Below are 57671 nucleotides of genomic sequence, written 5' to 3'. Positions count from 1 at the left end.
GATGTCTGCAAAATTTAAAGAACTTTTAATTTCGTAAGGGATCGTGATGGAAGCATCCGCTGATTTATCCATTATCACTTTAGTCACACAAGCCAGTGCCGTAGTGCAGATTGTTTTGTGCATTCTTCTCATTTTTTCGCTGGTGAGCTGGACGATTATTTTCCAGAAATGGTTTCAGATGAGCCGCGCCAGACGAGAAGCCGCAAGCTTCGACAAGCGTTTCTGGGGCGGAGCCGATCTGAACAAGCTCTATGAATCGGCAGCCGAACGCCGCGATTCCATCGGACCTCAGGAAGGCATTTTCTATTCCGGCATGACTGAGTTTCTGCGCGGCAGAGCGAGCCATCTAGAGCAGAAAGCCGGCACATTCGGGCTCATTGACAGCGTCTCGCGCGCCATGCGCGCCCGCTTCCAGAGAGAGCTGGACATTCTGGAATCCGGTCTTTCGGTGCTTGCCACGATTGGTTCGGTTTCTCCCTACATCGGTTTGTTCGGTACGGTTTGGGGCATCATGGACGCCTTCACCGGACTGGGCAACCTGGAAAGCGCCTCGCTCGCTGTTGTAGCCCCCGGTATTGCCGAAGCTCTGGTCGCAACCGCGATCGGTCTGTTCGCCGCGATTCCTGCCGTGATCGGATACAACCGCTTTGCTTACAGCCTGGATCGTCTTGCGAACCAGTATGAAAGCTACATGCAGGAATTCCAAAATATTTTGAGTCGTCAGGCCTAAGGAAAGAACATGCCCCGCAACGGAAGCAGAAGACGTCTTCTCGCAGAGATGAACGTCGTTCCCTATATTGACGTGATGCTGGTGCTGGTCGTCATCCTGATGGTGGCGGCTCCTTACGTCAATCCCTCAATGGTTGATTTGCCAACCGTCAACAAGGCCGCCAAGCAGCCTGATAAAGTCGTTGAAGTCATTGTCGCACCCGACGGCCAGCTTTCTATTCGTGACAGCGCTAAGAAAGTCGTACCGGTGGACTTCCCGCAGCTCGTGTCAACCGTTGAATCTCTGCGCGCTGACGGCGCCAATGTGCCTGTCGTCATCGCGGCGGACAAAACGGTCGCCTATGAAAAAGTGATCGATGTCATGCGCAATCTGCAGAAAGCCAACATCACACGCATCGGTTTATCCCTCAAACTGGAAGGGTCCGGAGCTAAGTAATGGATGACTATTCTCCCAATCAGCCGAATAAAGTAACAGACGGCCAAGGCTTCTGGGGTGTCGCCTTTGTGCTTGCCCTAATCGCCCACGGCGTGCTGTTTGTGCTTTTGTTTGTGTCAATGCAGTGGAGAGCGGAGCCGACCGGTCCGGTATACGCCGAACTCTGGACGGGAGACGAGGCGGCTCAAACGGCCGATACTCAGCCGGAACCGGCCCCGGAACCTGAGCCTAAGCCCGAACCAGAACCCGAGCCGCAGCCTGAACCTGAACCGCCGGCTCCCGAACCGCAGAGCGCGCCGGAGCCGCAGCTTCCGCCGCCACCGCCGCCGATTGCACAGACCGACTTGGATCGTCAGGCCAATATGCTTGAAGACCCGGACATCGTTCAGGAGCGGCTGGATCGCGAAGCGAAAAAGCAGGAAGAAGAAAAGCAGCGCATTCTGGAGCGCGAGCGTCAGTTAGAAGAAGCCCGCAGAGCTGAAGAGCAGCGTAAAGCCGAAGAAGCCCGACAGGCGGAAGAACGACGCAAAGCGGAAGAAGCTAAACGACAGGAAGAGCTCAGACAGCAGGAGCTGAAGCGCCAGGAAGAGCTCAAGCAGCAGGAATTAAAACGTCAGGAAGAGCAGCGTCAGCTTGCGGAACAAAAACGCCTTGAGCAGCAGAAAGCCGAAGCGGAACGCAAGGCTCGTCAGGAAGAGCTCAAACGTCAGGCTCAGGAGCGTGAAAAGCAGATCGCCGAGCAGAAAGCCAAACGCGAAAAAGAACTTGCTGAGAAAAAGAAAGCTCAGGAAGAGCTGAATCGTCAAAGAGCTGAAGCTCAGGCCAACGCCGCACGCAGAAAAGAAATGCTCAGCCGTCTTTCCGGACAGAGCGGATCCAGCATGGGCAGCAGCGGCTCCTCGAGCATGACGAGCTTCCAGCAGGCTCAGTACAACAATCGTATCGTGGCCTGCATCCGACCGCATATTACGTTTAATACCCCGGCGGGCGCCAAACGCGGCGACTATGTCGCGCGCTTCGAAGTACAGCTTCTGAAGACCGGCAAGAAAGCCGGAACTCCGAAACTTTTGAAGACGAGCGGTCTTAAAGCTTTTGACAACGCGGTGGAAAAAGCGATCCTGTTGTGTGATCCGTTCCCGAAACCGCCTGTCGGAAACGTTCCCTCCTCTATTCTTCTCACTTTCGATCCGGTGGAAGACGTCGGTCGTTAACGTCGTTTTATAAGGAAAATTTATGGCCGTCAGCGAAGTCGCAAAGGTTGCTCAAACCGCGGTTACAACCGAGGAGCTCCTCAGCGCTGATAACAATATCCTTGATGAGCTTCTGCTCATGTTTGAAAAGGGGCTGAATCAGCCGGTCGTATATTGGCAGATCGCCTGTCTTGCGACCTCACTGATCCTCGGCTGGCTGCTCTCTCGCTACCTTTACAAGCGGGCGGTCAGTCTTTTTGCCGAAGAGGAACAAACACAGGCCGAAGAAGAGAAGAACCCTAAACAAAGAGAGCAGGCGTTTTGGAGTCTCGTGCGCAGACGAATTCAGACGCTGCTTCTGCGGCTCAGTTTCCCGCTCATCTCTATGGTGTTCATCGCGGTGACAACGTTTACGATCCGGCTGTTCAACGTGTTGCCCAAGCACGCGCTGCCGCTGGAATCCATTATTTGGCTCATCCTTGGCGCCTACGTTGTTATCCGCACCGTCATCTTTATCATTCACCAAACGGTCAGCCGGGGCAAACTCTCGAACAGTCTGGATAATTTCCTGACATGGGCCATCTGGGGCGGCGTTGCGCTGCAGGTCGTCGGCGTTCTGCCGAAGGCCGTCAGCTTCATGCAGTCCACCAAGATACCGCTTGGCAAGGACAACTTCACGCTTTGGTCTTTGCTTCTCGCGATCTTCTCCATCGCGCTCGCGCTGATTGTCGCCAAATGGGTCGGACAGTTCATTGAGCGCTGGCTCAACAGCATTCCGACGATGCAGTCGAGTCTTAGAGTTGTTCTGATTCGCGTCGTGAAAGTTCTGCTTACCTTCATTGCGATTCTGGTCGGTCTTTCCTCGGTCGGCATTGACATTACCGTGCTCGGCGTATTCGGCGGCGCGGTCGGTGTGGGTCTCGGCTTTGGCCTGCAGAAAATTACCTCCAACTATGTGAGCGGCTTTATCATTCTGCTCGACAGAAGCATCAAAATCGGCGATCTGGTTTCAGTTGCGGGCGTGGAAGGCATCGTCAATGACATTAAAACGCGCTACACCGTTATCCGTGCCTTTGACGGCAGCGTCACGATTATCCCGAATGAGGCGTTTGTCACCGGCAACGTGAAAAATACCTCGTATCTGCAGGGACCGGGCCGCACCACCGTGACCATGAGTGTCGACTACAGCACTGACGTCGAAGAGGTGATTGAACTTATGACGGACATTGTCCGCAGACAGCCTCGTGTGCTGATCAGCCCTCCTCCTTACACGATTTTGTCCAACTTCGGCGCGGACGGTATCGATTTAACTTCCTACTTCTGGATTTCCGATCCGGAAAAGGGCACTACCGTGCTGCGCTCAAATATCAGCAGAGAAATGCTGCGTGAATTCAACGAGCGCAAGATCAACATACCCTTCCCGCAAAGAGATCTTCATCTTATCGGGACACCGGAAATTATCTGCCGCGTGGAATCCGATCCGGCTCCGAAAGCTGCGGATACGGCACAGGGGCCTGCGCCGCTTGATACTTCCGCAGAACGCGTGTAATCCTTTAAAAGGCGCTTCTTTTGCAGTGCTTCGCTTAATGAAAAAACGGTCGGGAACTTTAGCTCCCGGCCGGTTTTTTGAATCAATGATCAGAGATTATCTATTATTGATCAAGCCGATCAGTTTATCTGCGATATCCGCGACAGGCACCGTCTCATTCTTCAGATCTCTGCGGTGCGTGTATTCAACTTCACCGTTTTTGAGGCCGCGGTCGCCGATCGTGACGCGGTGCGGTACACCGATCAGTTCCCACTCAGCGAACATTACGCCGGGGCGCAGTCCTCTATCGTCAAGAATGACATCAATACCGGCCTCTTTCAGGCGGCCGTACAGTTCATTGGAAACCTTCTGAACTTCTTCGCTCTTGTCGTAGCCGACCGCGCAGATAACGACGGTAAAGGGCGCGATGCTGTCGGGCCAAATAATGCCCTTGTCATCATGACCCTGTTCAATCGCAGCGCCGAGCAGACGGGAAACGCCAATACCGTAGCAGCCCATCTGAAGGACCTGCGGTTTGCCGTTTTCATCCAGATAAGTCGCCTTCATCGCGGAAGAATACTTGTCGCCTAAGAAGAAGACATGGCCGACCTCGATGCCGCGCTGCATTTTCAGTGTGCCTTTGCCGTCAGGAGAAGCGTCTCCCACAACTACGTTGCGAATATCTGCGACAACGTCCGGTTCTCTCAGGTCGCGGCCCCAGTTCACGCCGCGAATGTGGTAGCCCTCTTCGTTGGCGCCGACAATGAAGTCGCTCATGTTGGCGACAGTGGTGTCCGCAACAATCGTGACATCCTTAGGAATACCGACAGGTCCGAGGTAGCCGGGTTTGCTGCCGAAAGTATTCATGATTTCAGAATCCGTCGCGAAGCGGAATCCGGGCTTGAGCGCGTCAAGTTTGCCCGCTTTCACTTCATTCAGGCTGTGGTCTCCGCGAAGCAGCAGCAGAACAATCTTCGCAGGCAGCGGATTGCCTTTTTCGTCGTACTGTTCAACCGCAAGCACGATGGATTTGACGCTGTCGGTGAGCGGCTTGCCCAGCAGTTCAACGACGAGTTCGCATTTATCTTTTCCGGGTGTCGGAACTTTTTCCATCGCTTCTTTGGGCTCTTCGCGTTTTTCGATCAGGCAGGGCGCCTCAGCGAGTTCGATATTTGCCGCGTAATCGCTGTCCGGGCAGAACACGATGAGGTCTTCGCCAGTGTCGGCGATCACTTGGAATTCCTGAGAGCGGGAGCCGCCGATCGAGCCGGAGTCGGCGCGCACCGCGCGGTACATCAGGCCGAGTCGATCAAAGATTCGGCAGTAAGCTTCAAACATCTTGTCGTAGCTCTTGCCGGCATCTTCAGCGTTTCTGTCGAATGAGTAGGCGTCCTTCATGATGAAGTCGCGGCCTCGCATCACGCCGAAGCGAGGGCGGCGTTCATCTCTGAACTTCGTCTGGATCTGGTAGAAATTCACAGGAAGCTGACGCCAGGACTTAATTTCCTGACGAGCGATATCCGTGACAACTTCCTCACTGGTCGGCTGCAGAACAAAATCACGGTCATGACGGTCCTTAATACGGAGGAGTTCATCTCCGTACTTCTGCCAGCGGCCGGTTTCCTGCCAAAGTTCAGCCGGCTGCACGATCGGCATCAGCAGTTCAATGGCGCCCGCTCTATCCATTTCTTCGCGGATAATGCTTTCAATTTTACGGAGGGAGCGAAGACCCATCGGCATGATGTCGTAGATGCCAGCGGCCAGTTTTTTAATCATGCCGGCGCGAAGCATCAGTTTCTGGCTAACGATTTCAGCGTCTGCGGGCGCTTCCTTCATGGTGGAAATAAAAAATTGTTTTGCTCTCATTTATTCAACTCTTGTAATGCCGGCAGAATGCGCTGCTTCCCCTTTCGAACAATCCGAAAAAGTTCCGCAAGGCGTACCGATATAATGTAAGGACACAAAAGAGTTATTTTAAAGTTTTTATGCTTGATCAACATGGATATCGACCGAATGTCGGCATTATTTTGACGAATCCTCTCCGACAGGTGTTCTGGGGAAAGCGGCTCGGTCAGCACTCGTGGCAGTTTCCACAGGGCGGTATCAACCGCGGGGAATCTCCGAGGGAGGCCATGTTCAGAGAGCTGTGGGAAGAACTCGGCCTTTTTGAAAATCAGGTCAGAATCATCGGTAGGACCGAAGACTGGCTTCGCTATGACGTTCCGGACCGCTGGGTGCGCAGAGATCTCAGAGGCATTTACAAAGGGCAGAAGCAGATTTGGTTTTTACTTGAGCTTCTGGGCAAGAACAAAGACATCAATCTGAAAGCGACCAATCATCCCGAATTTGAGGCTTGGCGCTGGAATGACTATTGGGTTCCGCTGAGTCAGGTCATTGAGTTCAAGCGCAATGTGTATAAAGAAGCGCTTACAGAGCTTGCACCGCTTATCTTTACCGATAAGAAATCACTGACACCGCCGCCCCGTTGGGAAAGAGCGGAAGGGCCGAATCACTTCAGACTGTACCGCAATTAAGAAAAGCCGCTCTCAATGCAAAACGCAGGAGCGGCTTTTTTGATATCAGAAGATCAGAGTGAAGCGACGACCATATTGTCCTGATGGATCAGTTCACGCTGTTCGATATAACCGAGTTCATCCAAGATTTCGTCGGTGTGATGTCCCATGATGCGCTTTGCTTCGGCAGAACCATAGTTAATAAGGCCGCGGCAAATTTCTTTTCCGTCCTTATCCACACAGGCGACGACTTCTCCTCTCAGGAAGTCTCCTTCCACAGCCTTAACACCGACCGGCAGAAGGCTCTTACCTGCTCTGACGGCGTGAATCGCACCTTCATCGATCACGCATTTGCCTTTGAGCTGCAGGTGATCGGCGATCCATTGGCTTCGCGCGGACATCGGCCGACTTTCGGCATAAAGCAGTGTGCCGATTGACTCACCGTGCGCAAGTTTTACCAGCACGTCTTCGATTCTTCCGCTTGCGATAATCGTGGAAGCACCGCTTCGAGCCGCGCGCTTAGCCGCCAAGATTTTGGTCAGCATACCGCCCTTGCCGATTGAGGAGCCGGCGCCGCCCGCCATCTCTTCGTATTTTTTATCTCCGGCCCGTCCGACCTGAACTAGGCGCGCATCGGCATTGCTGCGGGGATCCGCGGTAAAGAGCCCAAGCTGGTCGGTAAGAATGACGAGAAGGTCCGCCTCCACGAGATTGGTCACCAATGCACCAAGCGTATCGTTGTCGCCCACTTTAATTTCGTTTGTGACAACTGTGTCGTTTTCATTGATGATCGGCACGACTCCGAGATCTAAGAGCGTCACCAGTGTCTGACGAGCATTCAGATATCTTTCCCGGTCCGCCAAGTCGGCGTGTGTGAGCAGGATCTGAGCGGTCTTGATTCCGTAGATCTCAAAGCTTTTTTCATACGCTTCGATAATGCCCATTTGCCCGACCGCGGCCGCCGCCTGCAGTTCATGCATTTTCTTCGGGCGCTTACTCCAGCCGAGGCGTACCACGCCTTCGGCCACGGCACCTGAGCTCACCCAAATCACTTGTTTGCCCAGTTTCTGGAGTTCCGAAATTTGCTTTGTCCAGCGATCGATCGCAGCGCGATCCACTCCGCGGCCTTCGTCTGTCACTAAGGAGGAACCGACTTTTACGACGATGCGTTTGGCGTCCTGCCAAACTTTAAGATTTTCTTCCATATCTTCTGCTAATCCGGGATTCGTTGGTTTGGGAGATACTGCATATATTAAGCCGCCGTGCTGTGCACGGCGGTCTTTATCAGTTTATTTTTCTTCTTCAGGTTCAGGCGGGAAAACTTCTTCCTGATCGTCAAAGCGCACATCCGGCTCAGACTCCGCGAGCAGCTGTCTTCTCTGCTCATGGATATCTGCCGCGATCGCGTTCACGAGTTTATCGGTACCTTCTCGGGTCGCTGCCGAGATCGCAAAGAGCGGCGTATCCGCACCGAATTCCTTACGGTACTTCTCAATAACTTCAGCGCGTTCCTCTTCGGGCACCAAGTCCATCTTGTTCAGAACTACCCAGCGCGGTTTATCTGCCAGAGCAGGATCGAACTTACGAAGTTCTTCAACGATAGCTTTAGCCGCCGCGATCGGATCTTCCTCCGCGTGCATCGGAGCAACATCGATCACATGAAGCAGCAGACTGGTACGAGAGAGGTGTCTGAGGAACTGATGACCGAGTCCGGCGCCTTCAGAGGCACCCTCGATCAGTCCGGGAATATCAGCGATCACAAAGCTCGACTCGGGGCCAGCACGCACAACACCCAGATGCGGATGCAGTGTTGTGAAGGGATAGTCCGCAATTCTCGGTTTAGCGTTGGATACAGCAGAAATCAGAGTGGACTTGCCCGCATTCGGCAGTCCGAGCAAACCGACATCGGCCAATACGCGCAGTTCAAGCTTGAGCGCTCTTTCCTCTCCGGGTTCTCCGGGCGTGCACTGACGAGGCGCACGGTTCGTCGAAGACTTGAAATGGAGGTTGCCGAGGCCGCCTTTTCCGCCGCGGGCTAAAAGCGCCTTCTCACCGTTTTTATCCAAGTCGGCAATGGTTTCGCCGGTATTGATATCGGTAATCACGGTTCCGACGGGCACGCGCAGTTCAATATCGGGGGCGCCTCTGCCGTAGCAGTCGCTTCCGCGGCCGTTTTCGCCGTTTTTAGCTTGGAACTTACGGGTATAGCGGTAGTCAATCAGAGTGTTAAGGTTACGGTCTGCAATCGCGTAAATCGATCCGCCCCGGCCGCCGTCTCCGCCGTCAGGACCGCCTTTAGGAATGAATTTTTCACGGCGGAACGAGGCAACACCGTTGCCGCCCTTTCCGGCCATGACTTCAATTTTTGCTTCATCTACGAATTTCATTTTTTCCTGCCGCTGGCAATAGTTCTAATTATGTGATGATAGTCAGGTAAATAATTAAGCGCCCCGTTCCTTGCTAGGAATGGGGCGCCTCAATTCTTTTAAAGTGTCGTCAGTAAAGATTAGACGGGAACTACGTTGACGTAGTGACGATTCAGACGTCCGTGGACAACGAATTCAACCTTACCTGCAACCTTTGCGAACAGAGTGTGGTCACGACCCATACCGACGTTTTCACCGGCGTGGAAGTTCGTGCCGCGCTGACGAACGATGATGGCGCCCGGCTGGATCATTTCAGAGCCGAAAACTTTAACGCCAAGACGCTGAGCGTTGGAATCGCGGCCGTTACGTGTCGATCCGCCGCCTTTCTTATGTGCCATTTCAAATACCTCTTATCAAAAATTCAAATTAGGCCGAAATCTCGTCAATCTTGAGTTCGGTGTAGTTCTGACGATGACCGCCGCTCTTCATAGAGTGCTTGCGGCGACGGAACTTGAAGATACGTACCTTGTCGTGACGACCTTCAGAGAGGACCGTGGCTGTAACAAAAGCGCCCGGAACTGTCGGGTTGCCAAGAGTAAGACCGGCATCAGTCTTAACAGCGAGAACGGTCTCGAGTTTGATCTGAGAGCCGACTTCGCCCGGCAGAGTTTCGACTTTTACTTTATCGCCAACAGCAACAGTGTACTGTTTGCCGCCGGTTTTAATAATTGCGTACATGCTTTACCTTTAACACTTCAATGCAGTCTGCGTCCTGCTGAAGCCTTTTTGTTTGCTAGAAAGAAGTTTGCGCAGAGCTCGGCATTATGGAGGAAAATTCTCATTAAGTCAAACCGTTATATGTTTTATTTTTTCTCCGCCTCATCCTCAGTACTTTGTTGCTGCGCAGCGTCTGTCCGCAGTTCATCTTCAGAGTGAGGAAAGCGCTCTGATCGAAGGAGTTTCCATGGTGCTTTATTAATATGAAAGCTTCATTTTCCGCCGCCTCTTCCATGTTTTTAACAGCCGAGTCTTATTCGGGTCAGTTTTCTTAGCGGGCAGGAATTATTGCCGTATATAAGCTAGTCACGGACACTTTCCTGTTCTAATTTCCATTAATTCAGAAATCTTGTTTAATATTAAACACAAATATTTCGCATTATTAGGAATAAAAAGAATGGCCAACGTAGCAGAAACGATGCAGCGCGTTATTGCACCGATCGCTGAAGATCTCGTCGAGGTAGACAAGGCGGTAATTTCTGATTTGCAAAGTGACATCCCTCTTATTAAGAAGATCTCTGGCTACATTGTCAGCGCAGGCGGCAAACGGATGCGTCCTGTTGTTCTTCTTCTGATCGCCCGAGCGCTCGGATGTCAAAACAAGGATCCTGTGTTTTTAGCCACAATGATCGAGTATGTCCATACCGCCAGTCTTCTCCATGACGATGTGGTCGACGAATCAGATTTAAGACGCGGCAAGCCCACGGCCAGCTTCAAGTGGGGCAATGCCAGCGCGATTCTGGTTGGTGACTTTATGTATTCGAAAGCATTCCAGTTAATGGTCCGAACACAGAATCTGAGGATCTGTGAAATTGTTGCCGGGGCGGTAAACCGTGTTTCCGAAGGCGAAGTCATTCAGCTTTTAAACATTCACGACACCACCGTGGACGAGAAGCGCTACATTGAAGTGATTGAGCGTAAAACCGGCGTACTGTTTGAAGCGGCTGCCCGCATGGCGGCGGTCTCTGCCGGCGCCGACAAAGCGGTAGAAGACGCTATGGCCGAATATGCGCTGTGTCTTGGCCGAGCATTCCAGATTATTGATGACGTACTGGATTATGTCGGCGTCTCCGGAAATACCGGAAAGAATCTTGGCACCGATTTACGCGAAGGCAAAATGACAATGCCGCTTATTTATGCGCTGAGAAACTGCTCAGAGACGGACGCTGAAACAATTCGTAACGCAATCAGTCACAGCGATCCTGACCTTGACGCAATTATCGGAATTATCAAGAAAACTAATGCGATTGAGTCCTGCATTTCCGCAGCCAGAAATGAAGTTCAGAACGGAATTCGACAGCTTGACTGCCTCCCGAGTAGCGCATTCAAAAATTCTCTGATAGAATTGCTTTCCTTGACAGTTGAGAGGGACAGTTAGTTCACTTGACGGTCAAATCGGAGTGTAGCTCAGCCTGGTAGAGTACTGCGTTCGGGACGCAGGTGTCGGAGGTTCGAATCCTCTCACTCCGACCAGAATTCGTAAAAACCGCGCAAGACCTGCGCGGTTTTTCTTTTTCCGAAGCGCAATCGAGCCGCTGCGAATGCGATCCTGAAGCTTGCAAATGCCTCGCCGATGAAGAACGACAGGCAGTTTTACAAGAGTTGATCAAGCAACGGGTAAACTCATCGATTTACAATCTCACTGACAACAACTGCAAATAATTTTTAATCCATCACGCCGGCAGCGGCAAGATTGAGATTACCGCCTCTATCGCAAAGGAATTGAAATGAGTACTTTATCTCAATGTTTGGACGAAGATTTAATTAATCTCATCGAAGATGAATTGAAAAAGCGAGGTTACACCTGTGGAGATGAAAAGAAAGAACAATTCGCGGGTTCAATCTATATTCTTGTCAATCCTGCCTTTCCGGACATGGTCAAAATTGGTTATGCGGATGACGTAGAGAAAAGATTAAAGAGTCTTAATAGAAACAGTGCCCTTCCCGATCCTTTTCACTGTTATGCAGCCTACAAGGTTAAGAAACGCTTGAGAGATAAGGAACTGCATAGACTGATTGATACGCTTGATCCGACTTTACGCCACGCTAAGAACCGCGAATTTTACGGAATGGATGCCAAGAAGGCCTACGAAATCCAATCTGCAATCGCTCAAATCAACGGCAGTGAAGCTCAGCTGATTCGCTACCCGATTGACGAAAATGGCGAGAGCGCTCCGGAATCTACCCCATCTAAAACAACGCCGCCTAAGAAAGGCAATTTGACGTTTGAACTCCTCGGCATCCCTGTAGGCACTACGCTGACATTTGTTAAGGACGCCAAAATCACCTGTACAACTCTTGATAAAAAGAACAAGGTTTCCTTTGAAGGCAAGACGTACTCACTAAGCGGCCTTGGACAACATTTAATGAAGGTAAAAGCCATACAAGGCGGATTGTACTTTGCCTACAACGGTGAAACTTTAGTGGATATTAGAAAAAGACTGAATGTATAGACTCTTTTCCTGAGGTGGTTAATGAGTCGGTGCGACCGCCCCGGGAGGTGTTTTTTATAAAGACTGAGTCGTTTAAACGATGGGAAAGAGCGCATTCTTCATGCTTTAAAATACTTTCTACGTGTAAGACTATTCAATGGCCTTTTTAACCTGGAAAAAGGCCTCTTTTTATATATTGAGTCCCCAAATGGCAGAAAATAAAGTTCAAGCAGTAAATATGTATAACCCCTCCCATCTCTCGCTAGACCGTTTACTTTATAATCTCGGGAACTCCTCATCCGGCATTAAGCGCGATAAAGGAACTCGGTTTGAAACGCTGATCCGAGACTGGCTCACAAAAGAACCGACGTACCGAGACTTATTTTCTGAGGTCCTAACTTATAAGGACTGGAGTCAGAAGCACCCGGAATTAGTATCGTCCTCTCGCGACATCGGCATAGACCTGGTCGGCGTTAACGCCGATGACAACAGATTTACGGCAATTCAGTGCAAGTTCTATGACAAAGAAGCCACAGTCCTTAAAGGCGGCGTCGACTCATTCCTTGCTTCGTCCAGCAAACCGTTCTTCACCAGACGTTTCTTAGTCGCGACCAATGAAAAATGGAGCGAGAACGTCAGAGAAGAACTTGACAAGCAAGTTCCTCCGATCACTCTGATAACACGAGAAACCTTAGCAAGTTCTACCGTCGACTGGGACGCTTATCAGAGGGGAGAATTAAAAGAAGTTGCAAAGCGTACCCCTCGCGACTATCAAAAAGAAGCTATCAGAAAAGTTATCAACGGCTTTAAAGAAGCCGACCGCGGCAAACTGATCATGGCCTGCGGTACCGGTAAGACCTACACTTCTCTGAAGATTGCAGAGAAGCAAGCCGGGGAAGGCAAGTTGGTTTTGTTCTTAGTGCCGTCGCTTTCTCTTCTTTCGCAGACGCTCACAGACTGGAAGCAGCAATGCATTTATCCCATCAAGGCTTTTGCGGTTTGTTCTGATTCTTCCACCGGTAAAGCCGATCTGGAGGATTTGGAATCTTTGACCGTCGGAAGCGAACTCTCTTATCCGGCCACGACCGACGCCAAGACGTTAGGAAAAGAAGTGACAAAAGCCTTGGAAAACAAGGATGCGATGACGGTCATCTTCTCTACCTACCAGTCCATCGATGTTATTCATCAGGCGCAGAATTTACCGACCGACGCTGTCAAAGAGTTCGATTTAGTGATTTGTGATGAGGCTCACAGAACTGCGGGCGGCCACTTCACTGACGAGAAAGAGGCTGTCTTCACACGCATTCACAACAATGACTACGTCAAAGCGAAAAAGCGTCTCTACATGACGGCTACGCCGAAAATTTACGGCAGTAATGCGAAAAAACAAAATGACGAGGGCGACATTGTCCTCTACTCCATGGACGATAAAGACGTTTATGGAGAAACCTTCCACTCGATTAACTTCACACAAGCGGTCAGACTCGGAAGCCTGGTTGACTACAAAGTTATTGTTCTGACGGTCAACGAATCCATGATTGGAGATAAGAACGATCCGGATGATTTAGCTCTCGGAGCTCAGGGAGGTCTCTCCGTATCGAACGCTGCAAAAGTCATCGGATGCTGGAGGGCTTTGTCTAAGCGCGACTTACAGGGCGAAATCTCACTCGGAGACGATTTGCAGCCCATGAGACGAGCTGTCGGTTTTGCTCAGGTTATCAATCCTTCCGACAAATACGACAAAGTTTCTTCCAAACAATTTACAGCTGAATTCCAAAACACAATTGAGCGGTTTAAAGACAAACTCCGTAAAGAAACCAAGTCCTTGGATGAAGCTTTCTTTAATGAACAGAACGGTCTCATTTGCGATGCACGCCACATCGACGGATCGATGGATGCAACAGAAAAAGCCAACCGTCTCGAATGGCTTAGGGCCGACACGGAAGAAGGACACTGCAAAATCCTATTTAATGTTCGCTGTCTTTCCGAGGGCGTCGATGTTCCTTCGTTAGACGCCGTGCTTTTCTTGTCGCCTCGTAAGTCGATGGTCGACGTTGTCCAGACTGTCGGACGAGTTATGCGTACTTCCAAGAATACGAAGAAGGAGCGCGGCTACGTCATTATTCCGATTGTCACACCCGCTGGAATTCCGGCCGATTCAGTGCTAGATAACAACAAGGACTTCGAGACGGTTTGGCAGGTTTTGAGAGCCTTGAAATCGATTGACGAAGATTTCGGATCCATGGTTGACGGACAGTTGAAAACCGTCAATTCTGAAAAACTCGAAGTTATTTGCCTAACGGATAAAAAGCTCACAAGAAAAAGTCCCACAGGCGGCGGAGATGGCAGAAAAAAAACAAAGAGGGAGAAAGCCAGCTCCGGGAGGAAAAGATGTTCCGAACCCTCAGCTTGCTCTGCCATTCGGAAGAGATTCCATATTGGAGGAAGACATCAGAGCGAGAATCGTAAAGAAAGTCGGAAACCGAAAAGAATGGAGCGATTGGGCCGAAGATGTCGGCAGGATTTGCGAAGAACAGGTCAAGCACATCAAATCCATTTTAGATGATCAGGCAAACGAAGAATCTCGAAAAAAATTCGAGGAGTTCTCTAAGGAACTAAAAAACACTCTGAACGGAGAGCTTTCACGCGAGGAAATTCTCGACATGCTGGGTCAGCACATTGTCACAAAACCTGTGATGGATGCGCTCTTCGCCGAGTTCCCGTTCACTGAACGGAATCCAATTGCCAGAGCAATGACATCAACGTTGGATGCTCTGGATAAGGAGGGCATGAAGTCCGCAACAAAGTTATTAGAGGGCTTCTACAACTCGGTCAAACTCCGTGCTAAGAACATTAAAACATCCGAAGACAGACAAACGGTCATTCTGGAACTCTTCGATAAATTTTTTAAATTTGCCTTCCCAAAAATGAGGGATAAACTGGGCATTGTTTACACCCCTGTTCCTGTGGTTGACTTCATCAATCAGTCGGTAGCAGACATTATGAAAAAGGAATTTGGTACAACCATTGATGCACCGAATGTCCATATTCTCGATCCGTTTACAGGAACCGGGACATTTCTAACGAGATTAATGCAAAGCGGCCTCATTCCGACGGACAAACTCAACGAAAAATTCAAGAACGATATCCATGCGCATGAGATAGTCCCTCTCGCTTATTACGTAGCTTCAATGAACTTGGAAAGTACGCTGCATGAATTAGTACCGAATCTTGAATATGAGCCCAACCCCGTGATGATTTGGACGGATACTTTTGCCGATCACGATGCCAAAAGTTTTTTCAGTACATCATTAGCTGAAAATAATGCTCGATTGGCTAAGGCCAATGAGTTGGACATTCGAGTGATCATTGGCAATCCACCTTATTCAGTTGGACAGGATTCCGCAAATGATAACAATCAGAATGAACACTATGAAAAATTAGACAACAGAATATCGGAAACATACGCTAAACGCACGGCCGCCACATTAAAAAACTCCCTCTATGATTCATATATCCGTGCTTACCGCTGGGCATCCGACCGTATTAAAGACAAAGGTGTTATTGGTTTTGTGACTAATGCCGGATGGATTGAATCCAACAGTGCCGACGGTATGCGTAAATGCATGGCAGAAGAGTTCAATTCAATCTATATTTTCCATTTGAAGGGAAATGCCAGAACTCAAGGCGAGCAACGCCGTAAAGAAAAAGACAACATTTTTGGTGAGGGAAGTCGGGCTCCGGTTGCAATAGTTCTTCTTGTTAAAAATCCGGATGATCCTGAAAAAGGCAAGATTTATTTCCATGCCGTTGATGATTATTTAACTAGGGAAGAAAAACTAACACAGCTGGCAAAGGCTGAGTCAATTTCAAAAATTGACTGGCAGAGAACCTACCCTGATAAGCATGGTGACTGGTTAAATCAGAGAGATGATTCTTACTCTTGTTTCATGAGAGTAGATGGAAAGAAAACTCTAGAGCACGCCATCTTCAAAAATTACTCACGAGGCGTAGCAACAGGCAGAGATGCCTGGACGTATAACTCTTCTCGTGATAATTTAGCCCAAAATGTAGTGAACTTGATAGAACACTATAACGCAGAAGTAGACAGATGTTCTAAGGAGAGAGAAAGTTTTATCCCATCCTCCGATCCTCACTATATTAATTGGGATCGACCCCAAAAAAGAGATGTTTTAAACGGAAAATATAGCCAGCTATTTTCTAAAGAAAAACAATACGCATCTTTTTATCGTCCCTTTAACCGACAGAGGCTTTATTTCGATCATTATTGGAATAACTGCGTTTATCAGATGCCGAAACTTTTCCCGACTGCATCTTCGAAAAATCTTGCCATTTGCGTTGCAGGTATTGGAGCAAAAGAGTTTTCTTGCCTGATGGTAGATCGAATACCTGATCTTCAGCTTGTTTTTAACGGACAATGCTTCCCCCGCTACATTTATACCTCAGCTGCTCGCCCAAAGAAAGAGGAACCGGATTTATTTAATCCACCTGAAGAGAATTCAAAAAACGCCGCTTCCAAAGGCTTTATCAAAGAAGATGCGATTACTGATGAAGCACTGGAACATTTCCGACAAGCTTATCCGGAGAACTCAATTTCAAAGGATGATCTCTTCTATTACATCTACGGTATTTTGCATAGCCCGGATTACCGGACAAAGTATGCAAATAATTTGAGTAAGGAGCTTCCGAGAATTCCGCGTGTTGCCGCATTTGAACAGTTCAAAGCATTCAGTGAAGCGGGCGGAAAGTTAGCCGATCTGCATGTGAATTTTGAAAAGCAGCCTCGTTACTCAGGCGTTAACATTCAAATGAAACCGGGTGCCTCGTTCCACGTAACTCGAATGGAGTGGGGCCGGATTAAAGGGAAAAAAGGCAATGCTGCAAAAGATAAAACCCGGCTGATCTACAACTCAGACATCACGATAGAAAACATTCCTCTGGAGGCTCAGGAGTACGTAGTCAATAAGAAGAGCGCTCTGGACTGGATCGTTGAAAAGTGCTGCGTCAAAGTTGACAAGGACAGCGGCATTGTCAATGACTTTAATAAGTACGGAGAAGAAATAGGCGACACCACATATCCGTACGATTTGTTCCTTAAGGTCATTACAGTGAGCGTGGAGACAGTAAAGATCGTCAAAAATCTTCCGGCGTTGGAAATACACCCGCTGGACAGAGAAGGCGATTGAGTTTCAGAGAGGCGGCATGTCATTCGCTTAGAACCGGCTGACATGCACTAAACATAAGGAGCTTTCGGGGGAAATGAGGGCTCTGCCCGTCCTGAGTGAAAACTTTGGCGTTTCCCCCTATTTTCGGCATTTGGATGGCAAACTATAGCCTCTTCTAATTTGAGACCGAAAAAATGCTTCTAAAGCGCCTCCTCCTAACCCAAGCCTTGCTTTTCTCCGGCCTCTCGTCAAATTTGACTGCCGCAGAATTGAACCTCTACGCCTCTATGCCGGAAAAATATGCGACACAAGTGTTAGCGCAGTTCTCTAAAGATACCGGCATCAAAGTAAATTACCTGCGGCTTTCCGCCGGAGAAGTCCTCACGCGGCTGAAAGCGGAAAGAAAAAATCCTCAGGTCGATGCTGTCCTCGGCGGTCCTGCTGACTTTTTGGAGGCCGCAAAACAAGACAACCTGCTTAGCGTCTATCGCCCAAAAAATGCGGATAAGATTCCGTCGCAGTTTTTAGATCCGGACGGCTATTGGACCGGTGTCGGCTTCATGCCGCTTGCCTTCATTACCAACAACAAGTTTTTGGAAAAGCAGAAGTTAAAAGCGCCCTCTTCTTGGCTCGATCTGCTTAAACCGGAATACAAAAACGGAATTATTCTTGCGGACGCCCGTACCTCCGGAACCGCAACCGAACGCCTCTTTTCGCTTGAAATGGCTTTTGGAGATAAAGGCTCGATTGATTACCAAAAGCAGCTTCATAAAAACGTTCAGATGTATACCAAAAGCGGAGCTTGGCCGGCAATGCGCGTGGGAGAAGGCCTTGCTGCTGCGGCGATCGTCTACCTTCCCGACGCTTTGGATATAAAACAGCTCGGCTACCCGGTCTCCATCAGCTATCCGAAAGAAGGCGTTACGGTTGGCATCGAAACCGTTGCTGTCGTTAAGGGCGCAAAAAATAAAAAAGAAGCAGAAGCTTTTATGGAATGGGCTTCCAGCCCAAAGTTTGCGCATTTCATTCTGAAGAATAAAATCCAATACGCCCCAACCCGTACCGATGTAGCTGCGGACGATCCTGTGCTCAATTTATCCAACATCAAAGTGCTGGATATTCCGCTTGCATGGAAAGGACAGCATCGCGGCGAATTAACGGAAAAATGGATCAATAACGTTCTTCAGAAATAAAAGCTATGAGAATTATCGGATTAACCGGAGGAATCGGCAGCGGTAAAACAACTGTCTCGGACGAATTCTCTGCCCTCGGTGTTACCGTAGTCGACGCTGACTGCGTCTCTCGCGCGGTGACCGCTCCCGGCGGCATCGCGATCGATGCGGTTCGACTAGCTTTCGGAAATGACGCTATCTCGCCCGACGGGTCAATGGATCGCAAATTCATGAGGGATTTAGTTTTCAGGGATCCGCAGCAGAGAAAAAAACTTGAGTCGATCCTCCATCCGATTATTCAAAAAGAATGCCTCAGGCAGCTCAGCGAAGCAAAAGGCCGCTACTGCATCATCAGTGTGCCGCTGTTAACAGAGAATTCTTTTTGGAAGCAGCGTATCAGCCGGCTTCTCGTCGTTGACACTCCCGAAGAAATGCAAATCACCCGCGTTATGAAGAGAAACGGCTTCTCCCGTGAAGAGGTCATGTCAATTCTTAATGCTCAAGCCTCGAGGACTGAGCGGCTTAAATCCGCTGATGACATTATCGAAAATGTTTTTTCCATTAAAGAGCTAAAAGAAGCGGTCCATCGCCTGCATACCAAATACTCGTCTATAGACAGAGAATTATCGATTTCCCCAGCATGCTGATCGATGCAGGAAAAAGTACCGATGCAGAGCAAAGGAAATACATAAGCAGCTTCGTCGCTTTAAATGCGCTCGGACACACGGACAAAATCACTCTGACTGTCTCGAACAGTTCAGCAAAAGACAGAACGCAATTTGGAAAGTTAGAAGAATAATCTTCAAGCTCTAAGCAAAATTACTATCCGTTAGCACATATTTGTGGTAGATTTTAATAACTAAAAAAAGGCCAAATAATGACTGACGGGTTGCTTCGCTATGAATTCCCGGCTAACGAAAAAATTCGCACGTTCCTTCGATTGGCGGATCTCTTTTCTCAGCTGGAATGGTTTGCTCAACAAGAGAATTTAAACGATCACCGTGCGGCTATCCTTAAGTACTTCGAAATACAGGAAGTCACGGTGCGTGGAGATCAGAAAAATGATCTCCTGCATGAACTTGCCCGCTTCAGATCATGCCTTGAACCTTTAGCTTTTAATGAGCATGTCGATCAGAACTCTCTCAAAATGACGCTTGAGCAGCTTCAGAAGAGCAGAGCTGAACTCAGCACTGTCGGCGTGCGTATTTCACATCTTTCCTCACAGAATGAATTTCTTAAAACCGTAGGACAGCGCTCGGCAATTCCGGCCGGAACCTGCGAGTTTGATATCCCTATGTACCATCATTGGCTACATCTTCCGGCAGAGGAAAGAAAAGCGAACCTCAAGGAATGGATCGCTCCGCTTAAACCGTACAGAACCGCAATCGACTTAATTCTCGACTTGCTGCGCGGTACCGCGGAACTCAAAACTGAAAACGCGGTGAACGGCGCTTACCAGAAAGATCTTCAGGGTAAGACTTTCACACTGCTGCAGATCTTTGTTGATCCCAAGCTTGGATTGGTTCCCAAAATTTCGGCAAACCGATATCTGCTTTCCGTCAGATTTAATCCCGTTAATTTTGGTAAAAACGGCCCCGAACACTTGGTTCCTGCAAACGCTCCGTTTACACTTGGCCTCTGCAATATGTAACTCCTAATTGTTGTTATGGCCTTAAAAGTAAAGTGCCCGACATGCGGTCGGGAATGTGAATATTCTGAAAAAAATCCGTTTCGTCCTTTCTGCTGCGAACGCTGCAAGCTGATTGACTTGGGCGCTTGGGCCGAAGGTTCCTACGTAATCAAAAGCAAGAACCAGGAAGCCGACGATGATCTTGATATCTCAGAAGAAGCGCTTGCAACCGGCAAACTGCACAGCAAGATCAAACCGGAAAACGAAATTTAATTTATCAAAATCCTAAAATTCAGCATAAAACAAAAAAGGAGAGGAACCGAAATTCCTCTCCTTCTGAATCTAGGATGCCTCCTAAGAACTTCTCAGTATAGAAACGGAGGCGCGCCTCAATCTTGAAGGCGTGGTCGGCTTTGCCCTTGGTACCGCCTGTGAAGCCGTAACGGGCCCCGATGGTAGTCATGCCTTTATCAGCCTGAACGCCGAGCGCTACGTTTGTACCGAACTTGCCCGAGAACTCACCGTTTACAGTATCCCTTGCGCCATAAGCGTTTGTGAGCGTCGCCTTAGACTTGCAGCCTCCAAGCTGCGTGATCAGCGTCACATCAGCCTGCGGTCGGACATTCCAACCGTTCAAACCAAGCGATAGGAAAGAGTCCGGCTTTGCATGACTAAAAGAAAACCTGACCCGAAAATGCATGAGAGGAGTCGAGATTCCACAGGCGCTTATTAGAGCCTGCAGGCGGTCACATCCTCAAGTTCCGGCACTGTTGCGGGAAGAATCGGTTCAGGAAGCTCTTCCATCGTCACAAACTTAAATTCCTGACCTTCAAGCGCCTTAATCGTCTCAGGTTTAATTCGGCATTGAATAAAGTGTAGATGCACGGTTGCATGCGGATACGTAAAAACAGATGTCTTGACTTCTTTGCAATCGGAAATCTCCGCGCCGAGCTCCTCTCGCATCTCCCGATGCAGCGCTTCTTCCGGAGTCTCGCCGGACTCAATCTTTCCGCCGGGAAACTCCCAGTAACCTGCATAGACTTTCCCTTCGGGCCGCGACGTCATCAGAAAACGCCCCTCTCCGTCAAAAGCGACGGCGACCGAGACCTCGGTTAATTTCATCATGCGTTTTCCTTTTCCAAACGAGTGCGGCCGGCCCAGTCACGGGCAAATTGATAAGCCACACGGCCGGAGCGGGAGCCGCGCTGAAGCGCAAACTGCAGCGCTTCCGTCTGCCAATCTTCGTTAATCGTGCCGCCAAAATGCTCTGTCCAAACCTTGGCGATACTCAAATACTCTTTCTGACTGTACGGATAGAAACTAAGCCACAGACCAAAACGCTCGGACAGCGACATCTTTTCTTCAGTCGTCTCGGCAGGATGCAGCTCTCCGTCTTCATCCATTGAACTCGCGAGATTGTCACTCATTTTCTCCGGCATCAGGTGTCGGCGATTCGATGTCGCATAAACCAAAAGATTGTCACCGGATGAAGCAACAGAACCATCAAGAATCGCTTTTAATTCTTTGTAGCTGCCTTCGCCAAATTCAAAAGACAAGTCATCGCAGAAGACAATAAACTTCTCCGGACGATGCGAAACCATGCGCGCGATATCCGCGAGATCTCTCAGATCGCTCTTATCGACCTCAATGAGACGAAGCCCCTGATCGCAGTACTTGCTGAAACAGGCGCGAATCAAAGAAGATTTACCGGTACCTCGAGCCCCGGACAGCAGAACATTGTTTGCGGGCAGTCCTTTAACAAACTGTTCCGTGTTGCGGAAAATCTGCTCTTTCTGACGGTCAGCATTGATGATGACCGACTCGTCGACATAAGCGATCCTTTCCACCGGCTCAAGCTCTCCGGCGGACATGCCAAGATAGTTTCTTCTTCTCCAGCGGAATGCTTTTGCGCTCCAATCGACTTCCGCTTCAGTTTTGGGAAGCAGATTGTCCAGTCGGTCAAGAACCTTTGCCAGGCGCGTTTCCAAGTCGGGGCTCAGCATCTCATCAGCTCCGATAGTCGGCGTTGATCGACACGTAGTCATGCGACAGATCAGTCGTCCAGACAGTTTCCGAGGCGTCTCCTCTGCCAAGACTGATGCGCACCGTAATTTCATCCTTAGCCATGACGGTCTGGCCCTGAATTTCTTCATATTCCTGAGCTCTTCCGCCGTTTCTTGCGACGAGCACGTCATCAAGCCAAAGCGTTACTTTGGTCGGATCAAGGTCCGCAATCTTCGAATTGCCGACTGCCGCTAAGATTCGACCGAGGTTAGGATCGGAGGCGTAAAACGCTGTCTTAACTAAAGGAGAATGAGCAACTGCGTAGGCGACCTTCAGAGCCTCCTCTTCGTCACGCGCGTCTTCCACCGTGATCGTAATGAACTTGGAAGCGCCTTCCCCGTCTCTCACCATGGCCTGAGAAAGCTTCTGAGCCACTTCGATCAGAGCGTCAAGCAAATCGTCGTAACGCGGATCGTCGGCAGAAACAATCGGATCAGCCTGATTTCTGCCGGTGGAAATTAAAACAAAGGAATCATTCGTTGATGTGTCGCCGTCAACTGTGACACGGTTGTAAGAAGCGTCAGCAACCGTCTTAACGACTTCCTGAAGGATCGATTCATCAATGCCGATATCCGTAGCGATAAATCCCAGCATGGTTGCCATATGCGGCTCAATCATGCCCGATCCTTTACTGATGCCGGTGATCGTAATTTCATGACCGTCCAGATCCACCCGCTTCGAATAGCATTTGGGCACCGTGTCGGTTGTCATAATAGCTTCGGCCGCGTCAATCCAATTATTGCGCGATAAGGAATTAGCAGCTTCCTCCACGCCTTTAAGCAGATTGCGCATTGGCAGCGGCTCCATAATCACACCGGTAGAAAACGGCAGGACTTGAGTCGGCGAGCAATTCAAAATTTCCGAGAGCTTTTGGCAGGTCTCTTCCGCATCGATCACGCCCTGAAGGCCGGTGCCGGCATTAGCGATACCGGTATTCACGACAATTGCGCGAATATTATTGGTTTCGCTTAAATGCTTTCTGCAGACCTGAACCGGCGCGGCTGCAAAACGATTGCTGGTGAAAACTCCGGCAACGCGGGAGCCGAGCGCAAGCTCTACAACCAGAACGTCTTTACGATTGGGTTTGCGGATATTGGCCTCCGCGACGCCGAGAACCACTCCGGGGACGGGATAAATTTCCGAAGGTTCGGGCGGATATAAATTGACAGCCATTTTTGTCCTTTACGATTTTTAAAATATTTCTCTAAATTCTAGAGCACCGCTCAAAAAAACGGTCCGTTGCGGACCGTCTTTTTTCTTTATTTCAGCTTGCCGTGGCAGTCTTTAAACTTCTTGCCGCTGCCGCAGGGACACAAGTCGTGACGTCCCACGCCCGCATACGGATTTGCTTCCAGAGCCGGCTCATCAGACTGAGCGGCCGGAATCGCTGCGGGTTCAGGCTCGGGCTGAGGCTCCGGCTGTCGAATCTGAACATTCATCAGAACACGGGTGACATCGGCGCCAACCGTTTCCAAAAGCGCTGCAAACAGTTCAAAAGCTTCGCGCTTGTATTCCTGCTTCGGCTGCTTCTGAGCGTATCCGCGCAGATAGATGCCCTGACGCAGCATATCGAGCTGGCTCAGATGCTCTCTCCAGCGCTGATCAAGGAACTGCAGAAGAACATTGCGCTCGAACTCGGAGAACGCTTCGCGTCCCACCAGAGCGACTTTGTCGTCATAAACTTTATTCGTCGCCTGAATGAGCATATCCAGAAGCTGATCTTCGTCGGAGCTTTCAGATTTTTCCAGTGTTTCTTTAAGCGGAACTTCAATATTCCATTTCTCTTTCAGCTCTTTCTCAAGACCCTCCAGATCCCACTGCTCTTCAACGGTATCCGGCGGAACAAACTGATGGAACAGGCTGGTGAAGTAGCCGTCACGCAGTTCTTTAACCGGACCGGAAACGTCCTTGTTCTCAAGAATTTCATTACGAAGCGCATAAATTTCTTTACGCTGATCGTTCGCAACGTCGTCATACTCCAGAAGCTGCTTACGAATATCGAAGTTGCGGGACTCAACTTTGCGCTGCGCTGTTTCAATAGAGCGCGTCACAATGCCGGCTTCAATCGCTTCGCCTTCAGGCAGACGCAGCTTGTTCATCAACGCCTGCATCTTCTCACCGGCGAAAATTCTCAGAAGCGGATCTTCCATCGAGAGGTAGAAGCGTGAAGAACCCGGGTCGCCCTGACGGCCGGAACGACCGCGAAGCTGGTTGTCAATACGACGGGATTCATGACGTTCGGATCCGATAATACGCAGACCGCCGAGCTCGACGACCTTGTCGTGATCCTTCTGCCACTCTGCCTTGATAGCGTCCTTCTTCGCAGTCTTTTCTTCATCACTGAGAGACGGATCCTCATCAATGCTTTCAAGCGCCTTGGAAATGCCGCCGCCCAGCACAATATCGGTACCGCGGCCCGCCATATTCGTAGCAATCGTCACCATGCCGGGACGTCCGGCTTCCAGAACGATCTGAGCTTCTTTTTCATGCTGTTTGGCATTCAGCACGTTGTGCGGAATTCCTTCCTTGTCCAGCATCTGGCTGATGAGCTCGGAGTTTTCAATCGACGTTGTACCGACCAGTACCGGCTGGCCTCTGCCGTAGCATTCCTTAACGTCATCAACAATCGCTTTGTACTTTTCTTTGGCCGTGCGATACACCTTATCCTGCTGATCGTCACGGATCATCATGCGGTGCGTCGGAATGACAACGGTTTCAAGACCGTAAATTTCCTGGAACTCATAGGCTTCCGTATCCGCTGTACCGGTCATACCGGAAAGCTTTTCGTACATACGGAAGTAGTTCTGGAAGGTGATGGAGGCAAATGTCTGGTTTTCCTGCTGGATCTTGACGCCTTCCTTAGCTTCCACGGCCTGATGAAGACCGTCGGACCAGCGGCGGCCTTTCATTAAGCGGCCGGTAAATTCGTCAACGATAATCACTTCGCCGTTCTGCACCACATAGTGCTGGTCTCTCACAAAGAGAGTATGCGCGCGAAGCGCTGCATTGAGGTAATGCAGAAGCATGATGTTCTGCGGTGAATAAAGGCTCTGTCCTTCCGGAAGAAGTCCCATCTCCACCATGATCTTCTCGACTTTTTCGTGACCGGATTCGGAAAGCTGTACCGAGTGCTGCTTCTCATCGACCCAGTAGTCTCCTTCTCCCTTCTCTTCTTTCTGGCGAACCAGCTGATCCGGAATCTTGTCAATGGCGACGTAGATGTCTGTGCCGCCTTCGGCCGGACCGGAAATAATCAGAGGTGTACGGGCTTCGTCAATAAGAATGGAGTCGACTTCGTCAACAATCGCAAAGAAAAGACCGCGCTGACGACGTGCTTCTGTGTCGTACTCCATATTGTCGCGAAGATAATCGAAACCAAATTCATTGTTGGTTCCGTAAGTAATATCCGCGGCATACGCTGCTTTTTTCTGATCATTCGGCTGATTTGAAAGAATCGTGCCGACAGTCATTCCGAGGAAGTTGTAAACCTTGCCCATCCATGCCGCGTCACGGCTTGCCAGGTAGTCATTCACTGTAACGACATGGGCGCCTTTGCCGGGCAGAGCATTCAGATAAACCGCAAGTGTCGCGGTCAGCGTCTTACCTTCACCGGTGCGCATTTCCGCAATCTTGTTGTCGTTCAGGACCATACCGCCGATCAGCTGAACATCAAAGTGACGCATTCCCAGAACTCGGAAGCTCGCTTCGCGCACTACCGCAAAAGCTTCGGGCAAAAGAGAGTCAAGAGTGGCTCCGTCTGCAAGACGCTGGCGAAATTCCACAGTCTTCGCCTTCAGCTGCTCATCCGTGAGCGCCTTCATTTCAGGCTCGAGTTTGTTAATCACCGCTACTTTGCGACGGTACTGACGGATCAGTCGATCATTGCGGCTTCCAAAAATCTTTGTCAGGAAATTGACCATCAATTCTTCTCTTATAAAACGAAAGCAACGGGATACCGCTGCTGCGCACATATTTAACCTAGGCGGTTCTGTCCCGATCACGGGAATCAAAATGCGATTTAATACTGCTGTGAACACGCCGGACTGTTGATTTTACAACACTAACTTGTATTTTCCATGCCTTTTTTAGGGCTGAGCCGTAATAACACTAACGACTTGCGACAAGATGTTAGTAAGCTGCATATCGCTGCAGGCACCCGGACCTATAATGGAAAAGTTGAATCATCAGAGGATCGTCATGGCCGTGCGTTGGTCTCCACAGCAGCCTCTTCGAAATGTCATGCAGAAGGGCGCGCTCTATCGGCAGTTTGAAAATATGCGGGCCGCAAAAAAAATCGCCGCTGTGATTGCGCCTATGTGCGACGATCTTCGCCTTGGCGTGCCTATTGAACCGAATATGATCCGAGTGTCCGTGAAAAGGGTTCGCATTGAAGATGCCAATCCATACGCGCTGAATTATGAAACGGACGCACTATCGCAAGTCAGGGAAGAGGTTCGCGCGGAAGTGTCGCTTCCGTCAAACGCCATGATCACTAAATTCAAGCAGATTCTTCCGACGCTGCAGAACTATATGGCAATGCGCGGACTCGGCACTGTCAAACTTGCCGCTGTGCTCGATGTTTCTCCGCCTCCTCCCAAACCGTTTCTGCACACGGAAATGCATCCGAGACTAAGCGGCAAAGAAGCCGCCGAAGGCGCAAAGGAACTTGCTGAGCGACTCCCTGAGAGCTCTCCTCTTAAAGCAGAAATGGAACGTCTGGCAGCGTCACTTAAAAATAAATAAAAAGGCCGGAAAATTCCGACCTCTGTGTTACCGGGCTAAGCAACCGCGGCAGTAAATGACCGCGGAGCAAGTTCCGGATCCGGATACTCAACGTACTCCCAGCTGAGCGGATCAGCGATCAGCGCGCGGAGCAGTTTGTTGTTGATTTCATGACCGGATTTAAAGGCGCTGTAGTGCGCGATTAACGGATGTCCAAGCACGTATAAATCGCCCATCGCGTCCAAAAGCTTGTGTTTGGCAAACTCATCCTCTGCGCGCAGTCCTTCCGGATTGAGCACGTGCTTGTCGTCCAAAACAATCGCGTTGTCCATCGTGCCGCCTTGGGCTAAGCCGAGCGACCACAAAAGCTCCAAGTCCTTCACAAAACCAAACGTGCGGGCGTACGAAACGTCACGCACATAACTCTGCTTATTAAAGTCAACCTCAACAAACTGAGCGGTCTTGTCAATCGCTTCGTGACCAAAATCAATGCTGAACGAAAGTTTGTAGCCTTCGTAAGGAACCAGAGAGGCCCATTTGTCGCCTTCACGTACTTCAACGGGTTTGAGTACGCGTACAAAACGACGCGGAGCATCCTGTTCAACAATCCCGGCCGATTGAATCATGTAAACAAAGGTGGAGCCCGAACCGTCCATAATCGGAATCTCGGGCGCGTCAACATCAATAAAGCAGTTGTCAATCGCAAGCCCCGAGAACGCGCTCATCATGTGTTCAATCGTCGCGATGCGCGCGCCATCCTTATCCAGTGTCGTCGCCATACGCGTGTCGTTAACGCGTGTGGGCTCCGACTGAATGACAACCGGCGGATTCAAATCCGTACGCGTAAACACAAGTCCGGTATTAACCGGCGCGGGTCTAAGCGTCAGACGGATCTTTTTACCCGAATGAACGCCCACACCCACCGCCGAGACGGGCTCTCTCAATGTTCTTTGCTTAATCATGAACGATTCTTATGACTTTTTGCGAAGGAAAGTCGGAATGCCGTATTCAAAACGCGGCTGATCCGGTGTTTCTTCTGTATTAGCCGCAGGACGAGGCTCAGCGGCCGGCGTCTGCGCGTTGGTTGTCCAAAGACCGCTGTTAGTGCCCTGCTGAGGATTCAGCGTTGCAAAAACATCGCTTGCGGGACGAACGCTTTCTTTACCGCCGAAGGAGCCGAAAACGGTGTTGTCGCGAGCACTGTTCTGCGGAAAAGGATTCTGCACGTCGGGCGTGGAAATCGGACGGCTAACAGGCTGAAGAAACGGATTTTCCGTGTGCGCGGCAGCGGGCTTTTCCTCAGGCTTCGCTTCTTTCACTTCCTCTGCGGGACGAACTTCCGGTTTCGGTTCCTGAGCCTGCGGTTCAGCCTTCGGCTCGACCTTCGGTTCCGGATGACGTTCAGCCTTGGCCTTCGGTTTTGTCTCAGTCATCGGAGCGCCGAAGAGATCAACGCCGAGCGCAGCGGGTTCCGTCGTTGAATGCAGTGTTTCAGCGGCACCCGTGCGGAACGGTGTGTTCTGCTTCCAAAGCTGAGAAGAATTGTTTACCGGGCTCGCGCTCTGGCCTGTTCTCATGTCGGTCTCGAAATTATCGGTACCGTCCTGATCAAGACCTGTGGCAATCACGGTCACGCGAAGTTTTTCGCCAAGAGAATCGTCTGTGACGGAACCGGCGATAACCAGCGCGTCAGGATCGGCAAAATTCTTGACGGTTTCCATAGCGGTTCTGAATTCCGACATACGCATGCCGGTGCTTCCGGTAACGTTGACCAACAGACCGCGCGCGCCTTTGAGCTGAACGCCTTCAAGAAGCGGACAGGCAATGGCCTGAGATGCGGCCGCAATCGCTCTGTCCGGACCTTCCGCTTCGCCCATACCCATCATGGCGGTGCCTCTTGCGCCCATAACCGTACGGACGTCTTCAAAGTCAACGTTCATGTAGCCGACGCGCTGAATCAGCTCGGCAATACCGGAACAGGCGTTGTAGAGAACCTCGTCAGCCTTCTCGAAACATTCTTTGAATGTCGCGTCTTCTCCGAGCTCTTCCTCAAGACGATCGTTCAGAATAACAATCAGTGAATGAACTCGGTTTTTGAGCTGCTGAAGGCCCTGCTCTGCCGTCTTCATGCGGCGCATGCCTTCAAAATTAAACGGTTTCGTGACGACCGCGACAGTCAGAATACCCAACTCCTGAGCAACTTCAGCTACAACGGGAGAGGCGCCTGTACCGGTGCCGCCGCCCATGCCGGCGGTGATAAACACCATGTCCGCTCCGCGCAGCTTGTCAGCAATCTCTTCGCGCGCTTCATTAGCCGCCTGGAAACCAACCTCGGGACGCATGCCTGCGCCCAGTCCGCTCTTGCCAAGCGGAATCTTTTGATTGGCCAGGGAGTTGGATAATGCCTGCTGGTCCGTATTGGCCGCAATGAATTCGACATCGCTGTCGCCCATCTTGCGAACCATCGTGTTGAGCGCGTTTCCGCCTGCACCTCCGACACCGATAACTTTAATCACCGTTGCACGGTGTCCGTCTCCCATATCGGAGCTGTTGTATTCTTCAATAACCTTTTCCATGTACTTCTCTATTTTCAGGCCGTTGCGGCTCTGCCACCATCAGACTCGTAATTTTATCGTTAATCAAAAAAATCGTCTCGGATTTCTCATAATATCTCTTGTAAAAAAACGCACCGAAGACCGTTAAACCCCTCAGTCGCCTTCGTCTCAAAGAAACACGGCTTTTTATCTGCCCGGGGGTACTTGCCCGCTAATTTTTCAAGCCGAGAGGATTCGAGCTCCAAAGTCCGCTCTGATTGGCGGACTGCTGCGGTTCAGCCTCAGGCTGCTTTGCGCTGCCGGCACTGAACGGCTGAGAAAGAAACGGCGCCGCTTCAGGCTTCTTCTCCGCCTCTTTCGGGGCCTGGGCCGGCTGATCCGGATCCTCAATGCCGGTCGCGATCAAACTGACTCGAAGCGTATCGCCGAGACTGTCGTCAAAAAAGAGACCGCCTTTTACAATCGCGTCAGGATCGGCAAAATTCTGAGCCGTTTCCATCGCGGCTCGGTATTCCGATGCGCGAACAGAGGTCGACGCGAAAACATTAAGAAGCAGCCCCTTTGCGCCGCGCATTCTGACGCTGTCAAGCAGCGGCGCGGAAATCGCCTGAGACGACGCAATCACCGCTCGATCCGCACCTGAGGCTTCGCCGTAACCGATCAGCGCTTTTCCTTTGCAGCTCATGACGGTTTTGATGTCTCTGAAGTCAACGTTCATCATGCCGCAGTTTTGGATCATTTCCGTCACGCTCGAGCATGCGTTGTATAAAACTTCGTCAGCCTTCTCAAAACAGTCTTTCAGCGAGGCATCCTCTCCAAGCGTCTCTTCCAGACGATCATTCAAAACAACAATCAGACTGTCTACCCGATCTTTGAGCTGCTCCAGCCCCTTTTCCGCAATCCTCATGCGCCTTGAGCCTTCAAAACTGAAGGGCTTGGTCACAATCGCAACCGTCAGAATGCCCAGCTCGCGGGCGACTTCGGCAATGACCGGAGAGGCCCCGGTTCCGGTGCCTCCACCCATGCCCGCCGTCAGAAACAGCATGTCGGCTCCGTCGAGCATCTTGGCGATCGCAACGCGTGCTTCATTGGCGCACTGAAAACCGACTTCCGGTTTGGTACCGGCGCCAAGTCCGCTCGAACCTAAGGGCAGCTTATAAGCAGCCAGGGACTTGTTTAATGCTTGTATGTCCGTATTGGCTGCGATGAAGGTGATGTCCGCCCCGCTCATCCTGTTCACCATAGTGTTCAGAGCGTTTCCGCCGGCGCCTCCGACGCCGATGACCTTAATGACGGTCTCATGCATCTGCTGTCCCAGAGAATCTGTGTCTTCCTCAATAAACGGCATGATTATTTACTCTTTGACGGCTTTAGAGCCGGATTAAAAATCGTTAGAAATTGCCTAAAAACCACGTTTTAAGATATTCCGCCGCAGTCTTAAGTTTGCCTTTGCTGCGAATACGGGACCCTTGAGTCAGAACCTTGCGGTTCAAGTCATACAAATAGCCCATGACGGCTGCGTGCTGCGGCGTCGAATAGCCCGTAAGCTGAGACGGAAGCACCGCGGTCGAATAGTCCTCCGGAGCAAAAAACTCTCCGGTTTCAAAGCTGATCAGCGGCCGACCGATTCGAACATTGATGTCTCTTCCGGCCAAGTGCATGCTGAACACTTCTTTAGCCATTCGGTCAATCCCCGGCAGGCAGGCGCCGCCGCCCGTCAGCACAACACCGTGACTGAGCTGATTGTGCAGACCTTTGTCTCGGATCTTGTAATAGATGTTCTCAAACATATCCTGAATCCTCGGGTTGATAATGTCCGAGAAGGCCTGCTTGGTCAGCACTCTGCCCTTTTCCTGACCCAGACCCGGGTAGGCCGGCATCACAAACGAGCCGTCCACATCCTTTGTAGGATCAAACTTCACCTGTCCGAGACGATGCTTGAGCTCTTCAGCCGATTCGTTGGACAGCTGAGTCTTAATCGCGACTTCGTCCGTGATGGTCTGACCGCCGAAAGGAGCGACAGAGGTGTACTGAACCACACCGTTCGAAAATACCGCGACATCCGTCAAATCCGCGCCGATATCGATCAGCGCGACACCTAAATTCTTTTCCTCCGGAGAAAGCAGCGCCGAGGCAGCCGCAAGCGGATTAAAGCAAAGCTGGCTGTCGATCAGCTCAAGTCCCGCGCGTCGAATCGCCTTATTTAAGTTAACGCAGGGACCCGACTGAGCGGTGATCATGTGCAGCTTGGCTTCGAGCTTTTTGCCTTCCATGCCGAGCGGAGAAACAATGCCCCAGTTAAAATCGACCGCGTATTCGAGCGGAATCACGTCAAGATAACGCATCGAAGGCGCAAGAGGACCCTCCTGCGAGTTCTCTATCAGCTGATCAATATCCCGCTGTTCAATCTCGTTTGATTTAATAATCAGCTGCTGCGTCACATTGTCGGTGCGGATATGAATTCCTGAAATTCCCGCCACAACATTGCGGATATTGGTCTGCGCAGTCTGCGAGGCTTCGTCCACCGCGGCGCGGATCGATTCCACCGCGCCCTGAATATCTACGACAGTTCCCTCTCGAATGCCGTGGCTCTGACACTCTCCGAGCCCCTCAATTCTGAAGGAAGTGGGGCTGATCGAAGACGCGACTGCGCATACGACTTTCGACGATCCTACGTCCAATCCGACCAATAAATCTTTTGAATTATCTGCCATCCTTACTCACTCCGGGGAGGTGTTCCATATCCTCATCTGTTTCCTGCTCCGCCGCGGGTTTCACAACCGCCACGCCCTTGGCGTAGCGTGCGTCCATCTCAAGCGGCTCGCCTCCCAGACGATCTTTCAGCCTGGGCAGATTGAGAATGACTTCTTTTAATTTTTCGTCCAATGCTTCCGGGCTGTCGCCCTCTTTCAGTGTTAGTTTAAGGGTCTTTCCGTCAGGCCGCTTAAATCTGACGATCCAGCCGCCGAAATCTTCCAAGTCCAAAGAAACGACGTGATAGCCGTACTGCTCGCATACCGCTTCAAACCTGCGGTACTGATCATAAATCCGCATCCGCTTCTGCTCGGGTCCGTTAATCCTGGGCAGCTGCCCGTTCGGATCCGCCACATCGGGATTCGCGACAAAAATCGTACCGTCCTTGGCGAGCAGCTTCCCGTCTCCCCAGATGGCAATCGGCTCATGCAGCACCAGCTCTATCTGAAGACTGTTCGGCCACTCCCGAACAATTGCGACATCTTTGACCCTAGGGATATCCTTCAGACTCGCCGCGGCGCTCCCCAAACTTGCCGTAAAGTAATTCCCGCGCAAATTTCCTTTGAGCGCCTGAGCGACCTCCTCAACCGAAACAGCTTCCTTATTGCCTTCAATAACCACATCCACATGACGCAGCAAAAATACCGGCCTTTGAATAAACCAAAAGGTCGCGGCGGAAAGCAGCAGCGCGATTAAAACCACGCTGAGGATATCCGCAAAGAACGAAAGGGTCCCGGCACTAATGCGCTTCATCCCTAACCCTTAAGTGAAGCGCCCGCGGCGACAAGTTTCACGAGTTCGCCGTAAGAGATGCCTTCCGTGCGCGCAGCAAGCGGCACCAGAGAGTGCGGCGTCATGCCGGGGGCTGTGTTGATTTCAAGCAGCGCAAAGGAGCCGTCCTCGCGAAGCATGACATCGATACGGCTCCAGCCTGAGGCACGTACCAGATTGGCAGCCTTCACCACTGCGTCCTGAATCTCTTTTGTCTTTTCTGAGGAGATTTCCGCCGGACAAACGTAAACCGTTTCATCCGAGTAATACTTGTGCTCAAAGTCGTAATCGCCTTTAGGCGCCTTGATCTCAATAATCGGCATTGCTTCAAGGCCTCTGCCTTCACCTTTATCGAGTACGCCAACTGTCAGCTCGCGTCCTTCAACAAATTCTTCTGCAAGCACCTGCATGCCAGTTTCAGCCGCTTTGCTGTATGCGTCCTCAACCGCGGCAAGATCCGCGTTCTTCAGCTTATAAAGTCCAATGCTCGAGCCTTCTTTGTTCGGCTTAATGACTAAATTCGATCCGAGATTTTTCAGCGCGAGCGCGCAGTCGGCTCGGTTTGAAAGAATCATGCCGCGCGGAACCGGAACTCCCGCGCTCGCCCAGACGAGTTTCGTCATGTTCTTGTCAATCGAAATCGCGCTCGAGAGCACGCCGCTGCCGGTATAGGGCAGCTTCATATATTCGAGAACGCCCTGGAAAATACCGTCCTCTCCGCCCTTGCCGTGCAGAATCATGAACACTCTGTCGGGCTTCATCTCCGCCAGACGTTCAAGGCTTTCCTCTTTCGGATCAAATTTGACCGCGTCAACGCCTTCCTCGATTAAAGCGTTATAGACGCCGCTACCGCTCATAAGGGAGACTTCTCTTTCTCCGGAAGTGCCGCCGAGAACGACCGCGACCTTACCTAAACTTTTCGGATCAATATTTCTCATTTGTTAACCTTTTTCTTCATCAGCCTTGCGGGCAGCTCACCAATGTTTCCGGCGCCGATGGCAAGCAGCACATCTCCGTCACGAACATTGTTGTCAATCAGCTCCAGAGCCTCTTTGTTGTCATTGGCAAACATCGGCTCCACTTTTCCGGTGAGACGAATCGCGCGGCACAGACTGCGGCTGTCCGCTCCGATAATTCTTTCTTCCCCGGCCGGGTAAACGGATTCAAGAACCAGAGCGTCGGCTTTGGAAAGCACGCGCACCAGATCCTCAAAACAGTCCCGAGTTCTGGAGTAGCGATGAGGCTGAAACGCCACAAAGAGACGTCTGCCCGGGTATGCGCCTCTGGCCGCCGCAATCGTGGCAGCCATTTCGGTCGGATGGTGACCGTAATCGTCAACAACCGTAAAGCGGCTTCCCTTGGATGATTCCGCTTCGCCCCAAACAGAAAAACGACGGCCGACACCGGTAAATTCCTTGAGCGCCTCTTTGACCACTTCAAGACTGATGTCAAGCGTCAGCGCAACGCCAATCGCGGCAAGCGCGTTCAGAACGTTGTGCTCGCCGGGTAGATTGACGGTGAACTCTTCAGCTTCAAACCCGTCACGCTCCAGCGTAAAGACCATACTCGTCCCTTCTGCGCGAATATTCGTCGCGCGAATCTGCGCTTCGGGACGAAAACCGTACGTCAGAACCGGCTTGGAAATGTTGGGCAGAATCGAGCGCACATTCTCGCTCTCAATACACATCACGGCTCTGCCGTAAAAAGGCAGACGCATCACGAAATCCGTAAAGGCTTTCTTCAGCTCGCCCAAATCGTGATGGTAAGTATCCATGTGATCCTGATCAATGTTGGTGACAACGGAAATGACCGGATTCAGATTCAAAAATGATGCGTCGGATTCGTCGGCCTCGGCAACAATATAGGCGCCCTGACCAAGCTTGGCGTTGGAACCGGCCGCGTTAAGTCTTCCGCCAATCACAAAGGTCGGATCCATGCCGGCTTTGCTCAGAATACTGGTGATCAGAGATGTCGTTGTGGTCTTGCCATGGGTGCCCGCGATCGCGATGCCCTGACGAAGACGCATCAGTTCGGCAAGCATGATGGCTCTGGGGACCACCGGAATATTGCGTTTTTTTGCCTCGACGACTTCGGGGTTTTCCGCGTGAACCGCGGTGGAAGTCACCACCACGCCGGCGTCACCGACATTTTCAGCCTGATGCCCGATATAAATCTCGGCGCCAAGCGAGCGCAAATGTTCAATTGCGGCGTTCTCTTTCAGATCTGAGCCTGAAACGGTATATCCGAGATTAATCATCACCTCGGCGATCCCGTTCATTCCGGTTCCGCCGATTCCGACGAAGTGCATTTTCTTGACGGAAAATTTCACTTTGCTTCCTTTCTAGCAATGTATTCAATAAAATCCGCGACGGTTTCCGCCGCCTGCGGTTTGCCGAGACGTTTGGCCTTCTCTGCCATGCTCAGCAGTTTTTCACGATTCAATCCGCAAAGGATGTCCTTTAGCTTCTGCGGCTGCAGCTCACTCTGCGGCAGATAAATCGCCGCTCCCGCCTGCTGCATATATTCGGCGTTGCCAACCTGATGCGATGTGGTCTTAGTCACAAGCGGCACCAAAATAGAAGGCACGCCCGCGGCGGTCAGCTCGCTCACGGAGATCGCGCCGGCCCGCGCAATCACCGCGTCTGCCTGCTGATACGCTTTAGCCATGTCGTCAATAAACGGTACCACTTCAGCTTCAACCCCAAGCTCCTTATAGAGCGCCTTCACCGATTCAACCGCCTTGATGCCGCACTGATGCACAATATTAGGCCGCTCCTCGGGCGGGATCATGGCAATCGCCGGTGGTATCCGCTCGTTAAAGACCTGCGCGCCCAGAGAGCCGCCGAAGACAAGCAGATTCAGTCTGCCGGTCCTGCCCGCATATCGCTCCTGAGGCTCGGGAATGTTCAGAATTTCCTGACGAACCGGGTTGCCGCTCACGACGCCTCGATCTCCCGCAAGCTTCGCCGCTTTGCCGTCGAACCCGCACATGATACCCGCGGCATTGCCCTGAACCATCTTGATACTCAGGAGCGGATCCGCGTCACTGTTCATCAAAACATACGGAACGCCCTTGAGACCTGCGGCAAGACAAACCGGAACCGCAATATAGCCGCCTGTCGAAAAAACGACATCGGCATTTTCCCCGCTCAGGATCGTACGGCTTTTGCCAATACACGAAAGCAGCTTGAAGCCGCCAAAGAGCATTGTCTTCAGACCCTTGCCGCGCAGCCCTTGGAAATCGAACGCGTGAAATGGAATCCCGTAGCGCTCAACTAAGCGCCGCTCCATCCCTTTTTCCGTTCCGATCCAGGAAACGGTCCAGCCGCGGGAACGCAGTATTTTAGCTACCGCAATGCCGGGCATGACATGACCGCCGGTGCCGGCAGCCGCAATGACGAGATGTTTGCTCATATCTTTCCTCCCTGCATTGTCACCTTGTTTTCATAGTCGACGCGAAGCAGAATCGCGACCGCCGCTGTGCACGACAAAAGCGCGGACCCGCCGAAGCTGACAAAGGGCAGCGTCAGGCCCTTAGTCGGAAGCAGACCGCTTGCGACGCCAACGTTAATAAAGGTTTGAATACCGAACCAAATCGCGATGCCTTGAGCCACAAGTCCTGAGAAAAAGTGCTCCAGATGAATCGCCTGTCTTCCGATTTCAATCGCACGGCGAACAATCCAGAAGAAGAGGCACAAAATAACGACCACGCCGACAAAGCCCAGCTCCTCACCAATAATCGCAAGAATAAAGTCGGTATGCGCCTCAGGCAAATAATGCTGTTTTTCGATCGCGTCGCCGAGACCGACGCCAAAGGCTTCTCCTCGTCCGAAAGCAATCAGCGAGTGCGAAAGCTGATAAGCCTTTCCCTGGGCATTGGAGATTTCCCAAGGATCCAGATATGCGAAGAAACGAGCCGCGCGCCAACTGGCCGCCATGATCATGGTCGCGATCAGCACAAAGCCGCCGATCAGGATTGAGAAGAAAATCCAAATGCTAATGCCGCCGAGGAAAAGAATGCCCATCGAAATAGCAAGCATCATGAAGTAAGCACCGAGGTCAGGTTCCTTCAAAACAAGAAACCCGACCAAGACCATGACGAGCAGTAGCGGAAGGAAGCCCTTTTTAATGCTGTGCATGTAGTTAATCTTGCGCACAGTAAAGTCCGCGGCGTAAAGCAGCACCGCGATCTTCATGACCTCGGTCACCTGAAGATTCAGAATTCCCAGCGGAATCCAGCGGGATGCGCCGTTAATTTTTCGGCCGACCCCCGGCACAAATACGGCGATGAGCAACAGAACGCCCAGACAAAACAGAACTGGCGCGCACCTTCTCCAAACTTTCATCGGAATGTGCCAGCAGACATAACCGCAGATCAGCGCTGCGGCAAGAGAAATCATGTGGCGAATAAAGAAGTGCGTCTCCGTCGTCGCATACTTCGGCGAATCGGAAAGAGAGACGGACGCGGAAAAAACCATCAGAGAACCGATAACCATCAGCGAGAAAACGGCAAATAAAATACCGTAATCGGTCGATATCGGACCGATTCTGTGCTCGGTGTCGTAGGTTATGATCCCGACACTGCTGTCGCCGATTCGGGTAGCGATCTCATCGCGATCCTTCTCTTTTCTTCTCAGCACAACTGTCCTTCCTCACGAGCGATTTCTTCAGCGGCCACGACAAACTGACGAGACCGATCCGCATAATCTTTAAACATATCCCAGCTTGCGCATGCGGGTGACAAAAGAATCGTGTCACCGGCCTGAGCGAAACCTCTGCACAGACGCACCGCTTCTTCCATGTTTTTGGCGTGCGCCTTTTTAAGTTCGGGCGTATCAACCGCTTTTTCAATCTGAGCGGCGTCCCGGCCGATAAAGACGGCCGCTTTGGCGTGCTCGGCGATTGCCTCTTTAAGCGGAGCGAAATCCTGGCCTTTCCCATCGCCGCCAAGAATAATGACAACTTTTCCCCGACCGAATCCCTTCAGTGCGGCAGCCGTCGCACCGACATTCGTGCCCTTGGAGTCGTCCACATAATCAATGCCGGAGGAGCTCAGCATCAGCTGCACGCGGTGCGGCTCTCCCTTGTAGTCTCGAAGCGCGCGTAAAATCGCCGCCTCGTCAATGCCAGCCGCGGCCGTCAGCGCGGATGCCGCAAGCGCGTTCATCGCGTTGTGCCGTCCGCGGATTCTTAAAGCGTTGACAGGAATCATCAGAGTCGGCTTTACCGAATCCTGACAGGCGCAAAGCCATTCAATCACGCCCACAGTGCTGATACCGTATTCACCGAGCGCTTTGGGCTCATCGGCGCCAAACGTGCGGACCAGCGAGCGGTCAACGCCCTCGGCGGACAGCATGGAAAGCGGATCCTCACGGTTGAGCACGCGTACAGTATCCTCTGAGAAGATTTTTCTCTTGGCTGCCGCGTATTTCTCCATAGAGCCGTGCCAGTCAAGATGATCTTCCGTGACATTTAAAAGCGCCGCGCTGTCGCAGTGCAGACTTGAAGTCGTCTCCAGCTGGAAACTCGAGAGCTCAAGCACCCAATACTCCGGCAATTTGTTCTCTTTCAGCAGACGGTCCAATTCGCCGAGCGCGTTGGGGCCGACGTTGCCCGCGAAACAGACACTCTTTGCGGCCTCCTCGACAATATGGGCGCAGAGCATGGTTGTTGTCGTCTTTCCGTTTGTTCCGGTAATCGCGATGATCTTCGGACGGTATCCGCGGAAATGACGAAGACGAATCAGCTCCCGAGCAAAAAGCTCGATCTCCCCGACCACCTCAATGCCTTTGTCTTTGGCCGCGCGAATAAATGGCGCAAAGGACGAATACTCGGGAGAGAGGCCCGGAGAAATCACGACCAGATCTGTTTTGTCGATCAGGCGTTCATTCAAGTCCGTGCCGACATACTCAAGTGCGGGTATTTCTTTCTTCAGCTCTTCCAATCCCGGAGGATTTGTCCGGGTGTCGGCCGCGCACACGCGCCAGCCGCGGGAGGCTAAAAACCGCAGGGCTGTTTTGCCGGAAGCCCCGACACCGAGAATTACCGCTGTACGCTTTGTATCCATGACACTACCTGATCTTGAGAGAAGACAATCCGATAAGTACGAGCACGATCGTAATAATCCAGAAGCGGACCACTACTTGTGTCTCTTTCCACCCCTTCATCTCGAAGTGGTGATGAATCGGCGTCATTAAAAAAATTCGTTTGCCGTGCGTCATCTTGAAATAGCCGACCTGCAGGATCACGGAGACGGTCTCCATGACAAAAACGCCGCCCATGATGAAGAGCACAAGCTCTTGGCGCGTAATGATCGCCATCGTCCCCAGAGCGCCGCCCAAGGCGAGCGCGCCGACGTCGCCCATAAAGACCTGCGCCGGGTAGGCGTTGTACCAGAGAAAGCCCAAGCCCGCCCCAATCAGCGCGGCTCCGACCACCACCACTTCTCCGGCGCCCGGAACATACGGGAAATTCAAATAAGAGGCATAGTCAACGCGCCCGACGACATAAGCAAATATGCCAAGCGCGATACCGACGAGCGCGCTCGGCAGAATCGCCAATCCATCCAAACCGTCTGTCAGGTTGACCGCGTTGCTGGTTCCGACAATCACAAAGTAGCTCAGAACAATAAAGCCCCAAATTCCGATCGGCAGAGACACGCCTTTGAGGAAAGGAATCAAAAGACCGCTCCTTTCCGGGAGCGGTATCGATGTAAAACCGCTCGAAACCCAATCCAGCACGAGACGCCAGATATGGTCATTGCCCGGAGCGGCGACCGCAAAAGCGAGGTAAACCGAAGCCGTGATACCGATGAGTGACTGCCAGAAATACTTCTCTCTTGAACTCATGCCTTCCGGATTGTGATGAACCACTTTGCGGTAGTCGTCACTCCAGCCGACCGCGCCTAAACTCAGCGTCACGAAAAGCACCACCCACACAAATCGGTTGGTTAAATCCATCCATAAAAGCGTGGAAGCGCCCACAGCAATCAAAATCAGGATGCCGCCCATTGTCGGCGTTCCGTCCTTGACTAAATGCGACTTCGGACCGTATGAGCGAACCGCCTGACCGATTTTGAGAAGTTTCAGTTCACGAATAACTTTCGGCCCGAGCAGCAGTCCGATAAAGAACGCGGTCAGCGCGGCAAAGACGGCTCTGAAAGTCAGATAGTTAAAAACTCTGAGCCAGCCCCAGCCAAGGGTCTCGTTCATCCATTGCGTCAGTGCAAGCAGCATAATTAAGCACCTTCCTTCTTCGGCGGATTCTGACGAATACGGTCCGCCAGCTGATAAAGCTTCATAAAGTTCGACGCCTTAAAGAGAACCACGCAGGGTTCTTTGACAATCTCCTCGCGTAGTCCTTCTTCAAGCTCTTCAATTGAGTCAAAGTGACGGGCACCTTCTCCGTACCCTTCTGCGGCGTCCATCATGCGGTTGCCGACACAGAAGAAATGCGCGATACCCGCGTTCCGAATCACCTCTCCGAGCTCCTTATGGAACTGCGGACTCTGCGCGCCAAGCTCGCCCATGTCGCCCGCGACAAAGATCTTTTTCTGCGGATACTGACTAAGCAGCCGGACCGCAGCCAGCATGGAATCCGGATTGGCGTTGTAGCTGTCATCGATCAGCACGGTTCCGTCCTCAAGGACACAGCTTTCACCTCTGTGGCGAACCGGCTCGAATTTTTCCAGCCCGTTCTTGATATCGACTAGATCACGCCCAAGCGCAAACAGAACCGCCGAAGCATTCACCGCGTTCATGAAGTTATGCGCGCCTCTCACTTTCAGCTTGATGCTGATTCGGCCGACCGGCGTAACGAGCAAAAATTCGTCTTCACTTTTCGGAATGGCGTAAACATCGCTGTCTTCCGTTCCGAACGTGACCACGCGATGATTGCCCGCCATCTTTCGCCATTCAATCGCAAAGGGGTCGGTCGCATTAATGACGGCGACTCCCTGTCTTGGCAGCTGGGCAAAAACTTCGCCGTTTTCCTTGGCGGTTTCTGAAAGCGAGGCAAGAAACTCCTGATGGTCCCGCATCGTATTTGTGACCGTGCCGATAGTCGGAGAGACCGCCTGAACAAGCGGCTTCATTTCTCCGATGTGATTCATGCCGACTTCAAACGCGGCGATCTCATGCTCTTTGCGCAGACGCCAGAGCATCAGAGGAACGCCTAAGTCATTGTTGAGGTTTCCTTCGGTACCGACCCAAGTTCCGGGTTCGTATCGATTCTTCAGAATCGAGAGAATCATCTGCGTCGTCGTGGTTTTTCCGTTGGAGCCGGCGACCGCGATAACAGGAATATTAAAGCGCTGACGCCATCCCGCGGCAGACTTCAGCAGAGCGGCTCGAGTATCCTTCACCAGCAGCTGAGGGATGCTGACCGGCACATAATGGTCAACCACGGCCGCTGCCGCGCCCGCGTCTGCCGCGTTCTGCACATACTCGTGGCCGTCATTTTCGCCTTTAATCGCGAAAAAAAGTCCGTTCGGCTCGATTTTGCGCGAGTCAAAATGTACGGATGAAAACTTCACCGCAGGCGAGCCGCGCAAACTCTCTTTGGCGCCGAGCATCTCGGCAAGCTCGCCTATCGTCATTAATACTTCATTCATGCTTTTTCCTAAATTCCATCATTGCGCTGCGGGCTTGTTCCGCATCGGAGAAATGGTGCTTGACACCCTGTATCTCCTGGTAATCCTCATGCCCTTTCCCGGCTATCAGGATCACATCGTCGGAAGATGAGCTGCGGACGGCCTCTCGTATGGCCTCTGCTCGATCCTCAATCATCCGATACGGCTTTACCGCGCCCGCACAGACCTCATGCAAAATAAGCATCGGGTCTTCGCTTCGCGGATTGTCGCTCGTAAAAATCATTTCATCGGCTTCGCATGCCGCGCGTCCCATCAGAGGACGCTTTCCGCTGTCGCGATCGCCGCCGGCGCCGACAACAATCTTCAGTCTGCCGCCTCTGACCTCCGCAAGCTCTCTCAATGCGGCAAGCGCCTTGAGAATCGCGTCCGGCGTATGGGAATAATCCACCGCCGCAAGCAGGCCGTCTTCCGCGGTGACCGTCTGCATTCGGCCGGCAGGCGGATTTAAGTTCTGAGCCGTTTCACAGACAAGCTCAAAATCAAAACCGCTCAAAATACAGGGGGCCGCCGCGCACAAAAAGTTCTCGATATTAAATGTTCCGAGAAGGCGTGTCGTGACGTGCTTCACGCGTCCTTCAAACACCAAATCAAAGCTCAGTCCTTCACGCGCATGGCGGACATTGCAGGCCGTCAAATCATATTTCGCTTCCTGCGAGATGCCGACGGAGAAAACTTTGACTCCGGTGCGAAGCGCGGCCTGCGCCATACGTTCAGAAGCAGGATCACCAAAGTTGATCACAGCATACTCAAGCCCAGGCCAGCTAAAGAGAATTTCCTTAGCTTCGGCGTAGTGCTCCATATCGCCGTGGTAATCCAGGTGGTCTCGGGTTAAATTGGTGAAGATGCCGACCTTGAAAGCGGCTCCTCTGAGACGCCCCTGTTCAAGGCCGATGGAACTTGCCTCGATCGCAAACGCCTCACAGCCTCTGTCTCTTAACTCGGCAAACAATTTCTGTACCGTGAGCGGATCGGGTGTCGTCATTGCCACCGACGGCAGAGGCTCTCCCTGACAGGTGCAGCCGAGCGTTCCGATGCATCCGGACGGTTTGCCAAGCTTTGTAAAAAGCTCGGAAATCCAGTTAGCCGTTGTCGTTTTGCCGTTCGTTCCGGTGACCGCGCACCCGTACATCGCCTGACTTGGGTTTCCGTAGTAATCGGAAGCGATTGCGCCACATTTTTTGTATAAGTCACAAACCTCAGTAAACGGGATCTCGGCCTTGAAGTGAGCAACGGATTCGACAACCGCGCAGCTCGCCCCGAGCTCGGCCGCCTTAGCAACAAACTTGCGGCCGTCGGTGTGCGTGCCGCAAACCGCGAAGAACACGTCCCCAGGCTGAATGCGGCGGCTGTCTAAATACAACGAGGCCTTCGGCCCCGCTTTTTCTTTAATCCACTTTGAGACTTCTGCTTCTTCAACCATTTTCTTTTCCTGCTGAAACGGGTTTGACAGCGCCGATCTGACGTTTCTTATCCTTCTTTTCCGCTACTTTCGGCGCGCCTTTTGAGCCCGTTTTGGCCTGAGCGGTTTTAACTTTTCCTGTCGGTTTTCCGATCGCCACTGCAAAATCCTCGGGACGATCCGGAATAACGCCCATCAAATGCATCGTTTTTGAAACCATTTCCGAGAAGAGCGGAGCCGCGGCGGTAGAGCCGTAGTGCTTTCCCTTCATCGGTTCGTCAACCATGATGCCGACAACGATCTTCGGATCGTGCGCCGGAGCGTAACCCGCAAATCCGGCGACATATTTTTTGACGTAGAGACCGCCTTCAACCTTGTACGCGGTGCCAGTTTTGCCTGCGGCTGTATATCCCTTGACTCGGGCACGCACGCCGGTACCGCCCTTTTCCACAACGGTCGCGAGCATCTTACGCATTTCCTGAGTCGTTTTCGGACTGAAAACCTGCTGCGGTTCTTTGCTCTCCCGATTCTTATAGATGGAAAGCTCGATCATGTCTCCGTTGCGCGCGAACGCGGTGTATGCGCGGACCTGCTGCAGAAGAGACACTGTGACGCCATGTCCGTAGGACATCGTAGCCTGCTCAATCGGCTTCCAGCTCTTTGGCGGACGAAGTCTGCCTGCGACCGCGCCCGGAAATCCGATATGCGGCGCATGACCGAATCCGAGTTTGTCGTAGTAGTTCCACATAGTCTGCGGCGGCATCAGCAGCGCGATCTTAGACGTTCCGATATTGCTTGACTGCTGAATAATTCCCGATACCGTCAGCTCTTTGCTGTAATGCGAGTCGCCGATTGAGTGTCGTCCGAAGGACATGGATCGACCGATTTGGAACAGAGTGTTCGGCGTGACCTTCTTCTCTTCGAGACCCGCCGCGACAGAGAACGGCTTCATTGTTGAACCCGGCTCATAGGTATCGACGATCGCGCGGTTGCGGACACCGGCGCGCGTAATCTTAGAGCGGGAGTTCGGGTCAAAGCTCGGATAGTTGGCGAGCGCCAGAATATCGCCCGTCTTCGGATCAGCGATCACGATCGCACCGCCCTTTGCCTGAAGCGCGGTGACTTGACGCGCAAGTGCCTCATAGGCCATGGTCTGCAGTCTCGAATCGATGGTAAGCATGATGTCTTCGCCGTTTTGCGGCTCTTTAATCCATGCATCCTCGATAATTCGTCCGAGACGGTCCTTGAGCACGCGGCGTGAGCCGGCCGTCCCGGCCAAGCGTTTTTCAGCCGCCAATTCAATTCCCTCGATACCGTTGCCTTCCAGACCGGTCAAACCGACAATCTGAGCCTCGGACTCGCCGTCCGGATAGCTGCGCAGAAATTCGCGTGTCGAGTGTAGCCCCGGAATTTTCATTGCGAGAAGACGGTCTGCGACATCAAGCGGGACCTGACGTTTGATATACACAAAAGTTCGCTTGGAATTGATTTTCTTCGTGAGTTCCGAGAGCGGGACCCCTAAGGTTTTGCTGAGCTCTTTCTTTTGCTCGGCCGTAATCTTCACATCCTGAGGGATGATCCACAATGCTTTTGCCGGAACGCTCGTCGCTAGTACCGAGCCGTTTCTATCCAAGATCAGACCGCGGCGGGCAGGCACCTCGATCGTTCTCTGAAAGCGCATCGCGCCCTGCTTCTGCAGGAACTCCGTGTTAAATCCGAGCTGGAGATATGCCAGTCGGGCGCCCAGTACTAAAAAAAGCGACAGCAGAACAAAGTGCAGGAACTTGCTTCGGCCGGGCGGAATTCGCAGGCGCAGGAGATCCTTGACGCTGTCATCATTGCCGCGTCTTTCTTCGGTGGGCAGAAAGATGTTGTCCCACAGATCCCTGAACCATTGAGTAATTTTCACCGGCCGCCTCCTTTATGCTCGGACGAGCCGTGTTCCAAAATCACGACCTGTTCGTTGGTGACCGGCGCCAATCCTTTTTCCTTGGCCTTGGTTTCTATCTGTCGGCTCTGCTCAAGTGTTGAGACTTCAAGGCGCAGACGGGCCTCTTCATCTCTGAGCGAATGATGAATCTGCTGTTCGCGCTCAAGCTCAATGAAAAGCCTGCGCGCGTTGTGACGGTTGTCCACAACCATAAAGCCGCAGACAAACAGAGTGAGCTCCAGAAGGACGATCACGAAGATCAAAAACTTAAACTCTTTCATCTTCAGACGCCTCCCTCGGGCCAAGGAGCTTCCGTTCTGACGGCAAAGCGAAGCACTGAACTTCGGGCGCGTGGATTCTCCTCGCATTCTTCCTTGGACGGAAGGACGCGTTTGGGGCGCTCAAAGAGCGGTGCGGGCATTTGCTCGGGAAGCAGCGGCAGCCTCGGATCAAGTTTGGATGCGGGGTTGTGCGCCGCCTCAAAGAAACGCTTTACGATTCTGTCTTCGAGCGAATGAAACGAAATGACCGCGAGCACACCTTCGGGATTCAGCAGAGAACCGGCCGCTTCCAAAGCTTCGCAAAGCTGTGTGAGTTCCTGATTCACCTGAATGCGTATCGCCTGGAAGATACGTGTCGCAGGGTGCTGTCCTAAATCCTTTTTATTTCTTGGCAAAGCCTGCGCAATGATGTCGGCAAGCTGCTTTGTGGTTTCAATCGGTTTTGCGTCTCGAGCGGCCGCAATCGCTCGGGCCGCTTTGGTTGCGAATTTCTCCTCGCCGTATTCCTTAAATACGCGGGTCATTTCTCCGACATCGACTTTTGCGATCCATTCAGCCGCGGTCTGACCGCTCGATGTGTCCATACGCATGTCCAAAGGACCGTCAAAGCGGAACGAAAAGCCGCGCTCCGGATCATCGATCTGAGGGCTCGAGACTCCGATATCTAAAAACACGCCGTCCACACGTTCAACGCCAATCTTGGCAAGTTCCTCTTTCATCTGCGCAAAAGGCGCATGGATAATAGAAAACTGTTCATCAGCGATCTCTCTTGCCGCCTCAACTGCCTGCGGGTCCCTGTCAAATGCGATCAGCCGGCCTTTGCTGCTAAGCTTTTCGAGAATCAGGCGCGAGTGTCCGCCTCGACCGAAAGTCCCGTCGATATACACTCCATCCGGCTGCGTCACCAAAGCGTCCGGAGATTCCTTTGCCAGAACAGGCTGATGCTTAAACTCCTTTAACTGCACGATTTCGCTGACTCTTTAAAAATTAAAAGCGGCAGTAATCGCAGACATATCCTCGTTCAGAGCCTGCTTCTCGCACTGCTCCAGCTTTTCAGCATCCCAAAGCTCAAAATGAGAACCCAACCCGACAAGCACGATCTCTTTTGACAAACCGCAGACCGAACGAAGTTCGGAAGGCACCAGAAGGCGCCCGCTCGCATCCATATCCACGTCAACGGCACTGCCCATTACAATGCGCTGGAAGAAACGGGCCCCGTAAGGCAGCGCCAGAAGTTCTTTCTTTTTCTGCTCCCAAATCGGTCTGGGATACAGCAGCACGCAGCCGTCCGGATGGCGGGTAAATGTCATTTGCCCGGCACACAGCTCGGCCAGTGTCTTCCGAAAACGAGAAGGCACAGACAGACGCCCTTTTGCGTCAAGAGAGAGGTGTGGCGAGCCTTGGAACACGAGAAAATTCGTCTAAATTAACTGCAAATATGTAAGCATAATTTTAGCCACTTTTTCCCACTTTTCTCCACTTATTGGAGACCTAAGCCCAAACTGGATTTTCCTCGCCTAATTAATGAGAAGGAATGAGACGAATTAAAGAGTGAAGAGAGCGCGAAGTCCGTCTATAAGCCGGATTCTGTTCAGCGTTGAAAAACGCCTTGGCGGTCATTCATCTAGTCCCAAAGTCACCCTTGGGATCGAGCCATCTACCCGCAGCCTCGCCGGACAGGGTCAGCAGCTGCCTATTTGATGTTGCTCCGTGTAGAGATTGCTCGTTTCACCCGAACTAAATCGGCTCGTCTCTGTAGCTCTAATCCTCGCCTTGCGGCGGAGAGGCGTTACCTCCTACACCGTCCTATGGAGTCCGGACTTTCCTCGGAGGTCTTTCTCCCCTGCGATCGCCCGACAGACTTCGCGCGCAAGACACTTTAGAGACCTTTTGTTTTTTTTGCAACCGGTTTGTCAATAAATAAACACTCAAAATGCTTTCCATCGGCTGAAAAAACGAGTTGATACGCTTTTTTTTATTAGAATTATCAAAGCTTGTGACCCCATAAATAACTGCATTACTAAATGCCTGAACTGAAAAATAAAATTTCTAACTATCTTTTCGGCGCTTTATTGGCGGGTGTAGTTTTTCCCGCAGGCGCTGCAGACCGTTCTGCCTGGGACGCGATTCTGGATACGCTCCCTGCGGGCGCCCTGTCAGCAGAGGACAGAACCGACAGCTACGTCTCGGACAGCTGGAGCGGATTTAAGAAGATCTTCTTTGAAGGCACCGATGGCCTCATTCTGCCTGCCTATACCATTCACCCGGGCTGGGCCTATAAGACACCAAAACGCCGCAACGAAAACGGCTATACCTGGGGCGGCGGCGTCACACGGAATTTCATTGATGATCGCGGCAACCGCAGAATTGTTTACGCGATGGCGTTTTCCGATTCGCACAGCAATATCGAGCCGTTCCTCGGTTACGGATGGCTCTCAAGATGGCGGCTCGGAAATTCGGACTTCTACGCTGAAGCCGGCTACACTCTCGGCATTACCGCCCGCGGTGACTATAAGTGGATCCCGTTCCCGGCCCCGCTACCGCTCCTCGGTTTCGGTACCGACGCTTTTTCTATCTACGGCACGTATGTTCCGTTCAGCAACATCTTTTTCTTCTTTGCCAACTACGCGACCGACGCCAAGGGAAACAAGAGTCTGGATTTCTCGAGCAACAATCTGTTCTCCAACCGTTTCCTGATTTATGCAGGCGGCGGCTATCAGAAAAACGACATGAAGGGAATGCCGCATAACGCGACAACCACTTCCGAAGGCGCCTACAGCGGCGGTATCAGATTCTTTGTAACGCCGCATTGGGCACTCGACTTCGGCATTACACAGTCGGCAGAGCAAAAGGTGCGCTCTCAGGGACGCCAAATCGGCAGCTTCAAGCTCAGAGGCTACCAGCTCACCGCTCAGTACCATATGCAGGCTTCCGATTCCGTCAAGCTCTATGCGGGCATCGGTGCCGGCTATTTCCGACTTCAGGGTTCTAAATTTGAAGCAGGAACCAGCTACCACAAAGGAGATTTCTCTCCCGTGGTGCAGGCGGGCGGCACTTACGCTATCACTAAGAACCTGCATATCACCGGCGGTGTGGACTTAGCGTTCCCGCGCTATGAAACACACACGGCGGATTCTTCCTACTCAATGAGGCCCTCGCCTGCGACATTCAAAATTGCGGTCGGTCTGGCCTTCTAAAGAATTTTTTAAGGATATCTTTATCTTTTTCATTTAGGATAGCGTCCACACAAGGACGCTATTTTTTATTTAATCAATGCACTGGAGAAGCGTTATGGACCAGAACGAGGTTCTTTTTGACAGAGCCCAAGAATCAATTCCCGGCGGCGTGAACTCACCTGTTCGCGCATTCCGTTCGGTTGGCGGCGCGCCGCGTTTTATTGAAAAGGCGCTCGGACCGCATATGTTTGACATTGAAGGCAAACGTTATATCGACTACATCGGCTCTTGGGGCCCCATGATTCTCGGTCATAACAATCCTAAGGTAATTGAAGCCGTCAAACACACCGTCGATAACGGTTTAAGTTTCGGCGCACCGACCAAGGCCGAAGTCCTGATCGCTGAAGAAATTAAAAAACTGATTCCTTCCATTGAGGAAGTTCGTTTGGTTTCTTCCGGCACGGAAGCCGGTATGAGCGCGATTCGTCTCGCCCGCGGCTACACCGGCAGAAATAAGATCGTGAAATTCGAAGGCTGCTACCACGGCCATAGCGACTCTTTACTGGTTAAGGGCGGATCCGGTCAGCTCACCTTCGGCACTCCGAGCTCAGCCGGCGTGCCTGAAGCCGTCACAAACGACACCATCGTCCTCGAATACAACAATCCGCGGATGATTCGAGAACTCTTTGACAAGCAGGGCGACGAAATCGCCTGCGTGATTGTCGAAGCCGTTGCCGGCAACATGAACATGGTTCCCGCCACGCAGGAATTCCTCAACGCGATGCGTGAAGAGACCGCTAAGCACGGCGCGGTTCTTATCGTTGACGAAGTCATGACCGGTTTCCGAGTCGCGCTGGGAGGCGCTCAGTCAGTTTACGGTATTGATCCGGACATCACTATGTTTGGCAAAGTCATCGGCGGCGGCATGCCCGTCGCGGCTTTCGGCGGCAAACGTGACATCATGAACTGTGTCGCTCCGCTCGGCGCCGTCTATCAGGCAGGAACTCTCTCCGGAAACCCGGTCGCGGTTGCCTGCGGTCTTGCAACTCTCAAGGAAATTCAGGCTCCTGACTTCTACAAGCGCCTTTCCGCTCAGGCAGCCAAGTTAGTCCGCGGTCTCGGCGAAGCCGCCAAAAAACACGGCGTGCAGTTCTCTGCTCAGAGCATGGGCGGCATGTTTGGTATCTATTTCCGCGGCTCCTGCCCCACTTCCTTTAAAGAAGTGATGGAATGCGACGGCGAACGCTTCAAAACGTTCTTCCACGCCATGCTTGATAACGGAGTTTATTTAGCCCCGAGCATCTACGAGGCCGGATTTGTCTCCATTACGCATGACGATTCCGTCATTGCCCGCACACTTGAGGCCGCTGACAAAGCCTTTGCTGAAGTCAAGCGCGTCCACGGTTAATCTCACACTCTCCGCGGGGCCCCGCCCCGCGGCTTCCTGTCTTTTGTATGTCATTTCTTCGCCTCCTTAGACTTCTGTTTTTATCCCTTTTCTTCATTGGTCTGAGCGTTCAGGCCCAGCCGTGGAAAAAACCGGAGCCCGTTCAGGCCGAACTGGTCAGTCGTTTTCACGACGCCGTTCCGGGCACAGAATTCGAAATCGGCCTTTTACTCAGGCATGACAGCAAATGGCACACTTATTGGAAGAGCACCGGCGACACCGGACTTCCTACCCGAATTCAATGGTCGCTCCCGCAGGGATGGCACGCCTCTGAGATTCTTTGGCCGACACCTGCCGTCTTTAAGATCGGCGATCTCGTCAATTACGGCTACGGCGATGAAGTGCTTCTGCCGGTCCGTATCTCTGTTCCCGCAAGCGCAAAAGTCGGTTCCGTTCAGGACATTAAAGCCGAAGTTTCGTGGTTGATGTGTGCAGACCAGTGTGTTCCCGGCAAAGCGAGTCTGACGCTTGCCGTTCAGGTCGCGGACAAAGACGGCGGTGCAACAAAGGCAAGTACGCTCTTTGAGGCGTCTCATACCGCAATGCCGAGCCCTCTCTCAGACGCCTCCGGCGTTTTCGATCCCAAGACGCATGCGGTGCGCGTAACTTTCAAATCCACAGAACCGTTTCATCATTTTTATGTCTTCGCCGAGGGCGACGACTCTGTTGTTGTATACGGCGCTCCGCAGTCCGTATCCCGCTCTGCTGACAAAATCTCCGTGACGCTTCAGGGTACGGATGAGCTCAAAGCCGGTTCTCAATTCTCCGGCGTGTTCGCTGCCGACGGAGGTCCTCTAAAAGGCGGCTGGGCCGGATCTTTTTCCGTCCCTCTTGAAAGCGGTACGGTTGCCGCCCCCACTGTTTCAGACGACACCCCGCAGACCGGCCTTTCTTCTTGGCTCGCAGTCGCCATGGCTTTTATCGGCGGTCTGATCCTTAACGTCATGCCGTGCGTCTTTCCGGTACTCTCGCTCAAAATTCTCAGTCTGGTACAGGATCGTCAGCGCATCAATCTGCCGCTTCACGGCGTGGTTTTCACACTCGGTGTTCTGCTCACCATGCTGGTTCTTGCAGGCGTACTCATTGCGGTCAAGAGCGCCGGTATTTCTGTCGGCTGGGGCTTCCAGCTGCAGTCTCCGATCTTTGTCGCTTCGCTTGCCGTGATTTTTGCGGCCATTAGCGTCAATCTGCTCGGCTGGTTTGAATTTTCCTGCGTCCGCGTCAGCGGCGGAAGTTACTCCAACTCTTTATTGAACTGTTTCGCGACCGGCGTTCTGGCGGTTGTCGCAGCCTCTCCCTGTACCGCTCCTTTCATGGGCGCTGCGCTCGGTTACGCGCTTACCGCTTCGATCCGGGAATCTATTTTTGTATTCCTTGCGCTTGGGCTTGGCATGAGCCTGCCTTGGCTTGTGCTTTCTCTCTTCCCGGTGCTTACCGCCTGGATGCCGAAACCGGGCGCATGGATGAACGTCTTCAGAAAGCTGATGGCGATCCCGATGCTTCTGACGATGATCTGGCTTTTGTGGGTTCTCTCCCAGCAGGTCAGCTTCACTGCGCTTGTGCTGTACATCGCGGCCGTCATCTCTCTTTGCGTCTGTCTTTTCCTGTATGGAAAACTGCAGTTCTCACTTTTAACGGCCAAACTGCCGATCGTTCTGAGCGCTGCCTGCGCCGTACTTCTCTTTGCAGCCGCATCCTCTCCGCTCTTTAGGCAGCCCGATGCCGCGGTTCAGGCCGCAGACGCCTGGTCGCCTCAGGCAGTCGAAAACGCTCTGAAAGCAGGCAAACCTGTTTTCGTGGACTTTACTGCCTCCTGGTGCGTCACGTGCCAGGCAAACAAGATTGCTGTACTCGATCGTGAGGACATTCGCAAAGCCTTTAAACAGCACGGCGTCGTCTTTCTCGTTGCCGATTGGACCAATCAAAACCCGGATATCACACAGGCGCTCGAAAGTTTCGGCCGAAGCGGAGTCCCTCTTTATATCCTCTACTCACCTGACGGAAAAACGACGGTTTTGCCGGAATTGCTTACAAAAAACATTGTGATTGAAGCTTTAGATAAACTTCCATCTAATTGATTTTTATAAATTTACAATATCACTTTGGGTAAATTCGACGTCCGGTCTATTGCGTTAGGGTTTCTACGGAGTACAGTCCGTACCATCTGATATGGAGGATTGTATGTCTTTTAGAAAACTTACAGCCGCTTGCCTTTGCGCCGCGGCTCTTACTATGACCTTCTCCGTAAACGCTCAAGAAGCGCCTATTACGCTTAATCCTGCTACGTCTACGATTGCAAAGCTCGCATCTATGGGACGGATGAAGTTTGGTGAATTTCCGGTCGATCAGGCTGAAATTAACAGCGCCTCAAATTTCCTAATGAATCGAGCACAGCAGTACGGCATTCCGATGTCAAGAGATCAGTCTCTGATCGCCTTAGGCTATATTTCCGGCCAGCTTGGCGTGCTGATGCAGCTGCCGAGTGAGACCGCTCACCATGCTCCTAATGCCGCTGCGCCCGCCGCTCCGGTTCAGGCTGCACCGATAACACCGTCTATGCCGCAGGCGCAGACTCCTGCTCCGGAACAAGCTACACCTCAGGTTCAGCCCATGCCTCAGGTTCAGCCCATGCCTCAGGTTCAGCCTGCTCCACTGACACTGCCTATGCCCCAGGCTCCTGCCGCGGCTCAGTCAGCTCCGATGCCGCCTGACGCAATTCCTATGATTCAGGTCCCGATGATGGGTGGCATGATGATGGTGCCGCAGACAGTTGATCCGCAGGCTCCGATTCAGCAAAACACAGCGCCTGCGCAGAATGCTCCGGCTCAGCAGCAGTAATCACGCCTAAACGATCAAACTAGGTCCGGCCTCCGCTTTTTGCGGAGTCTTTCTTTTATGATGTGATTCTCTTGTGAGGAATTAAATATGCAGGAACTTGATGAAGCCGGCTTTGCAAATCGCATCTCTTCCGGTTTGGATTTCAATGAAATGCTGACAAGAATGCTGCAGCAGAACGGATACACTTCAGACAACAGCAAAAAAGGCCTTAGAAGCGCGCTGAAAGATTACGACGCTGTTTTTCACAAGGAACCTCCGAAGTGGCTCTCCCTCATCTGGCCTTCAACTGCAATGAGCCTTGTTCACCTCTCGCTCGCAAAAAAGACTTCCCTGCCTGATACCGTCGATCTTCCCCAATGCGCATTAAAAAACGGTCTTTAGACTTGCGCCTAAAGACCAAAACTCGTTAGGAGGAGGAGTTAATTTTTAAGGGGATTCTTTATTTTTTCCAGCCGTAGAACTCTGTCAGAACGTCCCAAGCAACCTGCTGCAGGTGCTTTGCGTCTTCAGGCTTGAGCGGCTTTTCGCATTCGCCGGGATACTTCATGCCGACCGGGCTCTTCTTGAACAGAAGACCGTAGAGCATTGCGCCGTACAGGTAAGAACCGGCAGCTGTCGGATGGCTCTTATCCTTCTGATGCATCAGAAGATCGGGGCGACGCTTCAGACTTTCAGCAAAAGCAAGTCCGACAGGCAGAGCGATTGCGCCGTTGGCGTTCGCTTCGGAAATGATGGAATCGGCAAGACGCTTTGTGTCTTCCGGCTTGTCCTGACGGGCCCAAGTCACGACAACGATCGGTTCTGCGCCTTTCGCTTTAATGGTCTCAACATGTTCCTTCAGATACTTCTTGAAAGTGGGGATGCTCTTAGCAGCGATCGGTTCGGACGACATGCCCTGCAGGACAACGACGTCAAACATCGGGTTGATCAGCTCTTTCTTATCATCAAATTTTGCGTACGGATCCATCTCGTGCGGACCCATATACTGCGGAACGTCATGATAGGAAAGTCTGCCGGAACTGATCGTAATGATTCTGGCTTTCCAATCGCGTTTATCTTCTCTGGTCAGACCGCGCAGATAGCCGTGAACACCGCAGTTGTAGAAGCTGTAGGAGTTTCCGACGATTAAGCCGGTTTTAGGATTGTGATTTTTGATGTCGGTAACTGTCGGCTTAACATCCGTTTCCAGCGCGTTAACGCTCATTGAGGCAGCTGCCAGGAAAAGCGCAGAAATTAAAAGTTTCTTCATAGTTCGATCCTTATTTAATTTAGGCCCCTTGCGGGGCCTTGGAGTAACGGAGTTAGCTCAGGAAGACGAAGTCGGCGATCATGACGGTGATCATGCCGGCGATCATCGGGATCCATGTGCGGCGTACGATAGCCATCGGGGAGACACCGGCAGCACCGGCAACCGCGATGATAACGCCTGCAACCGGAGACATGGCGCGAAGCATGCCGGAAGCAAACTGCATCGGAGTAACGAAGGCAGAGACTGTTCCGCCTAAGCCGCCGGCAACTTCAGGTCCGAGAGCAGCGAAGCTCGAGAACGCGCCGACACCGGAACCAGTGAGGAATGTTACGATACCGACAACAGCAGTCAGAACAGCTGTCATACCATTGGCGCCGAGACCAAGGTTCTGAGCGTGAGCAATCAGAGCACCGATCAGACCTGTCACTTTCAGACCTGTAGCGAAGAACTCGGCACAGATGATCAGCGCGACGATGGATGCAAACATACCGCCCATGGCTTTGAAGATGAAGGCACCGTCAGCAAGGACTGCTTTAACATCACGACGACGGATAAGTTCAACAAGGATTGTGAAGACCCAAACCAGAAGGAGAGCGGAGATCGTGTTCAGTTTGACAGCGGAATAAACCAGCTTGCTGAAGATAATCATCAGGAAGATGGGCAGAGCCGGAAGAATCGCATACCAAGCGGGAACATGGCGATCGTCGTCTTTCTTAGTCAGGATGGCTTCAGTATAGACGTCGTCGTTCTTCTTGTCGTAGTACTTCTGAACAAAATAGTGGCAGATAGCAACAACAATCAGAGTCGGAATCGCAACGGGAAGCTGGCATTGAACGAAGTAAATGATCGGATCAAGATCAGCAACTTTAGCTGCAAGGTTTGCAGTACCCGCGGCCGGCCCTAAGGTCATACCGGCGGATGTGCCGATGACAGCAGATGCGGCAGCCGGAGAGCAGCCGACACCAGTAAGAATCGGGAAGAGCGCAACCAGGAGAAGCATCGCCAGGCCGGCAGCACTCGGAATCACGGTAACCAGACACTGGCCGATGAAGTAACCCATAACCAGAACGAGGTACGGAGAGGACAGCGCGTTAAGCGGTTTGACGCAGACCTTAACCAGAGCGCGGGCAGCGCCGATACGGTCCATGTAGGCAGCGTAGCCGCCGGCAACCATAATCAGGAAGCCGATGCCGGAAACCTGTTTGGTCGCGATCGAGCGAAGCAGGTCAAAAATGTCGAAAAGGACGAAGCCCGACGGTTTGACACCTTTGGGAAGGAAACCGGTAACGCCGCAGACAACAGCGAAACCAATCATCGCGAGACCTGCAAAAAGCAGAACCATTGAGGTCGACATTCGTTTAATAATGGCCCAGCCTGCTAGCAGTGTCACTACTAGGGCGAACCAAGGGAGTAAGGCAGTCATGTTTATTCTCCTAGTTTGTTAAATTCTTGATCCAGATTTGAGAGGCTTGTTGCAATAGCTTGGGATTTTTGCTCCGCCCAGTCGCTGCTGAGCTTGTTTTCGGCTGCTTGTTCGGCAAGCATGCGCTGGAGCTCTTCAGGCTGCGGACCGCCTAAAGTCTTTCTGTTGTGAACGATAGAGACAGGATTTAACGCATCCTTGAACTCCTGTTCACTCATCGGAAGTTCGGGATTGCCTTCCGGATATTCGGTTTCAATAACTTCGCGGTAGATTTCACGCATCTTTTCATGCGGGAACTGAAGCGGAAGAATGTTGTTGGCCCTCGCGTAGCCCACCATCTTGCTCGCGACGTGGTGACCGATGCGGAAGGGCACGCCGTACTCTTTCATCAGACGGTCGGCAACTTCCTGACTGGCGGTCCAGTCACTGTTCAGCTCTTCCAGAGCGCGGTCTTTGTTGATGACCAGAGCGTTAAGGACACGGTTGAACATCGTGAGCGTCTTAACCGCATGCTGAGCAAGTGCACCGTTGTGACCCTGTGTCTTCGGGTCAATCATGCCGCTCTGCAGGTTATGAGCGCGGAAAATTTCAGCCTGAGCTTCACCGATAACGCTTGAAGCTTCGGTTCTGCAGTTGTTGACCAGACCCGGATTGCGTTTCTGCGGCATCGCGGAAGAAACGTAAGTATTGTCTCCGCCTTCCTGAAGCAGCATCCAGGGACGAGCCTGAGCATACTGAACCATCAGGTCTTCAAGGAAGACATTGATGTGCAGGCAGATGCCCGCAAGGATAGAAGCGAATTCGCAGGGCAGATCGCTCTGACCAACCTGTGTCGCGTCATAAGCGTTTTCCGCGACAGCGGCAAAGCCAAGACGTTCAGCCATCGCTTTACGGTCAAGCGGCCAGCAGGTGCCGTTGAGCACCGTGCTTCCCATCGGGCAGCGGTCAAGGCGTGCGTAGAACTGTCTCATCTTTTCTGCGTCACGATTGAATCCGGCGAGGAACGCAAGGAAATAATGCGCAAGGCTGTTGGGCTGAGCGGCAACACCGTTGGTGTAGTTCGGAACCACTGTTTCGCGGTTCTTGTCGGCAAGCGCTGTCAGTGTTTCTTTGACAGTGTCGAGCGCGTTATAGACTTCAAGAACGTGATCTCTCAGAAGAGCCGATCTGTAAGTCGCGTGCATATCCTGACTTGAACGGCCGGCATGCATCAAAGTGATCTCAGGACCGGCTTTCTTCAGCATCAGCGGCTCAAAGGTGATATATGTCTTTGCGCGTTTTGTCGGATCGGCCTCCCCGTCTGCAAGTACTTCGCGCAAAGCCTTGGCGGCTTCCAGCGCGATCGGCATGGGAAGAAGACCCTGGCGTGAATTAATAACAAGCGTGGCTTTGTTAATTTCTCCAAGCCAGAAAAATTCGTCTCTAAGGGACATTCTGTTTTCTCCGGGTTTGATTTGATTTTCTTATTTACATTCTGAAATTTTTTCTTTGACAAGCCCATGCAAAAAGAGAAATTGAATTTTGCGTAATTCGCAAAGTAATTGCGTATTTATCATGATTGCTCGCAACTGCATGTTTTATCATTCTTTTACCTAACTAGAGGAAAGTAAATGTCAAAACTGGATGATCTCAGCGCATGGCGTATGTTTTGCAGTCTTTGCAAAACCAGAAACTTCTCTGATACCGCTGCAGAGTTTGATGTCGAAGTTTCTACCGTTTCACGGGCGGTCTCATCGCTTGAAACGGCTCTGGGGCAGGATCTGATTAAACGCAATATGCGGCCGCTTCAGCTCACTGAAGTCGGCAGCGCCGCTTATGAGAGCGCGATTCATGTCATTCGACTTCATCAGGAGATGATTGCCGAGCTGACGCAGCGCTCCGCGCAAATCGACGGCAAAATCCGCCTTTCTCTTGCGCCGGGCTTTGTGACACGCTACATGATGCCGATGCTGATGGAATTCAATTCCATGTATCCGGAAATCTCGTTTGATATTGTCGGCGGCGGAAACCTTGCTGACGTGCTTCAGTACAAAGCAGACATCGCTGTCGTGAGCTTTAAACCGACCGATTCCCGACTTATTTCATTCTCACGCGGCAGAAACGTCTATGTTCCGGTCGCTTCGCCCCAATACATAGAAAAATACGGTATGCCTCAGCACCCGAGCGAGCTGAGTCAGCATACCGTGCTGCTTTATGACGGGACTGTCCGTCATGCGACTAAAACGCTCTCGAACGGAGAAGAAGAAACAGAAATAAAATGGCAGAAAGTCGTGCGCGTCGGGAATATTCTCGCGATTAAGCGTTCCGTTCTGGACGGCCTCGGAATTGCGGTTGACCTCCCTCTTCTGCACTGTGCCCAAGAAATTGCCTCTGGACAGCTGATACCGATTCTCCCCGGCTGGTACCACCCTCCGGTCGAGTGCTTTATCGTAACAACGAAATCCAACTGGCGC

At 51.9% G+C, this 57671-nt stretch carries 51 protein-coding genes, 1 tRNA gene and 1 other RNA gene (1 of these 53 running past the window's edge); 22 read left to right on the top strand and 31 right to left on the bottom strand.

Features of this window, described 5'->3' with window-relative positions:
• The 5 genes in view from ybgC to NFR90_RS04570 are tightly spaced (at most 22 nt apart) and all read left to right on the top strand, a layout consistent with a single transcriptional unit that may run on beyond the window.
• Positions 1 to 37, top strand: the 3' portion of a protein-coding gene (gene ybgC, locus NFR90_RS04590; RefSeq protein WP_160335814.1) for a tol-pal system-associated acyl-CoA thioesterase. It extends 380 nt beyond the left edge of the window; only the last 37 of its 417 coding nucleotides appear in the window; the start codon falls outside the window, past its left edge; it ends in the stop codon at positions 35 to 37.
• A gap of 9 nt (positions 38 to 46) precedes the next feature.
• Positions 47 to 730 (top strand): protein TolQ, encoded by a 684-nt coding sequence (tolQ, locus tag NFR90_RS04585; protein ID WP_160335815.1) that lies wholly within the window; start codon positions 47 to 49, stop codon positions 728 to 730.
• A 9-nt stretch (positions 731 to 739) separates the two neighbouring features.
• Entirely contained in the window at positions 740 to 1165 is a 426-nt protein-coding gene (locus NFR90_RS04580; RefSeq protein ID WP_160335816.1) for a biopolymer transporter ExbD, read from the top strand.
• The gene (gene tolA, locus NFR90_RS04575; RefSeq protein WP_251451024.1) at positions 1165 to 2376 is read left to right on the top strand and encodes a cell envelope integrity protein TolA; all 1212 of its coding nucleotides are present in this window, start codon (positions 1165 to 1167) and stop codon (positions 2374 to 2376) included. The genes NFR90_RS04580 and tolA overlap by 1 nt, the downstream gene beginning before the upstream one ends.
• A gap of 22 nt (positions 2377 to 2398) precedes the next feature.
• Positions 2399 to 3904, top strand: coding sequence for a mechanosensitive ion channel family protein (locus NFR90_RS04570; RefSeq protein ID WP_251451023.1), 1506 nt, complete (start codon positions 2399 to 2401; stop codon positions 3902 to 3904).
• Between the two features lie 96 nt (positions 3905 to 4000).
• Here the strand turns inward: NFR90_RS04570 and NFR90_RS04565 are convergent, their stop codons facing one another.
• Entirely contained in the window at positions 4001 to 5749 is a 1749-nt protein-coding gene (locus tag NFR90_RS04565) for a proline--tRNA ligase (protein ID WP_251451021.1), read from the bottom strand.
• A gap of 119 nt (positions 5750 to 5868) precedes the next feature.
• Between NFR90_RS04565 and NFR90_RS04560 the strand changes: the two genes are divergently transcribed.
• Positions 5869 to 6417 carry an RNA pyrophosphohydrolase gene (locus NFR90_RS04560; RefSeq protein ID WP_370267325.1) on the top strand — a complete coding sequence of 183 codons (549 nt, stop codon included), beginning with the start codon at positions 5869 to 5871 and terminating at the stop codon, positions 6415 to 6417.
• Between the two features lie 53 nt (positions 6418 to 6470).
• Here the strand turns inward: NFR90_RS04560 and proB are convergent, their stop codons facing one another.
• The 4 genes from proB to rplU form a co-directional block, all read right to left on the bottom strand.
• Positions 6471 to 7601: a glutamate 5-kinase gene (proB, locus tag NFR90_RS04555; protein ID WP_251451019.1), complete on the bottom strand. Its 1131-nt coding sequence runs from the start codon at positions 7599 to 7601 to the stop codon at positions 6471 to 6473.
• 84 nt (positions 7602 to 7685) lie between these two features.
• On the bottom strand, positions 7686 to 8783 hold the full coding sequence (gene obgE / locus NFR90_RS04550) for a GTPase ObgE (protein ID WP_251451017.1): 1098 nt from the start codon (positions 8781 to 8783) through the stop codon (positions 7686 to 7688).
• A 119-nt stretch (positions 8784 to 8902) separates the two neighbouring features.
• Entirely contained in the window at positions 8903 to 9160 is a 258-nt protein-coding gene (gene rpmA, locus NFR90_RS04545; RefSeq protein WP_160335823.1) for a 50S ribosomal protein L27, read from the bottom strand.
• A 28-nt stretch (positions 9161 to 9188) separates the two neighbouring features.
• Positions 9189 to 9500, bottom strand: coding sequence for a 50S ribosomal protein L21 (gene rplU, locus NFR90_RS04540; protein WP_160335824.1), 312 nt, complete (start codon positions 9498 to 9500; stop codon positions 9189 to 9191).
• Between the two features lie 436 nt (positions 9501 to 9936).
• Here rplU and NFR90_RS04535 point away from each other — a divergent pair, with 436 nt between their 5' ends.
• The 9 genes from NFR90_RS04535 (at position 9937) to NFR90_RS04495 (ending at position 20232) form a co-directional block, all read left to right on the top strand.
• Positions 9937 to 10917, top strand: coding sequence for a polyprenyl synthetase family protein (locus NFR90_RS04535; RefSeq protein WP_251451015.1), 981 nt, complete (start codon positions 9937 to 9939; stop codon positions 10915 to 10917).
• Between the two features lie 18 nt (positions 10918 to 10935).
• Positions 10936 to 11012 (top strand) — tRNA-Pro (locus NFR90_RS04530).
• A 254-nt stretch (positions 11013 to 11266) separates the two neighbouring features.
• Positions 11267 to 11992 (top strand): GIY-YIG nuclease family protein, encoded by a 726-nt coding sequence (locus tag NFR90_RS04525; RefSeq protein WP_251451013.1) that lies wholly within the window; start codon positions 11267 to 11269, stop codon positions 11990 to 11992.
• Positions 11993 to 12179: 187 nt separating this feature from the next.
• Positions 12180 to 14537, top strand: a complete 2358-nt coding sequence (locus NFR90_RS04520; protein ID WP_251451010.1) for a restriction endonuclease — start codon at positions 12180 to 12182, stop codon at positions 14535 to 14537.
• Positions 14422 to 17178 (top strand): type ISP restriction/modification enzyme, encoded by a 2757-nt coding sequence (locus tag NFR90_RS04515; RefSeq protein ID WP_371873856.1) that lies wholly within the window; start codon positions 14422 to 14424, stop codon positions 17176 to 17178. The genes NFR90_RS04520 and NFR90_RS04515 overlap by 116 nt, the downstream gene beginning before the upstream one ends.
• A 173-nt stretch (positions 17179 to 17351) precedes the next feature.
• Positions 17352 to 18350 carry an ABC transporter substrate-binding protein gene (locus NFR90_RS04510; RefSeq protein WP_251451006.1) on the top strand — a complete coding sequence of 333 codons (999 nt, stop codon included), beginning with the start codon at positions 17352 to 17354 and terminating at the stop codon, positions 18348 to 18350.
• Between the two features lie 5 nt (positions 18351 to 18355).
• Positions 18356 to 18976, top strand: coding sequence for a dephospho-CoA kinase (coaE, locus tag NFR90_RS04505; RefSeq protein WP_251451004.1), 621 nt, complete (start codon positions 18356 to 18358; stop codon positions 18974 to 18976).
• A 230-nt stretch (positions 18977 to 19206) separates the two neighbouring features.
• The gene (zapD, locus tag NFR90_RS04500; RefSeq protein ID WP_160334622.1) at positions 19207 to 19980 is read left to right on the top strand and encodes a cell division protein ZapD; all 774 of its coding nucleotides are present in this window, start codon (positions 19207 to 19209) and stop codon (positions 19978 to 19980) included.
• Positions 19981 to 19995: 15 nt separating this feature from the next.
• Entirely contained in the window at positions 19996 to 20232 is a 237-nt protein-coding gene (locus NFR90_RS04495; protein WP_251451002.1) for a DNA gyrase inhibitor YacG, read from the top strand.
• A 19-nt stretch (positions 20233 to 20251) separates the two neighbouring features.
• Here the strand turns inward: NFR90_RS04495 and NFR90_RS04490 are convergent, their stop codons facing one another.
• From NFR90_RS04490 to secA, 5 genes are all read right to left on the bottom strand, one after another.
• Complete coding sequence (locus NFR90_RS04490) at positions 20252 to 20659, bottom strand: hypothetical protein (RefSeq protein ID WP_251451000.1); 408 nt, start codon at positions 20657 to 20659, stop codon at positions 20252 to 20254.
• A 29-nt stretch (positions 20660 to 20688) separates the two neighbouring features.
• Positions 20689 to 21081 (bottom strand): (deoxy)nucleoside triphosphate pyrophosphohydrolase, encoded by a 393-nt coding sequence (locus NFR90_RS04485; protein ID WP_277612793.1) that lies wholly within the window; start codon positions 21079 to 21081, stop codon positions 20689 to 20691.
• Positions 21081 to 21962 carry an ATP-binding protein gene (locus tag NFR90_RS04480; RefSeq protein WP_251450998.1) on the bottom strand — a complete coding sequence of 294 codons (882 nt, stop codon included), beginning with the start codon at positions 21960 to 21962 and terminating at the stop codon, positions 21081 to 21083. The genes NFR90_RS04485 and NFR90_RS04480 overlap by 1 nt, the downstream gene beginning before the upstream one ends.
• A gap of 4 nt (positions 21963 to 21966) precedes the next feature.
• Complete coding sequence (argJ, locus tag NFR90_RS04475) at positions 21967 to 23196, bottom strand: bifunctional glutamate N-acetyltransferase/amino-acid acetyltransferase ArgJ (protein WP_251450996.1); 1230 nt, start codon at positions 23194 to 23196, stop codon at positions 21967 to 21969.
• 86 nt (positions 23197 to 23282) lie between these two features.
• On the bottom strand, positions 23283 to 25946 hold the full coding sequence (gene secA, locus NFR90_RS04470) for a preprotein translocase subunit SecA (protein WP_251450994.1): 2664 nt from the start codon (positions 25944 to 25946) through the stop codon (positions 23283 to 23285).
• A 274-nt stretch (positions 25947 to 26220) separates the two neighbouring features.
• On the opposite strand from secA, the gene NFR90_RS04465 reads away from it, so the two are divergent.
• A complete protein-coding gene (locus tag NFR90_RS04465) occupies positions 26221 to 26766 on the top strand; it encodes an orotate phosphoribosyltransferase (RefSeq protein WP_251450993.1) in 546 nt (181 codons plus the stop codon).
• 35 nt (positions 26767 to 26801) lie between these two features.
• Here the strand turns inward: NFR90_RS04465 and lpxC are convergent, their stop codons facing one another.
• The 18 genes from lpxC to rnpB all read right to left on the bottom strand — a co-directional run bounded on the left by lpxC (position 26802) and on the right by rnpB (position 46950).
• On the bottom strand, positions 26802 to 27707 hold the full coding sequence (gene lpxC / locus NFR90_RS04460; RefSeq protein ID WP_160334615.1) for a UDP-3-O-acyl-N-acetylglucosamine deacetylase: 906 nt from the start codon (positions 27705 to 27707) through the stop codon (positions 26802 to 26804).
• A 9-nt stretch (positions 27708 to 27716) separates the two neighbouring features.
• A complete protein-coding gene (ftsZ, locus tag NFR90_RS11620) occupies positions 27717 to 29321 on the bottom strand; it encodes a cell division protein FtsZ (RefSeq protein WP_370267316.1) in 1605 nt (534 codons plus the stop codon).
• A 190-nt stretch (positions 29322 to 29511) separates the two neighbouring features.
• The gene (gene ftsZ / locus NFR90_RS04450) at positions 29512 to 30648 is read right to left on the bottom strand and encodes a cell division protein FtsZ (protein WP_251450991.1); all 1137 of its coding nucleotides are present in this window, start codon (positions 30646 to 30648) and stop codon (positions 29512 to 29514) included.
• A gap of 43 nt (positions 30649 to 30691) precedes the next feature.
• Positions 30692 to 32014, bottom strand: coding sequence for a cell division protein FtsA (ftsA, locus tag NFR90_RS04445; protein ID WP_251450989.1), 1323 nt, complete (start codon positions 32012 to 32014; stop codon positions 30692 to 30694).
• Complete coding sequence (locus NFR90_RS04440) at positions 32004 to 32807, bottom strand: cell division protein FtsQ/DivIB (protein WP_251450987.1); 804 nt, start codon at positions 32805 to 32807, stop codon at positions 32004 to 32006. Before NFR90_RS04440 ends, ftsA begins: the two co-directional genes overlap by 11 nt.
• A gap of 2 nt (positions 32808 to 32809) precedes the next feature.
• Positions 32810 to 33763, bottom strand: a complete 954-nt coding sequence (locus NFR90_RS04435) for a D-alanine--D-alanine ligase (protein ID WP_251450985.1) — start codon at positions 33761 to 33763, stop codon at positions 32810 to 32812.
• On the bottom strand, positions 33760 to 35154 hold the full coding sequence (gene murC, locus NFR90_RS04430) for a UDP-N-acetylmuramate--L-alanine ligase (RefSeq protein ID WP_251450983.1): 1395 nt from the start codon (positions 35152 to 35154) through the stop codon (positions 33760 to 33762). The genes NFR90_RS04435 and murC overlap by 4 nt, the downstream gene beginning before the upstream one ends.
• The gene (gene murG / locus NFR90_RS04425) at positions 35151 to 36239 is read right to left on the bottom strand and encodes an undecaprenyldiphospho-muramoylpentapeptide beta-N-acetylglucosaminyltransferase (protein ID WP_160334610.1); all 1089 of its coding nucleotides are present in this window, start codon (positions 36237 to 36239) and stop codon (positions 35151 to 35153) included. The genes murC and murG overlap by 4 nt, the downstream gene beginning before the upstream one ends.
• Positions 36236 to 37465, bottom strand: a complete 1230-nt coding sequence (gene ftsW, locus NFR90_RS04420; RefSeq protein ID WP_160334609.1) for a putative lipid II flippase FtsW — start codon at positions 37463 to 37465, stop codon at positions 36236 to 36238. Before ftsW ends, murG begins: the two co-directional genes overlap by 4 nt.
• On the bottom strand, positions 37459 to 38892 hold the full coding sequence (murD, locus tag NFR90_RS04415) for a UDP-N-acetylmuramoyl-L-alanine--D-glutamate ligase (RefSeq protein WP_251450981.1): 1434 nt from the start codon (positions 38890 to 38892) through the stop codon (positions 37459 to 37461). The genes ftsW and murD overlap by 7 nt, the downstream gene beginning before the upstream one ends.
• Before the next feature lie 4 nt (positions 38893 to 38896).
• Positions 38897 to 40060 carry a phospho-N-acetylmuramoyl-pentapeptide-transferase gene (mraY, locus tag NFR90_RS04410; RefSeq protein ID WP_160334607.1) on the bottom strand — a complete coding sequence of 388 codons (1164 nt, stop codon included), beginning with the start codon at positions 40058 to 40060 and terminating at the stop codon, positions 38897 to 38899.
• 2 nt (positions 40061 to 40062) lie between these two features.
• A complete protein-coding gene (locus NFR90_RS04405; RefSeq protein WP_251450979.1) occupies positions 40063 to 41436 on the bottom strand; it encodes a UDP-N-acetylmuramoyl-tripeptide--D-alanyl-D-alanine ligase in 1374 nt (457 codons plus the stop codon).
• Positions 41429 to 42895 (bottom strand): UDP-N-acetylmuramoyl-L-alanyl-D-glutamate--2,6-diaminopimelate ligase, encoded by a 1467-nt coding sequence (locus tag NFR90_RS04400; RefSeq protein ID WP_251450977.1) that lies wholly within the window; start codon positions 42893 to 42895, stop codon positions 41429 to 41431. Before NFR90_RS04400 ends, NFR90_RS04405 begins: the two co-directional genes overlap by 8 nt.
• Positions 42888 to 44783 carry a peptidoglycan D,D-transpeptidase FtsI family protein gene (locus NFR90_RS04395; RefSeq protein WP_251450975.1) on the bottom strand — a complete coding sequence of 632 codons (1896 nt, stop codon included), beginning with the start codon at positions 44781 to 44783 and terminating at the stop codon, positions 42888 to 42890. The genes NFR90_RS04400 and NFR90_RS04395 overlap by 8 nt, the downstream gene beginning before the upstream one ends.
• The gene (gene ftsL / locus NFR90_RS04390) at positions 44780 to 45085 is read right to left on the bottom strand and encodes a cell division protein FtsL (protein ID WP_160334603.1); all 306 of its coding nucleotides are present in this window, start codon (positions 45083 to 45085) and stop codon (positions 44780 to 44782) included. The genes NFR90_RS04395 and ftsL overlap by 4 nt, the downstream gene beginning before the upstream one ends.
• A 2-nt stretch (positions 45086 to 45087) precedes the next feature.
• Positions 45088 to 46050 (bottom strand): 16S rRNA (cytosine(1402)-N(4))-methyltransferase RsmH, encoded by a 963-nt coding sequence (rsmH, locus tag NFR90_RS04385; protein ID WP_251450973.1) that lies wholly within the window; start codon positions 46048 to 46050, stop codon positions 45088 to 45090.
• Between the two features lie 15 nt (positions 46051 to 46065).
• Positions 46066 to 46494, bottom strand: a complete 429-nt coding sequence (mraZ, locus tag NFR90_RS04380; RefSeq protein WP_160334601.1) for a division/cell wall cluster transcriptional repressor MraZ — start codon at positions 46492 to 46494, stop codon at positions 46066 to 46068.
• A gap of 151 nt (positions 46495 to 46645) precedes the next feature.
• Positions 46646 to 46950: RNase P RNA component class A (gene rnpB, locus NFR90_RS04375), an RNA gene on the bottom strand.
• A gap of 159 nt (positions 46951 to 47109) precedes the next feature.
• On the opposite strand from rnpB, the gene NFR90_RS04370 reads away from it, so the two are divergent.
• From NFR90_RS04370 to NFR90_RS04350, 5 genes are all read left to right on the top strand, one after another.
• Entirely contained in the window at positions 47110 to 48282 is a 1173-nt protein-coding gene (locus NFR90_RS04370) for an outer membrane beta-barrel protein (protein WP_251450969.1), read from the top strand.
• Positions 48283 to 48376: 94 nt separating this feature from the next.
• On the top strand, positions 48377 to 49669 hold the full coding sequence (hemL, locus tag NFR90_RS04365) for a glutamate-1-semialdehyde 2,1-aminomutase (RefSeq protein WP_251450966.1): 1293 nt from the start codon (positions 48377 to 48379) through the stop codon (positions 49667 to 49669).
• Positions 49670 to 49716: 47 nt separating this feature from the next.
• Positions 49717 to 51786 (top strand): protein-disulfide reductase DsbD family protein, encoded by a 2070-nt coding sequence (locus NFR90_RS04360; RefSeq protein ID WP_251450964.1) that lies wholly within the window; start codon positions 49717 to 49719, stop codon positions 51784 to 51786.
• A 103-nt stretch (positions 51787 to 51889) separates the two neighbouring features.
• On the top strand, positions 51890 to 52546 hold the full coding sequence (locus NFR90_RS04355; RefSeq protein WP_251450962.1) for a serine/threonine protein kinase: 657 nt from the start codon (positions 51890 to 51892) through the stop codon (positions 52544 to 52546).
• Positions 52547 to 52633: 87 nt separating this feature from the next.
• Positions 52634 to 52927 carry a hypothetical protein gene (locus NFR90_RS04350; protein WP_160334596.1) on the top strand — a complete coding sequence of 98 codons (294 nt, stop codon included), beginning with the start codon at positions 52634 to 52636 and terminating at the stop codon, positions 52925 to 52927.
• Between the two features lie 58 nt (positions 52928 to 52985).
• Here NFR90_RS04350 and NFR90_RS04345 read toward each other — a convergent pair whose 3' ends face one another.
• Genes NFR90_RS04345 through NFR90_RS04335 form a run of 3 tightly spaced genes read right to left on the bottom strand, consistent with a single transcriptional unit; the run spans position 52986 to position 56651 of the window.
• Positions 52986 to 53795 carry an SGNH/GDSL hydrolase family protein gene (locus NFR90_RS04345; RefSeq protein ID WP_160334595.1) on the bottom strand — a complete coding sequence of 270 codons (810 nt, stop codon included), beginning with the start codon at positions 53793 to 53795 and terminating at the stop codon, positions 52986 to 52988.
• Positions 53796 to 53847: 52 nt separating this feature from the next.
• Positions 53848 to 55218, bottom strand: coding sequence for a C4-dicarboxylate transporter DcuC (gene dcuC, locus NFR90_RS04340; protein WP_251450960.1), 1371 nt, complete (start codon positions 55216 to 55218; stop codon positions 53848 to 53850).
• A gap of 2 nt (positions 55219 to 55220) precedes the next feature.
• A complete protein-coding gene (locus NFR90_RS04335) occupies positions 55221 to 56651 on the bottom strand; it encodes a lyase family protein (RefSeq protein WP_251450958.1) in 1431 nt (476 codons plus the stop codon).
• 177 nt (positions 56652 to 56828) lie between these two features.
• On the opposite strand from NFR90_RS04335, the gene NFR90_RS04330 reads away from it, so the two are divergent.
• A partial coding sequence (locus NFR90_RS04330) for a LysR family transcriptional regulator (protein WP_251450957.1) occupies positions 56829 to 57671 on the top strand: 843 nt, incomplete at its 3' end.

Origin of the sequence: Parasutterella muris (genome assembly GCF_943193095.1) — a bacterium.
In the GTDB taxonomy this organism is placed as follows: Bacteria; Pseudomonadota; Gammaproteobacteria; order Burkholderiales; family Burkholderiaceae_F; genus Parasutterella; species Parasutterella muris.
Note: the sequence above shows the minus strand (reverse complement) of the source record. Positions and strands in the feature narration are given on the sequence as shown.

Coding starts and splice junctions, on each gene's coding strand:
- tolQ (WP_160335815.1), top strand. CDS start 47: ATGGAAGCATCCGCTGATTTATCCATTATCACTTTAGTCACACAAGCC.
- NFR90_RS04580 (WP_160335816.1), top strand. CDS start 740: ATGCCCCGCAACGGAAGCAGAAGACGTCTTCTCGCAGAGATGAACGTC.
- tolA (WP_251451024.1), top strand. CDS start 1,165: ATGGATGACTATTCTCCCAATCAGCCGAATAAAGTAACAGACGGCCAA.
- NFR90_RS04570 (WP_251451023.1), top strand. CDS start 2,399: ATGGCCGTCAGCGAAGTCGCAAAGGTTGCTCAAACCGCGGTTACAACC.
- NFR90_RS04565 (WP_251451021.1), bottom strand. CDS start 5,749: ATGAGAGCAAAACAATTTTTTATTTCCACCATGAAGGAAGCGCCCGCA.
- NFR90_RS04560 (WP_370267325.1), top strand. CDS start 5,869: ATGCTTGATCAACATGGATATCGACCGAATGTCGGCATTATTTTGACG.
- proB (WP_251451019.1), bottom strand. CDS start 7,601: ATGGAAGAAAATCTTAAAGTTTGGCAGGACGCCAAACGCATCGTCGTA.
- obgE (WP_251451017.1), bottom strand. CDS start 8,783: ATGAAATTCGTAGATGAAGCAAAAATTGAAGTCATGGCCGGAAAGGGC.
- rpmA (WP_160335823.1), bottom strand. CDS start 9,160: ATGGCACATAAGAAAGGCGGCGGATCGACACGTAACGGCCGCGATTCC.
- rplU (WP_160335824.1), bottom strand. CDS start 9,500: ATGTACGCAATTATTAAAACCGGCGGCAAACAGTACACTGTTGCTGTT.
- NFR90_RS04535 (WP_251451015.1), top strand. CDS start 9,937: ATGGCCAACGTAGCAGAAACGATGCAGCGCGTTATTGCACCGATCGCT.
- NFR90_RS04525 (WP_251451013.1), top strand. CDS start 11,267: ATGAGTACTTTATCTCAATGTTTGGACGAAGATTTAATTAATCTCATC.
- NFR90_RS04520 (WP_251451010.1), top strand. CDS start 12,180: ATGGCAGAAAATAAAGTTCAAGCAGTAAATATGTATAACCCCTCCCAT.
- NFR90_RS04510 (WP_251451006.1), top strand. CDS start 17,352: ATGCTTCTAAAGCGCCTCCTCCTAACCCAAGCCTTGCTTTTCTCCGGC.
- coaE (WP_251451004.1), top strand. CDS start 18,356: ATGAGAATTATCGGATTAACCGGAGGAATCGGCAGCGGTAAAACAACT.
- zapD (WP_160334622.1), top strand. CDS start 19,207: ATGACTGACGGGTTGCTTCGCTATGAATTCCCGGCTAACGAAAAAATT.
- NFR90_RS04495 (WP_251451002.1), top strand. CDS start 19,996: ATGGCCTTAAAAGTAAAGTGCCCGACATGCGGTCGGGAATGTGAATAT.
- NFR90_RS04490 (WP_251451000.1), bottom strand. CDS start 20,659: ATGCATTTTCGGGTCAGGTTTTCTTTTAGTCATGCAAAGCCGGACTCT.
- NFR90_RS04485 (WP_277612793.1), bottom strand. CDS start 21,081: ATGAAATTAACCGAGGTCTCGGTCGCCGTCGCTTTTGACGGAGAGGGG.
- NFR90_RS04480 (WP_251450998.1), bottom strand. CDS start 21,962: ATGCTGAGCCCCGACTTGGAAACGCGCCTGGCAAAGGTTCTTGACCGA.
- argJ (WP_251450996.1), bottom strand. CDS start 23,196: ATGGCTGTCAATTTATATCCGCCCGAACCTTCGGAAATTTATCCCGTC.
- NFR90_RS04465 (WP_251450993.1), top strand. CDS start 26,221: ATGGCCGTGCGTTGGTCTCCACAGCAGCCTCTTCGAAATGTCATGCAG.
- lpxC (WP_160334615.1), bottom strand. CDS start 27,707: ATGATTAAGCAAAGAACATTGAGAGAGCCCGTCTCGGCGGTGGGTGTG.
- ftsZ (WP_370267316.1), bottom strand. CDS start 29,321: ATGGAAAAGGTTATTGAAGAATACAACAGCTCCGATATGGGAGACGGA.
- ftsZ (WP_251450991.1), bottom strand. CDS start 30,648: ATGCCGTTTATTGAGGAAGACACAGATTCTCTGGGACAGCAGATGCAT.
- ftsA (WP_251450989.1), bottom strand. CDS start 32,014: ATGGCAGATAATTCAAAAGATTTATTGGTCGGATTGGACGTAGGATCG.
- NFR90_RS04440 (WP_251450987.1), bottom strand. CDS start 32,807: ATGAAGCGCATTAGTGCCGGGACCCTTTCGTTCTTTGCGGATATCCTC.
- NFR90_RS04435 (WP_251450985.1), bottom strand. CDS start 33,763: ATGAGAAATATTGATCCGAAAAGTTTAGGTAAGGTCGCGGTCGTTCTC.
- murG (WP_160334610.1), bottom strand. CDS start 36,239: ATGAGCAAACATCTCGTCATTGCGGCTGCCGGCACCGGCGGTCATGTC.
- murD (WP_251450981.1), bottom strand. CDS start 38,892: ATGGATACAAAGCGTACAGCGGTAATTCTCGGTGTCGGGGCTTCCGGC.
- mraY (WP_160334607.1), bottom strand. CDS start 40,060: ATGCTGCTTGCACTGACGCAATGGATGAACGAGACCCTTGGCTGGGGC.
- NFR90_RS04405 (WP_251450979.1), bottom strand. CDS start 41,436: ATGAATGAAGTATTAATGACGATAGGCGAGCTTGCCGAGATGCTCGGC.
- NFR90_RS04400 (WP_251450977.1), bottom strand. CDS start 42,895: ATGGTTGAAGAAGCAGAAGTCTCAAAGTGGATTAAAGAAAAAGCGGGG.
- ftsL (WP_160334603.1), bottom strand. CDS start 45,085: ATGAAAGAGTTTAAGTTTTTGATCTTCGTGATCGTCCTTCTGGAGCTC.
- NFR90_RS04370 (WP_251450969.1), top strand. CDS start 47,110: ATGCCTGAACTGAAAAATAAAATTTCTAACTATCTTTTCGGCGCTTTA.
- hemL (WP_251450966.1), top strand. CDS start 48,377: ATGGACCAGAACGAGGTTCTTTTTGACAGAGCCCAAGAATCAATTCCC.
- NFR90_RS04360 (WP_251450964.1), top strand. CDS start 49,717: ATGTCATTTCTTCGCCTCCTTAGACTTCTGTTTTTATCCCTTTTCTTC.
- NFR90_RS04355 (WP_251450962.1), top strand. CDS start 51,890: ATGTCTTTTAGAAAACTTACAGCCGCTTGCCTTTGCGCCGCGGCTCTT.
- NFR90_RS04350 (WP_160334596.1), top strand. CDS start 52,634: ATGCAGGAACTTGATGAAGCCGGCTTTGCAAATCGCATCTCTTCCGGT.
- NFR90_RS04345 (WP_160334595.1), bottom strand. CDS start 53,795: ATGAAGAAACTTTTAATTTCTGCGCTTTTCCTGGCAGCTGCCTCAATG.
- dcuC (WP_251450960.1), bottom strand. CDS start 55,218: ATGACTGCCTTACTCCCTTGGTTCGCCCTAGTAGTGACACTGCTAGCA.
- NFR90_RS04335 (WP_251450958.1), bottom strand. CDS start 56,651: ATGTCCCTTAGAGACGAATTTTTCTGGCTTGGAGAAATTAACAAAGCC.